46 protein-coding genes, 1 tRNA gene and 2 pseudogenes (1 of these 49 running past the window's edge) are annotated in these 57671 nt (G+C 61.5%); 21 read left to right on the top strand and 28 right to left on the bottom strand.

What is annotated here, in order from left to right; genetic code table 11:
• The 8 genes from HNO86_RS19140 to HNO86_RS19175 all read right to left on the bottom strand — a co-directional run.
• The coding region (locus HNO86_RS19140; protein ID WP_175378504.1) for a glutathione S-transferase N-terminal domain-containing protein at positions 1 to 556 on the bottom strand (556 nt) is incomplete at its 3' end.
• Between the two features lie 340 nt (positions 557 to 896).
• Complete coding sequence (locus HNO86_RS19145) at positions 897 to 1076, bottom strand: hypothetical protein (RefSeq protein ID WP_175378505.1); 180 nt, start codon at positions 1074 to 1076, stop codon at positions 897 to 899.
• Positions 1073 to 2203 carry a PepSY domain-containing protein gene (locus HNO86_RS19150; RefSeq protein ID WP_175378506.1) on the bottom strand — a complete coding sequence of 377 codons (1131 nt, stop codon included), beginning with the start codon at positions 2201 to 2203 and terminating at the stop codon, positions 1073 to 1075. Before HNO86_RS19150 ends, HNO86_RS19145 begins: the two co-directional genes overlap by 4 nt.
• Before the next feature lie 72 nt (positions 2204 to 2275).
• Entirely contained in the window at positions 2276 to 4699 is a 2424-nt protein-coding gene (locus tag HNO86_RS19155; RefSeq protein WP_175378507.1) for a TonB-dependent siderophore receptor, read from the bottom strand.
• 129 nt (positions 4700 to 4828) lie between these two features.
• Positions 4829 to 5803, bottom strand: a complete 975-nt coding sequence (locus HNO86_RS19160) for a FecR domain-containing protein (protein WP_175378508.1) — start codon at positions 5801 to 5803, stop codon at positions 4829 to 4831.
• Positions 5800 to 6318 (bottom strand): RNA polymerase sigma factor, encoded by a 519-nt coding sequence (locus HNO86_RS19165; RefSeq protein ID WP_175378509.1) that lies wholly within the window; start codon positions 6316 to 6318, stop codon positions 5800 to 5802. The genes HNO86_RS19160 and HNO86_RS19165 overlap by 4 nt, the downstream gene beginning before the upstream one ends.
• 247 nt (positions 6319 to 6565) lie before the next feature.
• Entirely contained in the window at positions 6566 to 7273 is a 708-nt protein-coding gene (locus HNO86_RS19170) for a PolC-type DNA polymerase III (RefSeq protein ID WP_175378510.1), read from the bottom strand.
• Complete coding sequence (locus HNO86_RS19175; RefSeq protein ID WP_306167730.1) at positions 7270 to 9204, bottom strand: putative nucleotidyltransferase substrate binding domain-containing protein; 1935 nt, start codon at positions 9202 to 9204, stop codon at positions 7270 to 7272. Before HNO86_RS19175 ends, HNO86_RS19170 begins: the two co-directional genes overlap by 4 nt.
• A gap of 259 nt (positions 9205 to 9463) precedes the next feature.
• Here HNO86_RS19175 and HNO86_RS19180 point away from each other — a divergent pair, with 259 nt between their 5' ends.
• Positions 9464 to 9910, top strand: a complete 447-nt coding sequence (locus HNO86_RS19180; RefSeq protein WP_175378512.1) for a response regulator — start codon at positions 9464 to 9466, stop codon at positions 9908 to 9910.
• A 152-nt stretch (positions 9911 to 10062) separates the two neighbouring features.
• On the opposite strand, the gene HNO86_RS19185 is transcribed toward HNO86_RS19180, so the two are convergent.
• Positions 10063 to 12240 (bottom strand): malate synthase G, encoded by a 2178-nt coding sequence (locus HNO86_RS19185; RefSeq protein WP_175378513.1) that lies wholly within the window; start codon positions 12238 to 12240, stop codon positions 10063 to 10065.
• A gap of 543 nt (positions 12241 to 12783) precedes the next feature.
• Here HNO86_RS19185 and HNO86_RS19190 point away from each other — a divergent pair.
• Positions 12784 to 13302 carry a glycine cleavage system protein R gene (locus HNO86_RS19190; protein ID WP_175378514.1) on the top strand — a complete coding sequence of 173 codons (519 nt, stop codon included), beginning with the start codon at positions 12784 to 12786 and terminating at the stop codon, positions 13300 to 13302.
• 216 nt (positions 13303 to 13518) lie between these two features.
• Here the strand turns inward: HNO86_RS19190 and rarD are convergent, their stop codons facing one another.
• The 5 genes from rarD to HNO86_RS19215 all read right to left on the bottom strand — a co-directional run bounded on the left by rarD (position 13519) and on the right by HNO86_RS19215 (position 19563).
• Positions 13519 to 14406, bottom strand: a complete 888-nt coding sequence (gene rarD / locus HNO86_RS19195; protein WP_175378515.1) for an EamA family transporter RarD — start codon at positions 14404 to 14406, stop codon at positions 13519 to 13521.
• Between the two features lie 186 nt (positions 14407 to 14592).
• Positions 14593 to 15567 (bottom strand): serine/threonine protein kinase, encoded by a 975-nt coding sequence (locus HNO86_RS19200; protein ID WP_175378516.1) that lies wholly within the window; start codon positions 15565 to 15567, stop codon positions 14593 to 14595.
• Positions 15568 to 15787: 220 nt separating this feature from the next.
• Positions 15788 to 17689 (bottom strand): PhoX family phosphatase, encoded by a 1902-nt coding sequence (locus HNO86_RS19205; protein WP_175378517.1) that lies wholly within the window; start codon positions 17687 to 17689, stop codon positions 15788 to 15790.
• 126 nt (positions 17690 to 17815) lie between these two features.
• Positions 17816 to 18580, bottom strand: coding sequence for a TOBE domain-containing protein (locus tag HNO86_RS19210; protein WP_175378518.1), 765 nt, complete (start codon positions 18578 to 18580; stop codon positions 17816 to 17818).
• Positions 18581 to 18822: 242 nt separating this feature from the next.
• A complete protein-coding gene (locus HNO86_RS19215; RefSeq protein WP_175378519.1) occupies positions 18823 to 19563 on the bottom strand; it encodes a ComF family protein in 741 nt (246 codons plus the stop codon).
• Positions 19564 to 19672: 109 nt separating this feature from the next.
• On the opposite strand from HNO86_RS19215, the gene bioB reads away from it, so the two are divergent.
• The 11 genes from bioB to HNO86_RS19270 all read left to right on the top strand — a co-directional run bounded on the left by bioB (position 19673) and on the right by HNO86_RS19270 (position 34844).
• A complete protein-coding gene (gene bioB / locus HNO86_RS19220; protein WP_175378520.1) occupies positions 19673 to 20728 on the top strand; it encodes a biotin synthase BioB in 1056 nt (351 codons plus the stop codon).
• 110 nt (positions 20729 to 20838) lie between these two features.
• On the top strand, positions 20839 to 22017 hold the full coding sequence (gene bioF, locus HNO86_RS19225) for an 8-amino-7-oxononanoate synthase (RefSeq protein WP_175378521.1): 1179 nt from the start codon (positions 20839 to 20841) through the stop codon (positions 22015 to 22017).
• Positions 22010 to 22741 (top strand): alpha/beta fold hydrolase, encoded by a 732-nt coding sequence (locus HNO86_RS19230; RefSeq protein WP_175378522.1) that lies wholly within the window; start codon positions 22010 to 22012, stop codon positions 22739 to 22741. Before bioF ends, HNO86_RS19230 begins: the two co-directional genes overlap by 8 nt.
• Positions 22734 to 23546, top strand: coding sequence for a malonyl-ACP O-methyltransferase BioC (gene bioC / locus HNO86_RS19235; RefSeq protein ID WP_175378523.1), 813 nt, complete (start codon positions 22734 to 22736; stop codon positions 23544 to 23546). The genes HNO86_RS19230 and bioC overlap by 8 nt, the downstream gene beginning before the upstream one ends.
• The gene (gene bioD / locus HNO86_RS19240) at positions 23543 to 24223 is read left to right on the top strand and encodes a dethiobiotin synthase (RefSeq protein ID WP_175378524.1); all 681 of its coding nucleotides are present in this window, start codon (positions 23543 to 23545) and stop codon (positions 24221 to 24223) included. The genes bioC and bioD overlap by 4 nt, the downstream gene beginning before the upstream one ends.
• Positions 24224 to 24330: 107 nt before the next feature.
• A complete protein-coding gene (locus HNO86_RS19245; RefSeq protein WP_175378525.1) occupies positions 24331 to 24627 on the top strand; it encodes a pyrroloquinoline quinone biosynthesis protein PqqE in 297 nt (98 codons plus the stop codon).
• A 277-nt stretch (positions 24628 to 24904) separates the two neighbouring features.
• Positions 24905 to 26710 carry a phenylacyl-CoA dehydrogenase gene (locus tag HNO86_RS19250; RefSeq protein WP_175378526.1) on the top strand — a complete coding sequence of 602 codons (1806 nt, stop codon included), beginning with the start codon at positions 24905 to 24907 and terminating at the stop codon, positions 26708 to 26710.
• Between the two features lie 684 nt (positions 26711 to 27394).
• Positions 27395 to 29530 carry a cytochrome-c peroxidase gene (locus tag HNO86_RS19255; protein WP_175378527.1) on the top strand — a complete coding sequence of 712 codons (2136 nt, stop codon included), beginning with the start codon at positions 27395 to 27397 and terminating at the stop codon, positions 29528 to 29530.
• Between the two features lie 149 nt (positions 29531 to 29679).
• Positions 29680 to 30972, top strand: a complete 1293-nt coding sequence (locus HNO86_RS19260; RefSeq protein WP_175378528.1) for a GGDEF domain-containing protein — start codon at positions 29680 to 29682, stop codon at positions 30970 to 30972.
• An 86-nt stretch (positions 30973 to 31058) separates the two neighbouring features.
• Positions 31059 to 32855: an acyl-CoA dehydrogenase C-terminal domain-containing protein gene (locus HNO86_RS19265; RefSeq protein WP_175378529.1), complete on the top strand. Its 1797-nt coding sequence runs from the start codon at positions 31059 to 31061 to the stop codon at positions 32853 to 32855.
• Between the two features lie 210 nt (positions 32856 to 33065).
• On the top strand, positions 33066 to 34844 hold the full coding sequence (locus HNO86_RS19270; RefSeq protein WP_175378530.1) for an acyl-CoA dehydrogenase C-terminal domain-containing protein: 1779 nt from the start codon (positions 33066 to 33068) through the stop codon (positions 34842 to 34844).
• A gap of 242 nt (positions 34845 to 35086) precedes the next feature.
• Here the strand turns inward: HNO86_RS19270 and HNO86_RS19275 are convergent, their stop codons facing one another.
• Complete coding sequence (locus HNO86_RS19275; protein ID WP_175378531.1) at positions 35087 to 35989, bottom strand: LysR family transcriptional regulator; 903 nt, start codon at positions 35987 to 35989, stop codon at positions 35087 to 35089.
• 169 nt (positions 35990 to 36158) lie between these two features.
• On the opposite strand from HNO86_RS19275, the gene HNO86_RS19280 reads away from it, so the two are divergent.
• From HNO86_RS19280 to HNO86_RS19290, 3 genes and pseudogenes are all read left to right on the top strand, one after another.
• Complete coding sequence (locus HNO86_RS19280) at positions 36159 to 37442, top strand: aspartate aminotransferase family protein (protein ID WP_175378532.1); 1284 nt, start codon at positions 36159 to 36161, stop codon at positions 37440 to 37442.
• Positions 37443 to 37543: 101 nt separating this feature from the next.
• Positions 37544 to 37720: pseudogene (locus HNO86_RS19285) on the top strand (helix-turn-helix domain-containing protein); the annotation flags it as partial.
• Positions 37721 to 37804: 84 nt separating this feature from the next.
• Positions 37805 to 37963, top strand: a complete 159-nt coding sequence (locus HNO86_RS19290; RefSeq protein ID WP_003228885.1) for a YqaE/Pmp3 family membrane protein — start codon at positions 37805 to 37807, stop codon at positions 37961 to 37963.
• Between the two features lie 138 nt (positions 37964 to 38101).
• Here the strand turns inward: HNO86_RS19290 and HNO86_RS19295 are convergent, their stop codons facing one another.
• From HNO86_RS19295 to HNO86_RS19340, 10 genes are all read right to left on the bottom strand, one after another.
• Entirely contained in the window at positions 38102 to 39928 is a 1827-nt protein-coding gene (locus HNO86_RS19295; protein ID WP_175378533.1) for a S9 family peptidase, read from the bottom strand.
• Positions 39894 to 41036, bottom strand: a complete 1143-nt coding sequence (pqqE, locus tag HNO86_RS19300; RefSeq protein WP_175378588.1) for a pyrroloquinoline quinone biosynthesis protein PqqE — start codon at positions 41034 to 41036, stop codon at positions 39894 to 39896. Before pqqE ends, HNO86_RS19295 begins: the two co-directional genes overlap by 35 nt.
• A 4-nt stretch (positions 41037 to 41040) precedes the next feature.
• A complete protein-coding gene (pqqD, locus tag HNO86_RS19305) occupies positions 41041 to 41316 on the bottom strand; it encodes a pyrroloquinoline quinone biosynthesis peptide chaperone PqqD (protein ID WP_175378534.1) in 276 nt (91 codons plus the stop codon).
• Positions 41313 to 42065, bottom strand: a complete 753-nt coding sequence (gene pqqC, locus HNO86_RS19310) for a pyrroloquinoline-quinone synthase PqqC (protein WP_175378535.1) — start codon at positions 42063 to 42065, stop codon at positions 41313 to 41315. Before pqqC ends, pqqD begins: the two co-directional genes overlap by 4 nt.
• A 153-nt stretch (positions 42066 to 42218) precedes the next feature.
• On the bottom strand, positions 42219 to 43130 hold the full coding sequence (gene pqqB / locus HNO86_RS19315) for a pyrroloquinoline quinone biosynthesis protein PqqB (protein ID WP_175378536.1): 912 nt from the start codon (positions 43128 to 43130) through the stop codon (positions 42219 to 42221).
• An 82-nt stretch (positions 43131 to 43212) separates the two neighbouring features.
• Positions 43213 to 43287, bottom strand: a complete 75-nt coding sequence (pqqA, locus tag HNO86_RS19320) for a pyrroloquinoline quinone precursor peptide PqqA (RefSeq protein WP_003444522.1) — start codon at positions 43285 to 43287, stop codon at positions 43213 to 43215.
• 144 nt (positions 43288 to 43431) lie between these two features.
• On the bottom strand, positions 43432 to 45852 hold the full coding sequence (gene pqqF / locus HNO86_RS19325) for a pyrroloquinoline quinone biosynthesis protein PqqF (RefSeq protein ID WP_175378537.1): 2421 nt from the start codon (positions 45850 to 45852) through the stop codon (positions 43432 to 43434).
• Positions 45853 to 45890: 38 nt separating this feature from the next.
• Positions 45891 to 46685 (bottom strand): carbon-nitrogen hydrolase family protein, encoded by a 795-nt coding sequence (locus tag HNO86_RS19330; RefSeq protein WP_175378538.1) that lies wholly within the window; start codon positions 46683 to 46685, stop codon positions 45891 to 45893.
• 12 nt (positions 46686 to 46697) lie between these two features.
• Positions 46698 to 48380, bottom strand: coding sequence for an NAD(P)/FAD-dependent oxidoreductase (locus HNO86_RS19335; protein ID WP_175378539.1), 1683 nt, complete (start codon positions 48378 to 48380; stop codon positions 46698 to 46700).
• A gap of 258 nt (positions 48381 to 48638) precedes the next feature.
• Positions 48639 to 49100: an Lrp/AsnC family transcriptional regulator gene (locus HNO86_RS19340; RefSeq protein ID WP_007980298.1), complete on the bottom strand. Its 462-nt coding sequence runs from the start codon at positions 49098 to 49100 to the stop codon at positions 48639 to 48641.
• 175 nt (positions 49101 to 49275) lie between these two features.
• Here HNO86_RS19340 and HNO86_RS19345 point away from each other — a divergent pair, with 175 nt between their 5' ends.
• Positions 49276 to 51630 (top strand): glucose/quinate/shikimate family membrane-bound PQQ-dependent dehydrogenase, encoded by a 2355-nt coding sequence (locus tag HNO86_RS19345; RefSeq protein ID WP_175378540.1) that lies wholly within the window; start codon positions 49276 to 49278, stop codon positions 51628 to 51630.
• A gap of 174 nt (positions 51631 to 51804) precedes the next feature.
• Entirely contained in the window at positions 51805 to 52476 is a 672-nt protein-coding gene (locus tag HNO86_RS19350) for a peptidase M41 (RefSeq protein ID WP_175378541.1), read from the top strand.
• 7 nt (positions 52477 to 52483) lie between these two features.
• Here HNO86_RS19350 and HNO86_RS19355 read toward each other — a convergent pair whose 3' ends face one another.
• Complete coding sequence (locus tag HNO86_RS19355) at positions 52484 to 52792, bottom strand: DUF3077 domain-containing protein (protein WP_175378542.1); 309 nt, start codon at positions 52790 to 52792, stop codon at positions 52484 to 52486.
• A 414-nt stretch (positions 52793 to 53206) separates the two neighbouring features.
• Here HNO86_RS19355 and HNO86_RS19360 point away from each other — a divergent pair.
• The 3 genes and pseudogenes from HNO86_RS19360 to HNO86_RS19370 form a co-directional block, all read left to right on the top strand.
• Positions 53207 to 53665: pseudogene (locus tag HNO86_RS19360) on the top strand (recombinase family protein); the annotation flags it as partial.
• On the top strand, positions 53662 to 54081 hold the full coding sequence (locus HNO86_RS19365; RefSeq protein ID WP_175378544.1) for a hypothetical protein: 420 nt from the start codon (positions 53662 to 53664) through the stop codon (positions 54079 to 54081). The pseudogene HNO86_RS19360 and the gene HNO86_RS19365, both read left to right, overlap by 4 nt.
• A 456-nt stretch (positions 54082 to 54537) precedes the next feature.
• On the top strand, positions 54538 to 55380 hold the full coding sequence (locus HNO86_RS19370) for a DUF3800 domain-containing protein (RefSeq protein ID WP_175378545.1): 843 nt from the start codon (positions 54538 to 54540) through the stop codon (positions 55378 to 55380).
• 122 nt (positions 55381 to 55502) lie between these two features.
• Here the strand turns inward: HNO86_RS19370 and HNO86_RS19375 are convergent.
• Together HNO86_RS19375 and HNO86_RS19380 are read right to left on the bottom strand one after the other, a co-directional pair.
• Positions 55503 to 55579, bottom strand: a tRNA-Ile gene (locus tag HNO86_RS19375).
• A 14-nt stretch (positions 55580 to 55593) separates the two neighbouring features.
• Positions 55594 to 57671: the 3' portion of a bifunctional diguanylate cyclase/phosphodiesterase gene (locus HNO86_RS19380; protein ID WP_175378546.1), read on the bottom strand. It continues 1669 nt past the right edge of the window; the window shows 2078 of its 3747 coding nt (coding positions 1670-3747); its start codon lies off the right edge, out of view — the gene reads right to left on this strand; it ends in the stop codon at positions 55594 to 55596.

Below are 57671 nucleotides of genomic sequence, written 5' to 3' on the forward strand. Positions count from 1 at the left end.
TCGCCGCGCGCCAGTCCAGATCCGGATGGCGCAAATCTACATAACCCAACGCACACGCCACGCTGATCGCCGCCACGTCGAAATGACTGGTCAGTTCGGCAATCGCATCTTTCTCCAGCAGCGCCAGGGCGCGGCGGATTTTGTCGCGTTGGCCGTCCAGCCATTTATCCCAGTGTTTTTCCGGGGCGCGCAGGGCGACTTCGTAGCGCACCAGTACGGCGGCGTCCATGATGCCGTCGGCCATGGAGGCCAGGGTCAGGCGGCGCCAGCGGGCGGAGCCTTCGCGGGGGATCAGCGGGTTGCCGACGTGCTGGTGGTCGAGGTAGTCGAGGATCACCCGGCTGTCGTGGATGACGTTGCCGTCGGCCAGGCGCAGGGCGGGGATCTTGCTCAGGGGGTTGTCCTCGATCAGGGCCTGGTCGGGGTCGACCGGGGTGAGGACGCAGTTTTGCAGGGCCACGCGGTCCTGTTGACCGGTTTCGTGCAGCAGCACCATGACTTTGCGAACGAAGGGGGAGAGGGGGTTGTGGTACAGGGTCATGCTTGGGGCGGACATGGCTGCGTCTCGGACGGTGGCGGAGAGGGGCAGCATAGCGCGTTGGGCCATGGGCTCAAACCGAACCCTGTAGGAGCGAAGCTTGCTCGCGAAGGCGGTGGATCAGTTGGCGATGATGGTGGCTGATACACCGCTATCGCGAGCAGGCTCGCTCCTGCAGTGGGTTGGTGGCGTAACGCGATCGGTGTAGCAGCTGGCGAAGCCTGCGTCCGGCTGCGCAGCAGTCGCAAAACCTGAGTGCGAGGTTTGCCTGATACACCGCGCGGTCTGATTTTACGGCTGCTTCGCAGCCGGATGCAGGCTTCGCCAGTTGCTACATGGGGCGTGTTTCCACGGAAGGTCAGCGGCGTTGCAAGAGGCCGCGCAGGGCGAGGGCGGTGGGGATGCCCAGGCCGAGCCAGCTCAGGGCGTCCCAGATGCCGTCGCCCAGCAGCGCGGAGAACAGCCCGGCGGCGGTGAACAGGGCGATCACCGTCGGTGTGCGGAAGACCTTCCAGAAGTTCGACTGCCTGGGTTTCATGCCACGCTCTCCGCTTGTTCCAGCACGGGCCTGGCCGCCTTGCGCCGCACCACCCACAGGTAAACCCCGCTGCCCAGGACGATGATGGTCAGCACATCCAGGGTCGCCCAGAGGATCTGCATCGGCATGCCGCCGTAGTCACCGAAGTGCAGCGGCTGGGACATGCCCATGGCGTCCATGTACCACGGGCGCTCGGCCACGGCGGTGACTTGCAGGGTGCTGGCGTCGATCAGTACGGGCGTCAGCAGGTGCGAGGTCAGGTGCGTGCTGCCTTTCATGAACACCGCGTAATGGTGCTCGCTGGAAAACCGCGTGCCGGGGAAGGCGATGAAGTCTGGCTGCATGCCGGGCGCGGCCTCCCTGGCGATATCCAGCAGGCGCGTGGCCGGCGCCATTTGCGTCAGTGGCGGTGCATCGCGGTAGGGCGCGACCATCGCGCTCAGGCTGTCATTGCGCCAGGCAGCGATCAACAGGTCGGCGCAGGCGCTGATCACACCGGTCACGCCGACCACCAGCGCCCAGGTCAACGTCACCACGCCGATCAGGTTATGCAGGTCGAGCCAGCGCAGGCGGGTGGATTTGTCCTGGCGCACGGTGGCGAATTTCAGGCGGCGCATGAACGGCAGGTACAGCACCGTGCCGGAGACAATCGCGACGACAAACAACAGGCCCATGAAGGCCAGCAGCAGTTTGCCCGGCAGCCCGGCGAACATGTCCACGTGCAGGCGCAGCATGAGCATCATGAAGCCGCCATTGGCCGATGGCATTTCCAGCGCTTGGCCGGTGCGGGCGTCGAGCATGAAGGTGTGGGACGAGTTCGGTTCGGTGCCGGCGGTGGCGGCCATGATTGCAATCGCCGCGTTGGGCTCGTCTTCCTCGAAACCGAAATACTGCATGACTTCGCCGGGACGATGTTTTTCCGCGGCCTGCACCAACTGCTGCAAATTCAGCTGCGGGGTGTCCGCCGGCATTTCGCGCAATTGCGGGGCGTCGCCCAGCAGATGGTCGATCTCGTGATGGAAGATCAACGGCAGGCCGGTCAGCGCCAGCAGCAGCAAAAACACCGTGCAGATCAGGCTGGTCCAGGTGTGGATGAAGGACCAGCGGCGAATTGTTTTACTTTTCATTTCATTACCCTCAGAAATACCAAAGCCGTCCACGAAGGACGGCCCGGGTACTGGGTGTGTCAGCTCAAGCCGTTACCACTTGTAGGTGGCACTGGCGACGACGCTGCGCTCATCACCGTAGTAGCAGTAGAAACTGTCGCAGGTGGACAGGTAGTCCTTGTCGAAAATGTTGGTGGCGTTGACGGCCAGCGACGCGCCTTTAAGGCTGTTGTCCAGGCGACCCAGGTCGTAATGAACCGCCGCGTCGAACACGGTATAGGCATCGGCCTTGCCCAGTTCGGTGTTGGCCTGGTCGCCATAAGTGTTGCCGGTGTAGCGCACACCACCGCCGATGCCGAAGCCGTCCAGCACGCCGTTGTGCCAGGTGTAATCGGCCCACGCGGAAGCGGTCTGGTTCGGCATCAGTTGCAGGCGGTTGCCCTTGAAGGTGCCGTCCTGCACTTCGGACTTGGCCAGGGTGTACGCGGCGGTGAGCTTGAGGTTTTCAGTCACGTCGGACACCGCTTCCAGTTCCAGACCCTTGACCTTCACTTCGCCGGTCTGGCTGGTGACCGGGATGCCACCGACGTTGGTGGTGACCGAGACGTTTTTCTGGGTCAGGTCATACACCGCGGCGGTCAGCAGGGTGTTGCTGCCCGGCGGCTGGTACTTGATACCCAATTCCCACTGCTCGCCTTCGGTCGGCTTGAACGATTCGGTGGTGGAGGTATCGGCGTTGCTCGCCGGCTGGAACGATTCGGCGTAGGACAGGTACGGCACGAAGCCGTTGTCGAATACGTAGCTGATCGCCGCGTTGCCGCTGAAGTTCTTGTTGCGGTCGGTGTTGGTGGCATCGTTCTTGTTGAAGAACTTGGTGCTGGTGTGAACCCAGTCCTCACGACCACCCAGGGTCAGGCGCCATTGATCCAGGGCCATCTGGTCCTGCACGTACAGGCCGGTCTGGTAGGTCTTCTGGTCGTAGTCGTAGAAGGCCGACGAGCGTGGTGGACGCACGATGGGCAGGCCATAGACCGGGTTGTTGACGTTGGTGGTCAGGCCGTCGCCGAAGATCGAGGTGTAGTTGGTGTTGGTGCGCTGGTGATCGAGGCCGATCAGCAGGGTGTGGCGGATGTCGCCGGTGGCGAAGTCAGCCTGCAGGTTGTTGTCCACGGCGAACTGACTGATGTCCTCGTCGGTGGTGGTGCTGGTGCGGCCCACGTTGCCGTCGGCATCGACCTGGGTGAACGGGTAGGCGCCTGGGGTCAGGGCCTGGAAGGACAGGTCCGACTTGGTGTAGCGCAGGTTCTGACGGAACTGCCAGGTGTCATTCAAACGATGTTCGAAGGCGTAGCCCAGCGCGTAGTAGGTGCGGTCGTAGTATTCCCAGTCCGGATCGCCCAGGTTCTTGTGATGGGAAATATCACCCAGCGGCGAGTGGATCTTGGTGCCCTGGATCGGACGGAACTGGCTGGTGATGCCGGTATCGTCACGGGTGAACTGGGTGAGCAGGGTCAGACGGGTGTCGTCGTCGATGTTCCAGGTCAGGCTCGGCGCGATGTTGTAGCGCTTGTCGTCGATGTGATCGATCGGCGTGCCGCCGTCACGTACTACGCCGCTGAGGCCGTAGAGGAACTGGCCTTCGTCATCGATCTTGCCGGTGCTGGCGAAGTTGATCTGGCGATGATTGTCACTGCCGTATTGCAGCTGGATTTCATTGCTGGATTCGGCGCTCGGACGACGGCTGACCATGTCCAGCAAGCCGCCCGGCGGGGTCTGGCCGTAGACGGACGAGGCCGGGCCACGGAGTACGGCCAGGCGGTCGAGGTTCCAGGTTTCCTGCTTCGGGTTGGCATACACGCCCTTGGGCAGCGGCAGGCCGTCGAGGAATTGGGTCGGCTCGAAACCACGCACGCGCAGCCAGTCGGCACGGGTGTCGCTGCCGAAGCTGGCGCCGGTGGTGCCCGGCAGGTAGCGCACGGCGGCGTCCAGGGTGTGCACGTTGCGATCGTCCATCTGCTCGCGGGTCACGACGGAAATCGAGCGAGGGACTTCAACCAGTTCGGTGTCAGTCTTGGTGCCGGCAGCGGTGCGCTTGGCCACGTAACCGTCCACCGGACCCCAGGCGCTTTCAGTGTTTTCGACACCAATTACGTTGGTCGCCGGCAGGGCCAGCGAGCCCTCGGGCACGGCCACCAGGGTGTAGCTGCCGCCGCTCTGCTCCAGTTGCAGCCCGGTCCCGCGCAGTGCTTCACGCATGGCGCCCGCAGCATCGAACTGGCCATTGACCGGCGCGGAAGTCTTGCCCGCGGCCAGCGATGGGTTCAGCGACAAGGCGATACCGGCCTGGCTGGCGATCTGGTTCAGGGTGCTGGCCAGAGGCGCGGCCGGCAGGTTGTAGGCACGCACGCTGGAGGACTGCTCGGCGGCGATCAGTTGGCTGCTGGCCATAGGGGTGCAAAAGGCAATGGCGACCGCCAGCAAACTGGGGCGCAACAAGGTGTCTAGCGAACGGGACATACAGCGGCTCCTGAAAGTGAATACTTCTCAATTGCCTAGGTGCCGAACGAGATTCGAAAAGTGATAGGGCTGGATGAAAATAATTTCGATTCAGCAAATTTTAGAGAGGCTGAGGGCCTCTCACACCGCTTAAGGCTTGGCCTCGGTCTTCGCCGCCACCGTCACCCACCACTGCGTGTGCTGTTCGATCTGCACCGGCAAGGTCGGCAGCAGGGCGTTCAGGGCCAGGTTGGTGTCTTTAAGGGGGAAGCTGCCGGTGATGCGCAGGTCGGCCACTTCGGGGGTGACGCCCAGGTGGCCGCGGCGGTAGCGGGCGAGTTCGTGGACGAGGTCTTCCAGGCGGGTGTTGTCCACTACCAGCATGCCGCGGGTCCAGGCGTCGGCACCGAGGTTCACTGCCTGAATCGGCCCAAGGCCGTCATTGCGGATCAGCACCTGCTGGCCTTCGCGCAGAATCTGTTCTTGCTGGTTCGACTCAGGGTGGGCGGCCACCGCCGATTGCAGCACGCTCAGGCGGGTGCCTTCGGTTTCGCGTTTGACCAGAAACCGCGTACCCAGCGCCCGCATGCTGCCTTCGCGGGTTTCGACGATAAACGGCCGGGCATCGCCGTGACCGGTCTCGACGAGGATTTCCCCTTCCTGCAGCACGATCAGCCGTTGCTTCTCGTCGAAGCGTACGTCCAGGGCGCTGTGGGTATTGAGGTTGATCAGCGTGCCATCGGTCAGGCGAATGGTACGCTGCTCGCCGGTGGCGGTGCGCTGGTCGGCCAGCCAGTAATCCACCGGCAGATAGCGCTCACCGGCAAACAATGCCAGGCCAATCACCGCGACCACGCTGGCCATGCCGCTGCCGAGTTTGCGCACCCGACGGCGAATGCCTTCACGCGATTGCAACAGGGCGGTGCGGGCCGGGCCGCTGGCCACGCTGAAACGTTGGTCGAGCATGCCCAGCTGACGCCATGCACGGGCGTGTTCCTCGTGGGCGGCGTGCCATTTGGCGAATTCTTCGCGTTCCACCGGGTTAGCCGAGTCCAGGGACAATTGCCAGGCGATGGCGGCATCGAGCACCCGCGCCGACACCGGTTGGGAACTGGCCGGGCTCATGTCGGCTCCCCGTACAGCGCGATGTAGCACTGACGGATGCCTTGGGCCAGGTACTGGCGCACCCGCGGCACGGAAACGCCCAGGCGCTCGGCGATTTCCCCATGGCTGAGGCCGTCCAGGCGGTTATAGAGGAAGGCCGCCCGGGCCTTGCTCGACAGCTTGCCGAGCAGGCGATCGATGTTCTTCAGGTCTTCGAGGATCATTTGCTGTTCTTCGGCCGACGGTTGTTCGGCTTCGGGAATCAGCATCAGCTCGGCCAGGTAGGCCTGTTCCAGCGCGGCGCGGCGGAAGTAATCGAACAGTAGGCCCTTGGCGATCGCCACCAGAAACGCCCGGGGTTCGCGCGGTTCTTTCAGATCCTCACGACCCAGCAAGCGCACGAAGGTGTCCTGGCTCAGGTCCTCGGCCCGTTGCGGACAGGCGACATTGCGCCGAAGCCAGGCCAATAGCCAACCGCGATGGTCGCGATATAACGCACCGACGAGCTCACTTTGAGGGCTTGGGATTGACGACACGCCGCATCACCGATTGGGAAAGGTTAACTAACGAGAATTGTTCGCGATTGTGTCAGAGGCGGGGGAGGTAAAGCAATTGGCGTTGGTCGGGTAGGATTCAGGAGAGTTACATGTAGGACCGCGTTATCGTTCATCGCGGGCAAGCCACGCTCCCACAGGTTTTGTGTCGTGCATTGATTTTGTGTACGACGCTTACCCTGTGGGAGCGTGGCTTGCCCGCGATGAGGCCAAAACGGTCAATGAAGATTCAGAAGGACGGCGTTTGCTGCCGCCGGCGCCACTGACTCAACCGCTGCTGCAAATTCAACGGGCTATGAATTTGCTGTTGCCGCGCCCGGCTGAACAGGATCAGCGCCAGTTCGGCGGTGGCCAGGGCGTCGGCGCTGGCGTTGTGGCGTTCGAACACTTGCAGCTTGAACCAGTCGATCCACTCGTCCAGCCCCGCTTCGCGGATGTTGGCCTGCGGGCACAGCAGCGGGGCGATGTCCGCCACATCCAAAAAGGCATGCTGCAACTTGTAGCCCAGGTGATCTTTCAGGGCGCGGCCGAGCATGTGCTGGTCGAAAGGCGCATGAAAAGCCAGCAGCGGGCTGTCGCCGACGAACTCCATGAACTCGAGCAATGCGTGCGCCGGATCACTGCCGTTGGCAATCGCACTGGGCCCCAGGCCGTGAATCAGCACGCTGGGGCTGAGCTTGAGTTCGGCGCATTGCAGGGTGCGTTCGAACTGCTGGCTGAAATCGATGGCGCCGTCCTCGATCACCACCGCGCCGATGGACAGCACCCGGTCCTTGTTCAGGTTCAGCCCTGTGGTTTCCAGATCGAGCACCACCCAGCGCTGTTCGCGCAGGCTGCACTCGCTCAGCGTGGTGAGCGCCGGTAAGCGTTGCAGGCGTTGTTGCAGCTCGCCGGACAGGCTCGGGCCGGCGGGGCGTAGCCAGGAAAACAGGCTCATAACTGATACCGCAGAGCCAGACTGCTTTGCAGGCGCTGGGCCTGGCGCAGGGATTCGCGCAGGATGCGCCGGTCCAGGTGATTGAGGCTGTCCGGGTCGACCCGGTTGGAGTAAGGCAGATTCTCGCGGGTCTGCAGTTGGTGCTGCTGCATGCGGGTTTGCTGGATGAAGTGATAGGCCTCTTCGTACGCGGCGCCATCGAGCGGTTCTATGACTTCTTTATCCACCAGCCGGCGGAAACGCTCCAGCGTGTTGTTGGCCTCGATGCCGTGGGCCAGGGCCAGCAATCGGGCACCATCGACGAAGGGGGCCAGGCCCTGGATCTTCAGGTCGAGGGTGGCTTTGTCGCCATTTTTGCGCGTCAGCACGAACTCGCGGAAACGTCCTACGGGCGGGCGATTGCGCAGCGCGTTCTCGGCCATCATGCGCTGGAACAGGCGATTGTCGCCGACCTGGTCGAGAATCCCGCGACGCAACTGTTCACAGCCTTGCTCGTTGCCCCAGACCACGCGCAAATCGAAATAGATGCTTGAGCCCAACAGGTTCTCCGGCGTTGCCTCGCGGATGAACGCGGCAAAGCGCCGGGCCCATTCGACCCGTGACAGGCACAGCTCGGGGTTGCCGGCCATGATGTTGCCCTTGCACAGCGTGAAGCCACACTGCGCCAGACTCAGATTGATCTGGTGGGCGATCGGCAGCAGCTTGCCGCGAATCTCCGCCGCATGGGCCGCGTCCCGGGCCTCGAACAGAATGCCGTTGTCCTGGTCGGTGTGCAGTGTCTGCTCGCGGCGCCCTTCGCTGCCGAAGCACAGCCAGCTGAATGGCACGCCGGGGTCGCCTTTTTCCGCCAGGGTCAGTTCGATCACCCGGCATACGGTGTGGTCGTTGAGCAGGGTGATGATGTGGGTGATCTGGGTCGAAGAGGCGCCGTGGGCGAGCATGCGCTCCACCAGTTGGCCGATTTCGCCACGGATCGCCACCAGGTTTTCCACGCGCTGGGCGCTGCGGATGGTGCGGGCCAGGTGCACCAGATCGACCCGTTGCAGGGAAAACAGATCGCGCTCGGAGACCACGCCGCACAGGCGCTGATCCTTGACCAGACAGACGTGGGCGATGTGCCGCTCGGTCATGGCAATCGCTGCATCGAAGGCGCTGTGATCCGGGCTCAGATAGAACGGCGCCTGGGTCATGTGGCGCTCGATGGCCTCGCTGAAATCGCCGGTGCCGTTGGCCACCACCTGACGCAGGTCGCGCAGGGTGAAGATCCCCAGCGGCGACTTGTGTTCGTTGACGACGACGATGCTGCCTACCTGCTGCTCGTGCATCAGGGTCACGGCTTCGCGCAGGGGCGTGGCGGGGTTGCAGGTGACTGGGTGGCGCATGGCCAAATCGCCCAGGCGGGTGTTGAGCGAATACTGGGTGCCAAGGGTTTCCACGGCCTTCTGCTGGACTTGCTGGTTGACCTGGTCCAGCAGGCTGCTGACACCCCGTAGGGCGAAATCGCGGAAGGTGTGGGAAATCGCGAAGAGCTTGATGAACGCGAGCTTGTTCAGCTGCAGGCAAAAGGTGTCTTCGGCAGCCAGGTGTTCAGTGCGAGTCGCCCGCTCGCCCAGCAGCGCGGCGAGGGGGAAGCACTCGCCGGTGGTGATTTCGAAGGTGGTTTCGGTGCCGCCCTTGGCCGAGTGCGGGCGCTCGCCCACTACCCGGCCCTGCTTGACGATGTAGAAGTGCTCAACCGGGCCGTCGGCGGGCTTGATGATGCTCTCGCCCGGGGCATAAAAACGCAGCTGACACTGCTCGACCAGGTACGCCAGGTGGGCGTGTTCCATCTGGTTGAAGGGCGGGAAGCGCTGAAGGAATTGCAAAGTGCCCTGGATGTTTTGCAACACCGCGGTTTTCCCTGCCTGTGTGAAGGCGTCCGCTTTACTCATAACCATTACCGCAGTCTTTTTTGGAGTTGTTGTCGGGGATAACTCTCCCATGGTCGACCCCTGCGGCCGGGGTGCCCATTGGACGTAAGTCTAGGTAGGCAATCTGTACTGCAAATTGTCGGAAAATCCTTACGAGATTGAAGGAAAAACCTCTCCAAACTACGCTTGGAAAATAATCCGACGAAGTGCACATTTAAGCTGTACTTAGCGATGTCTCACCACTGTGCTAGGGAACTGTACTGATCATGTAGAGAACGCCATGTCCGACCACGATATTTTGAGTGACGCCGAGCGCGCAGCGCTCAGTGCCGTCATGCAGGAACCCGACTTGCCACCGCAGCGGGTGCTGATCGTAGACGACGACAAGGATGCCCGAGAATTACTGTCAGAGATTCTTGCCCTGGATGGCATACGTTGCATGACCGCCTCCAGCGGCGAGTCTGCGCTCAAGCTGCTTGAGGAACGACCGTCGATAGGTTTGGTGATCACCGACCTGCGCATGGGCAACGTCGACGGTTTGGCGTTGATCCGCGAGGTGCGCGAGTCGGTGCGAGCGGCGATGCCGTTCATCATCGTTTCCGGCGATGCCGACGTTAAGGACGCCATCGCGGCGATGCATTTGAGCGTGGTGGATTTTCTGCTCAAGCCGATCGATACCGGCAAGTTGCTGGGGTTGGTCAAGCATGAGTTGGGGATGGATTTGTGAATAGCCGAAAAGATCGCAGCCTTCGGCAGCTCCTACAAGGGAATGCGATCATTCTGTAGGAGCTGCCGAAGGCTGCGATCCTTTGATATTCGCTCGTAAAAAAGCCCTGATCTTTCGATCAGGGCTTTTTCGTGTCCGGCATCAGCGCTCAGTTACAGGCCATTGGCAGCCTTGAACTGGCGGCGACGGCGGTGCAGAACCGGCTCGGTGTAGCCGTTGGGCTGCTTGGTGCCTTCGATCACCAGTTCGACCGCCGCCTGGAAGGCGATGTTGCTGTCGAAGTTCGGTGCCAGCGGACGGTACAGCGCGTCGCCCGCGTTCTGACGGTCGACCACCGGCGCCATGCGCTTGAGGCTTTCCATCACTTGCTCTTCGGTGACGATGCCGTGGCGCAGCCAGTTGGCGATGTGCTGGCTGGAGATACGCAGCGTTGCACGGTCTTCCATCAGGCCGACGTCGTTGATGTCCGGCACTTTCGAGCAGCCAACGCCTTGGTCGATCCAGCGCACCACGTAACCGAGAATGCCCTGGGAATTGTTGTCCAGTTCGTTCTTGATCTGCTCGGCAGTCCACTGCGGGTTGACCGCCAGCGGGAGGGTCAGGATGTCGTCCACCGAAGCCGGGGCACGCTTGGCCAGTTCGGCCTGGCGGGCGTACACGTCGACCTTGTGATAGTGCAGCGCGTGCAGCGCGGCGGCGGTCGGCGATGGAACCCAGGCGGTGTTGGCGCCGGCCATCGGGTGAGCGATTTTCTGTTCGAGCATCGCCGCCATCAGGTCGGGCATCGCCCACATGCCTTTACCGATCTGCGCGCGACCTTGCAGGCCGGTGCTCAAGCCGATATCGACGTTGGAGTTCTCGTAGGCGCCGATCCATTTTTCCGCCTTCATGTCGGCCTTGCGCACCACCGGGCCGGCTTCCATGGAGGTGTGAATTTCGTCGCCCGTGCGGTCGAGGAAACCGGTGTTGATGAACACCACGCGCTCGCTCGCCGCCTTGATGCAGGCCTTGAGGTTGACCGTGGTACGGCGCTCCTCGTCCATGATCCCGACCTTGAGGGTGTTGCGGGCCAGGCCCAGCACGTCTTCGATGCGCCCGAACAGCTCGTTGGTGAACGCCGCTTCTTCAGGACCGTGCATCTTCGGCTTCACGATGTAGACCGAACCGGTGCGGGTGTTTTTACGCGAGGTGTTGCCGTTGAGGTTGTGCATCGCCGCCAGCACGGTGACCAGACCGTCGAGGATGCCTTCCGGCACTTCGTTGCCGTCCTTGTCGAGGATCGCGTCGATTGTCATCAGGTGACCGACGTTACGCACGAACAGCAGCGAGCGCCCGTGCAGGCTCAGCGCTTGGCCATTGACACCGGTGTAGGTGCGGTCGGCGTTCATGGTGCGGGTGAAGGTCTTGCCGCCCTTGGCGACTTCTTCGGACAGGTCGCCCTTCATCAGGCCGAGCCAGTTGCGGTAGATCACCACTTTGTCGTCGGCATCGACGGCGGCCACGGAGTCCTCGCAGTCCATGATGGTGGTCAGCGCGGCTTCCATCAGGATGTCTTTGACGCCGGCGGCGTCGGTCTGGCCGACCGGGGTGCTGGCATCGATTTGGATTTCGAAATGCAGGCCGTTGTTTTTCAGCAGGATGGCGATGGGTGCCGAAGTATCGCCCTGGAAGCCGATCAGCTGTGCGTCGTTGCGCAGGCCCGTGTTGCTGCCGCCTTTGAGGGCGACGACCAGCTTGCCGTCAACGATGCTGTAACGGGTGGAGTCGACGTGGGAGCCGGCGGCCAATGGCGCGGCTTCGTCGAGGAAGGCGCGGGCGAAGGCGATGACCTTGTCGCCGCGAACCTTGTTGTAGCCTTTGCCCTTTTCCGCGCCATCGGCTTCGCTGATGGCGTCGGTGCCGTAGAGCGCGTCGTACAGCGAACCCCAACGGGCGTTCGAAGCATTGAGAGCGAAGCGGGCGTTCATAACCGGGACCACCAATTGTGGGCCGGCCATGCGGGCGATTTCTTCATCGACGTTTTGCGTCGTTGCCTGGAAATCGGCCGCTTCTGGCAGCAGATAACCGATGTCTTGCAGGAAAGCCTTGTAGGCCACGGCGTCGTGCGCCTGGCCTGCACGTTCCTGGTGCCAGGCGTCGATACGAGCCTGGAAATCATCGCGTTTGGCGAGTAGGGCTTTGTTCTTCGGCGCCAGGTCGTGAATGACCTTGTCGGCACCGGCCCAGAACTTGTCGGCGGTGAGGCCGGTTCCGGGAATGGCTTCGTTGTTCACGAAGTCGAACAGGACTTTGGCGACCTGCAGGCCACCGACTTGAACGTGTTCAGTCATTGCTTGCCTCACTCTGCTCAGCTATTTCGCTTTTCAGCTCTTCAATTTAACAATGAAGCCTTCGGCCATTTAAACCACAAACCCGTCTACCAGTACATGCCATTTTCGGGCGGCTGGGTTGGGACCAATCAACGGCTTGGGGCCTTGCTGACAGGGCTTTCAGGGTTGCGAACGTGCCTGCGGCAGACATCGATCCAACGTTATGTAGTGAACGCCGAGGCATACTACATGATGTGTTGCGGTTGTGAAAATTAGACTAATTACGTCGTTCTGCGACCCTGTGACGCATTGCGGTCACAGCGCGGTGCTGGATGTTCTCAAAAAACTGGTGGATTGTTCCAGTTAAATATCAAAGTTGTACACGATTTGTGCTTTTCGGGTGATCGGCGGTGTGCCGTTCGCGGGCAAGCCTCGCTCCTACCGGTTTTGCGCAGTTTGTAGGAGCGAGGCTTGCCCGCGAAGGCGTCAGACCTGTCAGCGCCGGCTTAACCCTTGCCTATACTTGTTTTTCCATAACAAAAGACCTGACCAGAGGGCTGCGCCATGGATCACCTCGTTCTCACTGTTTTCGCCCCGGACAAGCCCGGGCAGGTTGAGCGCATTGCCCAATGCATTGCCGAGCAGGGCGGCAACTGGCTGGAAAGCCGGATGTCGCGCATGGCCGGGCAATTTGCCGGGATTCTTCGGGTGGGGGTTCCGGCCGAAGCCTACGATTCGCTGGTCGATGCCCTGCAGGCTTTATCGGCCCATGGCATTCGCGTGCTGATTGCCGAAAGCAGCATCGAGCAATCCTGCACCTGGAAACCGATTGAAATGGAACTGGTGGGCAATGACCGGCCGGGGATCGTGCGCGATATCACGCGCTTGCTGAGCGAGCAGGGGGTCAACCTGGAGCGTCTGGTGACCGAAGTGCGGCCGGCGCCAATGAGCAGCGAGCCGCTGTTTCACGCCGAAGCGATTCTCGCGGTGCCGCTGACGCTGTCACTGGATGTGCTGCAATCGCGCCTGGAAACCCTGGCCGACGACCTGATGGTGGAGTTGGAACTGCGCAGTGAACCCTGATCGGGTTATCCAGTTTAAACGTGCACCCGCCTGTGGATAACCTGTAGAGACTGCCCGCCAGGCCACGTTATCCGTGGCCTGGCGAGAGTTGATCAAAAAACCGCCAATATTCAGTGACTTGCGCACAAACGGCGGGGATCACGCTGTGGATAACCTTGGGAAGGAACGGTGCAGGCCACGTAGACCGTGGCCTGTAGAGAGTTGTGCGTTTTTTGATCAGCTGCGACTGCGCAGACTTATCCACGCATCGATGCTGTAGACCGCCAGACCTGCCCAGATGAACATGAACGCCACCAGCGTGGCGGAAGACAGGTGCTCACCAAACAGCAGCACGGCCTGCAACAACACCAGCGTTGGCGCCAGGTACTGAAGGAAGCCCAAGGTGGTGTAGGGCAGATGCCGCGCGGCCGCGTTGAAGCACACCAGCGGTACCAGCGTGACCGGGCCTGCCGCCACCAGCCACCAGGCTTCGGAGGTGGTCCAGAATTCGGCCTGAGCGCTATGCGCCGTTGGGTTGAACAGCAGCCATGCAATGGCGATCGGCACCAGCATCCAGGTTTCCACCACCAGCCCCGGCAGGGCCTTGACCGGTGCTTGCTTGCGGATCAGTCCATAGAAGCCGAAGCTCAGCGCCAGCATCAGCGACACCCACGGCAGACTGCCCACCTGCCACACCTGCTGCGCCACGCCGATGGTCGCCAGCCCCACCGCAATCCACTGCATGCGCCGCAGCCGCTCGCCAAGGATCAGCATGCCCAGCAAGACGTTGATCAACGGGTTGATGTAGTAGCCAAGGCTGGCTTCGAGCATGCGTCCGTTGTTCACCGACCACACGTAGGTCAGCCAGTTGGCCGCGATCAGGGTGCCGCTCACGGCCAGGATCGCCAGGCGCTTCGGGTTCTCGCGTAGTTCGCGCCACCAGCCCGGGTGCTTCCAGACCAAGAGCAACAAGGCGCCGAACAGCGCCGACCACAGCACGCGATGGATGATGATTTCCACCGCCGGCACGCTGGCAATGGCTTTGAAATAAAGCGGGAAAAGTCCCCAGATGATGTAGGCGGTCAAGCCCAGTATGTAACCCAGACGCGGGTTGGCAGCTTGCATGCAGAGTCCTTGCTTAGGCAGCTAACAAAGGAGCGATTGTAGGGAGATTTGCCGGCGCCTGTCCCGCGCAAATAAGTTGGGTAATTGTGAGAATGATTCATGTGGGAAAAAGCAAAAGATCGCAGCCTCCGCCAGCTCCTACACAAGCCTCCCGTAGAAGCTGGCGAAGGCTGCGATCTTTTGATCTTAAAAAAGCTTCAGCGGTTCTTCGTTCAGCGCCGCCAGTTGCTCGCGCAATGCCAGCACCTGATCCCCCCAATAGCGCTCGGTGCCGAACCACGGAAAGCTGCGCGGGAAGGCCGGGTCGTCCCAGCGGCGGGCGAGCCAGGCGCTGTAGTGCATCAGGCGCAGGGCACGCAGGGGTTCGATCAGCGCCAGTTCCCGCGGGTCGAAGTCGTGGAATTCGTTGTAGCCGTCCATCAGTTCAGATAACTGCCCCAGACAGTCCTGGCGACTGCCGGCCAGCATCATCCAGATGTCCTGCACCGCCGGGCCCATGCGGCAGTCGTCGAGGTCGACGATGTGGAAGACCTCGTCGCGGCACATCATGTTGCCGGGGTGGCAATCGCCGTGCATGCGGATGTTCTGGTGGGGCGTGTCGTTGTAGGCATCTTCCACGCGCTTGAGCAGATCCCGGGCCACGGACTCGTAGGCCGGCAGCAGGCTGCGGGGGATGAAATCGCCTTCGAGCAAAGTCGCCAGTGAATCGTGGCCGAAGTTCTTCACCGCCAGGGCTTCGCGGTGCTCGAACGGCTTGGTCGAACCAACCGCGTGCAGGCGACCGAGCAATTGCCCCAGGCGATACAGTTGATCGAGGTTGCCCGGCTCCGGCGCACGACCGCCGCGACGAGGAAACAGGGTGAAACGGAAACCGTTGTGTTCGTGCAGGGTTTCGCCGTTGTGGATCAGCGGCGCCACCACCGGCACTTCGACGGCGGCAAGTTCGAAGGTGAATTGGTGCTCTTCCAGGATCGCTTCGTTGGTCCAGCGTTGAGGGCGGTAGAACTTGGCGATCAGCGGTTCGCAGTCTTCGATGCCGACCTGGTAAACGCGGTTTTCGTAGCTGTTGAGGGCCAGGATGCGGGCGTCGCTCAGGAAGCCGATGCTTTCGACGGCATCGAGGACGAGGTCTGGGGTGAGGGTATCGAACGGGTGGGCCATGCTGACTCCTGCGCGCAGCAGGCTGCTGCGTCCGGCCAGGCATGGTAGCGCAGAAGGCTGGTTTGTAGTGGTTCGGCTTGGGATGTGTAGTGTTTGTTTGGACGCCATCGCGGCGGTGCGACGATTCGACAGGCCCGCTCCCACAGTGGACCTTCGTGAACGCAACATTGCGAACAACCGAGAACCCTGTGGGAGCGGGCTTGCCCGCGATGAGGCCGGATCAGGCGCCGACGATCCCGCCATCCTCGCGGGTAATGACAATCACCGAAGAGCGCGGCTTGCCGTTGGGCAGGTGCTCGGGGAAGGTCGAGCCGCCGGTTTCGCCCGGGTGCTGGATGCCGACGAACAGGGTTTTCTGGTCCGGCGAGAAGCTGATGCCCGTCACCTCGCAGCCGATCGGCCCGACCATGAAACGGCGGATTTCACCGCTGACCGGGTCGGCGCAGAGCATCTGGTTGTTGCCCATGCCGGCGAAATCACCGGTGTTGCTCATGTCGCCGTCGGTCTGGATCCACAGCCGGCCGGCGTCATCGAACGCCAGGCCGTCGGGGCTGTTGAACATGTTCTGCGGGGTGATGTTCGACGAGCCGCCCTTGGGCGTGCCGGCATGCACGTGCGGGTTGCCGGCGACCACGAACAGGTCCCAGGCGAAGGTGTGGGAGGCGTGGTCGTCGCGGTCGGTGCGCCAGCGCAGGATCTGACCGTAGACGTTCTTCTCCCGCGGGTTCGGCCCGCCCACCGGCTGCCCTTCTTCGCCGCGCTTGGCGTTGTTGGTCAGGGTGCAATAGACCTGGCCGTCCTTGGGGCTGACCACGATCCATTCCGGGCGATCCATGCGCGTGGCCTTGACCACGGTGGCGGCCAGGCGCGCGTGAATCAGCACCTGGGCCTGATCGGCGAAACCGCTGCTGGCGTCGATGCCGTTTTTGCCGTGGGTCAGCTCGACCCATTCACCCTGGCCTCGCGGATGGTCGGCATTGCCGTCACCGGCGTCGAAGCGCGCCACGTACAGGGTGCCGTGGTCCAGCAGGTCGCGGTTGGCCTTGGGGTTCTGGTGGTTGATCCTGTCGCGGCTGACGAACTTGTAGATGAACTCGCCGCGCTCGTCGTCGCCCATGTACACCACGGCATGGCCGTCGCGGGTTTCGGCCAGGGCAGCGTTTTCATGCTTGAAGCGACCCAGCGCGGTGCGCTTGACCGGAGTCGATTGCGGATCGAACGGATCGATCTCGACCACCCAGCCGTGGCGGTTGAATTCGTTGGGGTTGCTCGCCAGGTCGAAGCGCGCATCGTGTTGATGCCAGTTGATCTCTTTGCTGGTCGCCACGGCGCCGTAGCGCTTTTGTGCGGCGTCGAACTTCTGCTCGGCGTTGGTGCTGCCGAAGCAGTCGGTGAAGTTCTCTTCGCAGGTCAGATAGGTGCCCCACGGCGTCTTGCCGTTGGCGCAGTTCTGGAAGGTGCCCAGCACTTTCTTGCCTTGGGGGTCGGCGCTGGTTTTCAACAACGCGTGACCGGCGGCCGGACCGCTGAAGGCGATCGGCGAGTTGCCGTGGATGCGCCGGTTGTAGGTCGAGCCCTGGACGAACTGCCAGTGACCGCCTTTGCGCTGCACTTCCAGCACCGTAACGCCTTCCGCTGCCAGCGCCTTGCGCACTTCCTCGGCCGACTGCGGCATGCCGCCGTGGGGGTAAAGGTAGCGGTAGTTGGTGTATTCGTTGTTGATCGCCATCAACGCGCGGTTTTTGTCACCGGGGAAGGCGAACAGACTCATGCCGTCGTTGTGGTCGCCGAACTGCACTTCCTGGTGCTCGGCGCTGCCGTTGCCGCTCGGATCGAAGGCCGGGCCGTTCTTGTGCAGGGGCTGGCCCCAGCTGATCAGCACCTGCGACTTGTAGCCCGGCGGCAGGCTGATGCTGTCGGTGGTGGCGGCGGGAATGCTGGGGAAACCCAGCAAGGTGCTGTTGCCGGCGCTGACACTGGCGGCCATCACGCTGCGGCTCAACAGATTACCGCCCAGAAACATCGCGGCGCCGCACAGGGCACCGGCGCTGATGAATCCGCGACGGCTGAGGCCGACCATTTGTTCGAGGTCGGTGGGTTGGTGTTCTTCCAAAAGGCTCATATCAGGCTCCCTGCAAATTTTTGCAGTCACCTTAATGGTGCTCGATGAAGGTTTTGTTGCAGTTGGTTGACGAGGGTCTTGTAGCAGCCTTCGGCAGCTGCTGCACCGGGTTGTGTGATGCCTGGGTTAGAGCGGTGTACCGAGCAATACGTTGGATGGCGAGAACTGTACGCCTACCGGTTTGCCGGCGCTCAGGCCGCGAGATCGCAGGTGATCGGGTTCGGCCAGGGCGCACAGGGTCTGGCCGTTGGGCAGGCTGATGCGTACTTCGCTGGGGCCGTTCTCGGCGTCGAGGATTTCTTCGATCGTGCCTTTGAGAAAACTGTATCCCGGTGTTGCGTTGTCTTCCGCAGCCAACACTTCGAGCCATCCGGCCTTGATCAGGGCCACCACTTCCACGCCCGGTTGCAGCTCCAGACGCAGGGTGCTGTCGTGGGTGATTTGCGCATCGATGCTCAGGCCCTCAGCCAGTTCCAGGCGGATCCTGTCGTTGTGGCCCAGGGTATCGATGGCGGCGATGGTGCCGTGCAGTTGATTGCGTGCGCTGGTGCGCAGCATCAGGCGTCCGAGCAGGTCGAGGTCGCTGGCGTCTTCAGCCGCTTCCAGCACCTGGGCCTGCAAGGCTTGCAGCTTTTGATACAGGCGCAACACCCGTTCGCCCTCGCTGGACAGTTTCGCGCCGCCGCCACCCTTGCCGCCGACGCTGCGCTCGACCAAGGGTTTTTGCGCGAGGTTGTTCAGCTCGTCGATGGCGTCCCAGGCGGCCTTGTAGCTCAGCCCGGCGCTCTTGGCGGCACGGGTGATCGAGCCTTGTTCGGCAATGTGCTGCAACAGGGCGATGCGTTGCGGGCGGCGGACGATATGCTGGGACAGCAGCGTGGGCAGGGACATGACGGGGCGCTTTGGTGGTGACGATGGTGGGACGTTGGCGGGTGATGGCTCGGGAGTCAAGACGTGGCATGCACACGACCCCTCTGTAGGAGCGAGCGGTGCGACGATTCGACTTGCCCGCGAAGGCGTCAGGTCTGGCGACACTGTTGTTGACTGTGCTGGCCTCTTCGCGGGCAAGTCGAATCGTCGCACCGCTCGCTCCCACAGGTACTGCGGCTCCCACAGGGATTTGTGGTTTCGGGTTAAGGGGCGTCACCCGGTTTTGGGGTTCGCGCCAGGCAGTAGACGTCGACGCGTGCGGCGCCTGCGTCCATCAGCAATTCAGCCAATGCCTGGGCCGTGGCGCCGGTGGTCAATACGTCGTCCACCAGTGCCAGGTGGCGTCCCTTGACTGAGGCATCGGGCGCCAGCGCAAACGCATTGCGCAGGTTTTTCCGTCGCTCGTTGGCGTTCAGCGTTTGCTGCGCGCCGGTGTCCTGAGTCCTGAGCAGCAACCGTTCATCGCAAGGCAGATCGAGGTGTTTGCCCAGCCAGCGCGCCAGCATCGCGGCCTGATTGAACCCCCGTTGTCGCAAGCGCCGGGTGGCCAGCGGCACCGGCAGCAGCAGATCGGGCTGGGGCAGGTCGTCGTCGAAACGATGTTGCAGCGCCTGGGCGAGCAATTCACCGAGCAGGTGGCCAAACGGCCACTTCGCACTGTGTTTGAAGCGGGTAATCAGGCTGTCTATCGGAAAACTGTAGGTCCAGGGCGCGATCACCTGCTCGAAGGCCGGCGGTTGTTTCAGGCATTGGCCGCACGTCAGGCCCGAAGCGGGCAGCGGCAGGGCACACGTCTGGCAGTGATCCCCCAGCCAGGGCAGCTCCGTTTCACAGGCCATGCACAGGGGCGTGGCACCGTCTGCGGCTTCATCGCACAGCAAACAGCTCTGTTCGTTTTTTAACCAGATGTAAACCTGCCCTTTGTATCGTGGTTGACAGCGCATGACTCTTCCTTAAATATGCCGAACATCCGTGTCGCGGCTGTGGTTATTCCCTGCCTCAGCCGCCAGCCCAGCATAGAACCGTGCCCTGCATAAAAGAAAGGTAATGCCCATGAGCGCCAGCACCTCTGCAACCCTGCGTCATGACTGGTCTTTGGCCGAAGTCAAAGCACTCTTCGTTCAGCCATTCAACGACCTGTTGTTCCAGGCGCAGACCGTGCACCGCGCGCATTTCGACGCCAACCGCGTCCAGGTGTCCACCCTGCTGTCGATCAAGACCGGCGCCTGCCCGGAAGACTGCAAGTACTGCCCGCAGTCCGGTCACTACAACACCGGCCTTGAAAAAGAAAAGCTGATGGAAGTGCAGAAGGTCCTCGAAGAGGCCGCTCGCGCCAAGGCCATCGGTTCGACCCGTTTCTGCATGGGCGCGGCGTGGAAACACCCATCCGCCAAGGACATGCCGTATGTGTTGAAGATGGTCGAAGGTGTGAAGGCCCTGGGCCTGGAAACCTGCATGACCCTGGGCCGCCTGGACCAGGAGCAGACCGAAGCGCTGGCCAAGGCCGGCTTGGACTATTACAACCACAACCTCGATACCTCGCCTGAGTTCTACGGCAGCATCATCACCACCCGCACCTACAGCGAGCGTCTGCAGACTCTGGCCTACGTGCGTGATTCGGGGATGAAGATCTGCTCCGGCGGCATTCTTGGCATGGGCGAGTCCCTGGACGACCGCGCCAACCTGCTGATCCAGTTGGCCAACCTGCCGGAGCATCCGGAGTCGGTGCCGATCAACATGCTGGTGAAAGTGGCCGGCACCCCGCTGGAGAATGCCGAAGACGTCGATCCGTTCGATTTCATCCGCATGCTCGCCGTTGCCCGGATCCTCATGCCCAAATCCCACGTGCGCCTGTCCGCTGGCCGCGAAGCCATGAACGAGCAGATGCAGGCCCTGGCGTTCTTCGCCGGTGCCAACTCGATTTTCTACGGCGAAAAACTGCTGACCACCGCCAACCCGCAGGCCGACAAGGACATGCAACTGTTCTCGCGCCTGGGCATCCAGCCTGAAGCGCGGGAAGAGCACGCCGATGAGGTGCATCAGGCGGCGATCGAGCAGGCGTTGGTGGAGCACAAGAGCAGCGAGCAGTTTTATAACGCTGCGGTTTGATCAAGCCGCCAATTGTTCTGATTGAAATGCAAAACCATTGTGGGAGCGGGCTTGCTCCCACAGGGTCTGTGCCCATCTTGGTTTGTGTGATCTGACTGTCCGAGGCCTGCATGTCTTTCGATCTCGCCGCACGCCTGGCTGCCCGTCGTGCCGAAAATCTCTACCGCCAACGCCCCCTGCTGGAAAGCCCGCAAGGCCCCGAGGTGGTGGTCGATGGCCAGCCGTTGCTGGCGTTCTGCAACAACGATTACCTGGGCCTGGCCAATCATCCGCAGGTGATTGAAGCCTGGCGCGCAGGTGCTGAAAAATGGGGTGTCGGCGGTGGTGCTTCGCATCTGGTGATCGGCCACAGCACCCCTCATCACGCGCTGGAAGAAGCGCTGGCCGACCTCACCGGTCGCCCGCGGGTGCTGCTGTTCACCACCGGTTACATGGCCAACCTCGGCGCCGTCACCGCGCTGGTCGGGCAGGGCGATACGGTGCTCGAAGACCGCCTCAACCATGCCTCGTTGCTCGATGCCGGCCTGTTGTCCGGCGCGCGTTTCAGTCGCTATCTGCACAACGATGCGGCAAGCCTGGCCTCGCGTCTGGAGAAAGCCACTGGCAATACCCTGGTGGTCACCGACGGCGTGTTCAGCATGGACGGCGACATCGCCGATCTGCCGGCGCTGGCTCGGGAAACCAAGGCCAAGGGTGCGTGGCTGATGGTCGACGATGCCCACGGCTTTGGTCCACTGGGCGCCAACGGTGGCGGTTGCGTCGAGCACTTCGGCCTGGGCATGGACGATGTGCCGGTACTGGTCGGCACCCTCGGCAAGGCGTTCGGTACCGCAGGCGCTTTCGTTGCCGGTAGCGAGGAGCTGATCGAAACGTTGATCCAGTTCGCCCGCCCTTACATCTACACCACCAGCCAGCCGCCGGCCCTGGCCTGCGCCACGCTGAAAAGCCTGGAACTGCTGCGCAGCGAGCACTGGCGTCGCGAGCATTTGCAGACGCTGATCCGCCAGTTCCGCCACGGCGCCGAGCAGATCGGTCTGCAACTGATGGACAGCTTCACGCCGATCCAGCCGATCATGATCGGTGACGCCGGGCGCGCGGTGCGCCTGTCGCAGATGCTGCGCGAGCGCGGCCTGATGGTGACCGCGATCCGCCCGCCGACCGTACCGGCCGGCAGCGCCCGCTTGCGCGTGACCCTGACCGCCGCCCACAGCGAAGCGCAGGTGCAGCTATTGTTAGAAGGACTGGCCGATTGTTTTAAACAACTTGGACCGGAGCCGAACGATGCGTGATCGACTGATTCTGTTGCCCGGCTGGGGCCTCGGAATTTCCCCGCTGGAGCCACTGGCGGCGGCCCTGCAAGGCCTGGACGAACACCTGCGGGTGGAAATCGAGCCATTGCCGGAGCTGGAGTCGAGCGATCCTGAAGAGTGGCTCGATGAACTCGATTCGACGATCTCTCAGGACGCCTGGCTCGGCGGCTGGTCCCTGGGCGGCATGCTCGCCTCGCAACTGGCGGCCCGTCGTGGCGATCGTTGCTGCGGCTTGCTGACCCTGGCAAGCAATGCGTCCTTCGTCAGCCACGAGCAGTGGCCGAGCGCGATGCCCGGCGAAACCTTCGATGCCTTTCTGGCCGGCTGCGCTGCCGACCCGCGCACGACCCTCAAACGCTTTTCGCTGCTGTGCGCACAAGGCGCCGAGGACTCGCGCGGGTTGTCGCGGCTGATGCTCGGCGGTGCGCCCAACAGTCCGGCCCAGTCCTTGGTGAGCGGATTGCATGTGCTCGCCCAGCTGGATACCCGTCAGGCCTTGCAGGCCTTTCGCGGTCCGCAGTTGCATCTGTTTGCCGGCCTCGATGGCCTGGTGCCGGCCGAAGCGGCTGGCGACCTGTTGGCGCTGCTGCCGGATGTAGAAATCGGTCTGATTGAACAGGCCAGCCACGCGTTCCTGCTGGAAGACCCCCACGGTGTGGCGGGGGCGATCCACGCTTTCTTGCATGAGTCCGGCGATGACTGATTTATCCAATCCCAAGCTTCCAGGCGGCCTGCCCGACAAGCGTCAGGTAGCGGCATCCTTTTCTCGCGCGGCATCGAGCTACGACAGCGTGGCCGAGTTGCAGCGTGACGTGGGCAGCCAGTTGCTGAGCCGCTTGCCGGAAGATTTCGTACCCGGGCGCTGGCTGGACCTTGGCTGCGGCACCGGGCATTTCAGCCGTGCGCTGGCTGAGCGCTTCCCCGAAGGTCAGGGGCTGGCGCTGGACATCGCCGAAGGCATGCTCAATCACGCCCGGCCACTGGGTGGCGCCACGCACTTCATCGCCGGCGATGCCGAGCGTTTGCCGCTGCGCGATGCGACCTGCGATCTGATCTTCTCCAGCCTCGCCGTGCAGTGGTGCGCGGACTTCGCCAGCGTGCTCAGCGAAGCCCATCGCGTGCTCAAGCCTGGCGGAATCTTTGCGTTTGCTAGTCTGTGCGTGGGCACCTTGTTTGAACTGCGTGACAGCTGGCGTCAGGTGGACGGCATGGTGCACGTCAACCGCTTCCGCGAGTTCGCGATGTATCAACAGTTGTGCGCGGCCAGCGGCTTGCAGGCGATCAGTCTGCAGACCCGGCCCCACGTGCTGCATTACCCGGATGTGCGCAGCCTGACCCATGAACTCAAGGCGCTGGGGGCGCACAACATTAATCCTGGTCGGCCGGGCGGACTGACTGGCCGGGCGCGGATTCTGGGGTTGATCGAGGCTTACGAGCAGTTTCGTCAGGCCCCGGGCCTGCCGGCGACTTATCAGGTTGTGTACGCCGTTATGGAGAAACCCTTATGAGCGCAGCCTATTTCATCACCGGCACCGATACCGATGTCGGCAAGACCACGGTCGCCGCCGGATTGCTGCATGCCGCGCGGTTGGCGGGCCTGAGCACGGCGGCGGGCAAACCGGTGGCTTCCGGTTGCGACGTGACGCCCAAGGGCCTGCGCAACTCGGACGCACTGGCGTTGCTGGCGGAGTGTTCGTTGCCGCTGAGTTATGCACAGGTCAACCCGGTGGCCTTCGAGCCGGCCATCGCCCCGCATCTGGCGGCGCGGGAGGCGGGCGTGGCGTTGACGGTGCAGTCGTTGTTGACCCCGATGCGGCAGATTCTCGACATGCAGGCCGATTTCACCCTGATCGAAGGCGCCGGTGGCTGGCGCGTGCCCCTGGCCGATCAGGACAATCTGTCGGACCTGGCGATGGCGCTGGGGCTGCCGGTGATTCTGGTGGTCGGCGTGCGCCTGGGCTGCATCAGCCATGCGTTGTTGACCGCCGAGGCGATTGCCCGGGACGGTTTGCAGCTGGCGGGCTGGGTGGCCAACATCATCGATCCGAAGACTTCGCGCCTGGAGGAAAACCTCGCCACCCTGGCCGAACGCCTGCCGGCGCCGTGCCTGGGAAGAGTGCCGAAACTCAAGGGTGTCACGGCCGAAGCGGTGGCCGAGCATCTGCAGCTGGACCTGCTTGATTGAATTTTGCCTATGGCAAGGCACTGTGCCATTAGTGTTTTTGACGGGCCTTTCGGCCGCAGGTCTGGTTCAATGGGCGCTGTTGATCCTCCACAAGGACGAGTTCTCCCATGGAAATCTCAGGAAGCACCGCTTTTTATGCCGGTCTGAGCACCATTCAGACAGGGCAGAACCGCGTTGATCAAGCCGCCGGCCAGATCGCCAACAACACCATCGAACGTTCGGTCACCAGCCAGTCCTCCGAGGTTCAGGCCGAGCGCCTGCGTTCTGTCGATCGTAGCCAGCAATCGGACGTGACCAGCAACATGGTGGAAATGGCCCAGGGCAAGTTTCAGGTGGAATTGGGGGCCAAAGTCGCCAAGGCTTCCGATGAAGTGCTCGGTACGCTGATCGATACCTTCGCCTGATTCATTCGCTGAACCGCACCACTGACGCCGCGAACCTTCGCGGCGTTTTTCATCGTAAGTCCTTATTTGCAAACTACTCTTTGTTTAATGACGTGCTGCTCGGGCAACGACGTTGCGTGCCCGTGCGCCTTGTTTGGGGCGCAGGCGATGACGAGCGGCAAAAGATCGACGCTTGACAAGGGTTAGGCGTAAACGTATGTTTCAAACAACTGTTTGACCGTCATAACAATCCAACGCGGTCGCTCATTCCCGGTTACATCAGCAGAGGTTTATCGCTATGCCTGACTACAAGGCCCCCTTGCGTGATATTCGCTTCGTTCGTGACGAACTGCTTGGCTATGAAGCGCATTATCAGAGCCTTCCAGCTTGCGCGGAGGCAACTCCGGACATGGTTGACGCCATTCTCGAAGAAGGCGCCAAGTTCTGTGAGCAGGTACTGGCTCCGCTGAACCGCGTGGGCGACCTTGAAGGCTGCACCTGGAGCGAGTCCGGCGTTAAGACCCCGGCCGGTTTCAAGGAAGCGTACAAGCAATTCGTCGAAGGCGGCTGGCCAAGCCTGGCCCACGACGTCGAGCACGGCGGTCAGGGCTTGCCGGAATCTCTGGGTCTGGCCATCAGCGAAATGGTGGGCGAGTCCAACTGGTCGTGGGGCATGTACCCTGGCCTGTCCCACGGTGCGATGAACACCATCTCCGAGCACGGCACCCCCGAGCAGCAAGAGGCTTACCTGACCAAGCTGGTCTCGGGTGAGTGGACCGGCACCATGTGCCTGACCGAACCGCACTGCGGCACCGACCTTGGTATGCTGCGCACCAAGGCCGAACCTCAGGCCGATGGCTCCTACAAGGTGTCCGGCACCAAGATCTTCATCTCGGCCGGTGAACACGACATGGCCGACAACATCGTCCACATCGTGCTGGCCCGCCTGCCGGATGCACCGGCTGGCACCAAAGGCATCTCGCTGTTCATCGTGCCGAAATTCCTGCCGAACGCAGACGGCACCGTCGGTGCACGCAACGCCGTGAACTGCGGTTCGATCGAACACAAGATGGGCATCCACGGCAACGCCACCTGCGTGATGAACTTCGACGAGGCCACCGGTTTCCTGATCGGCCCGGCGAACAAAGGCCTGAACTGCATGTTCACCTTCATGAACACCGCACGTCTGGGTACCGCACTGCAGGGTCTGGCCCACGCCGAAATCGGCTTCCAGGGCGGCCTGAAATACGCTCGCGATCGCCTGCAAATGCGCTCGCTGACTGGCCCGAAAGCGCCGGACAAAGCCGCTGACCCGATCATCGTGCACCCGGACGTGCGCCGCATGCTGTTGACCATGAAGGCGTTCGCCGAAGGCAACCGTGCGATGGTGTACTTCACCGCCAAGCAGGTCGACATCGTCAAGTACGGCGTGGACGAAGAAGAGAAGAAGAAAGCCGACGCACTGCTGGCGTTCATGACTCCGATCGCCAAGGCCTTCATGACCGAAGTCGGTTTCGAATCGGCCAACCACGGCGTGCAGATCTACGGCGGCCACGGCTTCATCGCCGAGTGGGGCATGGAGCAGAACGTTCGCGACAGCCGCATTTCGATGCTGTACGAAGGCACCACCGGCATCCAGGCGCTGGACCTGCTGGGCCGTAAAGTGCTGATGACTCAAGGCGAGGCGCTCAAGGGCTTCACCAAGATCGTCCACAAGTTCTGCCAGAACAACGAAGGCAACGAAGCCGTGAAGGAATTCGTCGCACCGCTGGCTGCACTGAACAAGGAATGGGGCGAGTTGACCATGAAGGTCGGCATGGCTGCCATGAAGGATCGCGAAGAAGTCGGCGCGGCGTCCGTGGATTACCTGATGTACTCTGGTTACGCCTGCCTGGCCTACTTCTGGGCCGACATGGCGCGCCTGGCTGCCGAGAAACTGGCTGCCGGCACCAGCGACGAGGCGTTCTACACCGCCAAGCTGCAGACCGCGCGCTTCTACTTCCAGCGCATCCTGCCGCGTACCCGCACTCACGTTGCAACCATGCTGTCGGGCGCCAACAACCTGATGGATATGAAAGAAGAAGACTTCGCGCTGGGCTACTAAGCCTTGGCGCAACTCTTCAACAAAAAAACGCCGCTCTCTCAAGAGCGGCGTTTTTTTTTGCTTTTCTGTAGGAGCGAGCTTGCTCGCGATGGTCGTCAACGATAACACGGGCGTCCTGATAAAAAGCGTTGCCTGTTAGTTCATCGCGAGCAAGCTCGCTCCTACAGGTTTTTCGTTTTTTATATAAATGGTGCGCAGGGTTAATTATTGAAGTGTGAATAAGCACTCCACTTAATGATTTTCCGTAGGAAGTTATTTCTCTAATTAACCAAGCAGTTTTCTTGAGGTTAGCAATTATTTTGCCAACTCCACTTCGAGCGTTGCGCGCGGCCTGTGCCCCCTAATCTATGGGCTTTTGTGGGGTTTTTTACCCAACTTTGGGGGTGTTCAATCCCCGAAGTTGCGGTAATTAACGAGAAGATAAATCATCAAAGTAAAATTTGTAAAAATATGCTGCTGAAATCTTTTGTAACGACTACAGTGCAATCAAGCGTCGCCGCAGAGCGACGAGCCAATACTTATAGCCAACGATTAGCGAGCACTTCGCCAGTGTCGCCGTGCCTTGCACCCGATAATTTCGTTTGAAGTTGTCGCGAGCACGTGCAGCAAGATGTCTGGTCATGAATCCATCTCGCGATAGTTAACCGGAGCCTGGCAACTCCGCCTCGAACCGGGAGAGACATCATGGTCAAACACTTGCGAGTCCTGCGCATCATCCCCCTGGCTTGCGCGCTGATGAGCGGGCTTTCGCTGAACATCGCGCTCGCTGCTGACCCGCCTGGAGCGATTGATCCCCCGGCATTGGATGTACCGATGCTCAATTCGTTGCGCGGCATGACGCCTCCTGACCCCTCGGGCACCGAAGGCGGGCGCAAGGTCGACCTGATGACCGACTACGTGCTCAATCGCTCGGCGGCGATCCTGCTCGGCAAGGCGCTGTTCTGGGACATGGAAGTGGGCAGTGACGGCTCCACCGCGTGCGCGTCCTGCCACTATCACGCCGGGGTCGATCACCGCACCACCAACCAGATCAACCCGGGCCAGGCCAATACCAACGCCAACGTCGCGTCGATTTTCAACAAGCCGTTCACGGCCTCCGACATTCCAGGCGACGTGCCGTCCTACACCACCAAATCCGGGGGCAAGGGCGGGCCGAACTATCTGCTCAAAAGAGCCGACTTCCCGACTCACGTGCTGTCCAACCCGCTGGATCGCAACTCGCCCATCGTCTATTCCACCGATGACGTGATCGGCTCCCAAGGGGTGTTCGACGCCAACTTCGTCAAACCCAACCAGCCGCGTTTCGACAAGTGCACCCAGCAGCCGGATGGGATCTTCCAGGTCGGCGGCATCAATGTGCGGCGCAGCACCGGGCGTAACGCGCCGTCGGTGATCAACGCGGCGTTCAACGTGCGCAACTTCTGGGATGGCCGGGCCAACAACGTGTTCAATGGCTTCTCGCCTTTCGGCAACCGTGACCCGGATGCCGGGATCTATGTGACCAAGGACAGCAGCGGCGTGGCCCAGAAAGTACGCCTGGCGCTCAACGATGCTTCCGCCGCTTCGCAAGCGGTCGGGCCTCCCGGCAGCGCGGTGGAAATGTCCTGTGGCGGGCGCACCTTTGCCGACATCGGCCGGCGCATGCTCGACACGCTGATGCTCAAGCAGCAACGGATCTCGTCCACCGACTCGGTGCTCGGCCCGGTGTCCGGTGCCCGTCGGCCAACCTATCGCGAACTGATCAAGAACGCGTTCCAGCCACGGCTGTGGAACGCCACCCAGCAGGTGCTGGTGGGCGGCGCGCCGTACACCCAGATGGAGGCCAACTTCCCGCTGTTCTTCGGCCTGGCGATCCAGATGTATGAAGCCACGCTGGTGTCCGATCAGGCGCCGCTGGATGCCTATCTGAACGGCGATCAGACGGCCATGAACGCGCAACAGGTGCAGGGCATGAATCTGTTCCTGGGCAAGGGCAAGTGCGTCAATTGCCACGGCGGTGCAGAGTTGACCAACGCCGCCAGTCGCTTGCAGTTTCATCCTCGCGAACGCATCGAACGGATGGTCATGGCGGACGGCCTGACCACCCTCTACGACAACGGCTTCTACAACACCGGCGTGCGTCCGACCTCCGAAGACCTGGCGGTCGGCGGGACGGATGCCTGGGGCAACCCGCTGTCCTTCACTCGTGAGTACAACACTCAACTGCAGGGCGGGAATATTCCGGACTCGCTGGACATCGATGTCTGCACCTTCGAGGCACCGTTGAGCGCAGCGATCCCCTGCGATGCGACGCTCAAGCCTAACGTCAACTTCCGTGACTCGGTCGATGGCGCGTTCAAGACCCCGACCCTGCGCAACATCGCGCTGACCGGTCCCTACTTCCACAACGGCAGCCGCGCCACGCTGCAACAGGTCATGGAGTTCTACAACCGCGGCGGTGACCGGCGTGGCGAAGATGCCAGCAACACCAGTGGCTTCGAGCACCCGGCGGTCAATCAGCACAACGGCTCCAACCTCGATGCGGACATGTCGCCGCTGAACCTGACCCAGGAGGAGATCGATGCGCTGGTGAAATTCATGGAGGTCGGCCTGACCGATCCGCGGGTGGCGTGGGAACGGGCACCGTTCGATCATCCGTCGCTGGTGCTGGCACAGGGTGCAAAGGGTGACGAGAACTCTGTCGGGCAAAAACCGGCCAGTCCGAAGATCACCACCCGCCAGGCGCAGGATGCCGAGTTCCAGCTCAAACCCATCGGCGCCGAAGGTCGGCCAGCGCTGGAGGGGCCGCTGCAACCGTTCAATAACGACTTGCCGCAATAAGTTTCCCTTTACGTCACTGGCGGTCGATGGTCGCCAGTGACGCTTTTTTTCACAATTGCCTCACTAATTCACTCAGCAATTGCGGACCGCTGCCGTTACAGTAGTTGGCACATTGCCATCTATTGATCTGATGGGTAGGAGTTTTACCCTTGCCGCGTCCTTCCGCTGTACGTTTCAGTCATTTCCTGCCGTCTCTGCTGCTGTTGCTGGCGGGGCTTGCCGCCGCCTACGTCAAGGATCTCAACGTCTTCTTCACCTCGCTGTTCAACGTGCTGCCGACCCTGGTGCTGCTGCTCGGCGGTGCTTATTGCGCGGTTTACCGCCGTCAGCGCGAACTGTTTCTGATGGTCACGGTGTACACCGCCTATTTCCTGCTCGACACCCAGACCGACTTCTACCGCGACAACGGCAAGGTGCGCGAAGACGCCGCGGTGGTTTTCCATTTGTGTTGCCTGCTGTTGCCGCTGCTGTTCGGCGTGTTCGCGGCCTGGCAGGAGCGAACGCACCTGTTCCAGGACATGGTGGCGCGTTTCGCGGTGTTGCTGGCGGTGGGCAGCGTGGCGCTGGGGCTGGAGCAGAGTTACCCGCAGGCATTGCTGATGTGGTTGTCGGAGATCCGCTGGCCGGCCTTGCATGGCGCGTGGATGAGCCTGATTCAGCTGTCTTATCCGGTGTTCATCGCAGCTTTCCTGCTGCTGGCCTGGCAGTACTGGCGCAATCCCCGGCCACTGCACGCCGCGCAGTTGGTGGGTTTGCTGGGGCTGTTCTGGATGTTGCCCAAGACCTTCATCCTGCCGTTCACCCTGAACATCATGTGCAGCCAGGTGATGCTGATGATCGCCGCGGCCGTTGCCCATGAGGCCTATCAGATGGCGTTTCGCGACGAGCTCACGGGCATCCCCGGTCGTCGTGCCTTGAACGAGCGCATGCAGCGCTTGGGTCGCACCTATGTGCTGGCCATGAGCGACGTCGATCACTTCAAGAAATTCAACGATACCCACGGCCACGATGTCGGTGATCAGGTGCTGCGCCTGGTGGCCAGCAAGCTGTCGAAAATCGGTGGCGGCGGCAAGGCGTATCGCTATGGCGGCGAAGAGTTCGCCATGGTGTTTGCCGGCAAGACGCTGGAAGAATGCATGCCGCATCTGGAAGTGATCCGCGAGTCCATCGCCACTTACCTGATTCACCTGCGTAATCAGGAGAGCCGTCCGCAGGATGACAACCAGGGGCGTCAGCGGCGCACCGGGTCCGCGGCTTCCAGCGTGTCGGTCACGGTCAGCATCGGCGTTGCCGAACGGATCGAGCAGCGCACGCCGGAAGAAGTGCTCAAGTCCGCCGACCAGGCGCTCTACAGCGCCAAGGGCGCGGGGCGTAACTGCGTGATGGCGTTCGGGCAGACGCGCCGCGGCGCCGTGCGCACGGATGCCGCTACGGCTGAGTGATGATGGCGCATTCAGCGTCTGGACTGTGATTGTGGGGCGTGGTTGCCGGCAGTAGGTTGGAAAAATCTGCCGACGGAGAAACGACCATGCCCGAGTACAAAGCTCCCCTGCGCGACATGCGCTTTCTGATCGACCACGTCTTCGACTTTCACAGCAACTACGCCGCGCTGGGGGCCAATGACGCCAGCCCGGACATGATCGGCGCGATCCTCGAGGAAGGCGCGAAGTTCTGCGAAAACGTGCTGGCGCCCCTCAACCGCAGCGGTGATGAAGAAGGCTGCCATTTCGACAATGGCGTGGTGACCACGCCAGCCGGTTTCAAACAGGCTTTCGCGCAATATGTGGAGGGCGGCTGGCACGGGCTGGCGGCCGATCCGGCGTATGGCGGCCAGGGGCTACCGAGCTCGCTGGGGCTGGTGATCAGCGAGATGGTCGCTTCCAGCAACACTTCCTGGGGCATGTACCCCGGCCTGACCCACGGCGCCATGTCGGCCATCCACGCCCACGGCACCGAAGAACAGAAACTGACTTACCTGAGCAAACTCACCGCCGGCCAGTGGACCGGCACCATGTGCCTGACCGAAGCCCATTGCGGCACCGATCTGGGCATCATCAAGACCCGCGCCGTGCCCCAGGCCGACGGCAGTTATGCGATCACCGGCAGCAAGATCTTCATCTCCGCCGGCGAGCACGACATGAGCGACAACATCATTCACCTGGTGCTGGCCAAACTGCCGGATGCACCGGCCGGCACCAAGGGCATTTCGCTGTTCATCGTGCCCAAGTTCCTGCCCGATGCCGCAGGGGATGCCGGTGAGCGCAATGGCGTGTCCTGCGGTTCCATCGAACACAAGATGGGCATCAAGGCGTCGGCCACCTGCGTGCTGAACTTCGACGGGGCCAGGGGCTTTCTGATCGGTGAAGCGAACAAGGGCCTGAACTGCATGTTCACCATGATGAACCACGCGCGGCTGGGCACCGGCATGCAGGGCTTGTGCCTGGGCGAGGCGAGCTTCCAAGGGGCGATCAAGTACGCCAACGAGCGCTTGCAGATGCGTGCGCTGACTGGCCCGAAAGCCCCGGAAAAAGCCGCCGACCCGATCATCGTCCATCCCGATGTGCGGCGGATGCTGCTGACCATGAAGGCCTTCAACGAAGGCAACCGCGCATTGACCTATTTCACCGCGCAATTGCTGGACGTTGCGCATTTGAGTACGGACGAAACGGCGCGTCAGGAGGCCGAAGACCTGCTGGCGTTCCTCACGCCGATCTGCAAGGCCTTCATGACCGAAACCGGCCTGGAGGTGACCAACCACGGCATGCAGGTGTTCGGCGGCCACGGCTTCATTCGTGAATGGGGCATGGAGCAGCTGGTACGTGATTGCCGTATCGCGCCGATCTATGAAGGCACCAACGGCATTCAGGCGCTGGACCTGCTGGGGCGCAAAGTGCTGGGCAGCCAGGGCAAGTTGCTGCGCGGCTTCACCAAAATTGTCCACAAGTTCTGCCTGAGCCACGCCGGCCACCCGCAACTGGCTCCGTATGTGGCGCAGCTCAACGAGTTGAATCGGCAATGGGGTGAGGTGACCACCGGGATCGGCATGGCTGCGATGAAAAATCCGGACGAAGTGGGGGCAGCGTCGGTGGATTACCTGATGTTCAGCGGCTACATCATTCTCGGCTACCTGTGGTTGAGGATGGCGCTGGTGGCGCAGGCGCAGCTGGACGACGGCAGCGGTGACGCCGATTTCTGCCGGGGCAAACTGGCGACCAGCGAGTTCTATTTCAAGCGACTGTTGCCGCGTACCGCAGCGCATCGGGCGGCCATCGAGGCGGGCAGTGATTGCCTGATGCAGTTGCCCGCGCAGTTGTTCTCCCTTTAAAGCCGGTGTGTTTTAAAAGATCGCAGCCTGCGGCAGCGCCTACACGGATCGCTGTCGTGGGCTGCGATTTTTTCTGATGACTAAAAATAACAAAACAGTCATGTACCGACCCTATGTGTCGCAAAAGTTGTTGGGGTACACTCGATGGCATAGTGAAAATCGTAAAAACCCATCCTGTGAATACCTGTATTAGATCTTGCGAGGTTTGCCATGGCTGACTACAAAGCGCCCCTGCGCGATATGCGCTTCGTCCTCAATGAAGTCTTCGAGGTCGCCAGACTCTGGGCCGAGTTGCCGGCATTGGTCGATACCGTCGACGCCGAAACCGTCGAAGCCATTCTCGAAGAGGCCGGCAAGGTCACCAGCAAAAGCATCGCGCCTCTGAGCCGTGCGGCGGATGAAGAAGGTTGTCACTGGGCCGAAGGTGCCGTCACCACGCCGGCCGGTTTCCCACAGGCCTATCAGACTTATGCCGAAGGCGGCTGGGTCGGTGTCGGTGGCGATCCGGCCTACGGCGGCATGGGCATGCCCAAGGCGGTGTCGGCCCAGGTCGAAGAGATGGTCAACTCCGCGAGCCTGTCGTTCGGCCTGTACCCGATGCTCACCGCCGGTGCCTGCCTGTCGATCAACGCCCACGCCAGCGAAGAGCTGAAAGCGGCGTACCTGCCGAACATGTACGCTGGTATCTGGGCCGGTTCCATGTGCCTGACCGAGCCGCACGCCGGCACTGACCTGGGGATCATCCGCACCAAGGCCGAGCCTCAGGCCAATGGTTCCTACAAGGTCAGCGGCACCAAGATCTTCATCACCGGCGGTGAGCACGACCTGACCGAAAACATCATCCACCTGGTACTGGCCAAACTGCCGGACGCACCGGCGGGGCCGAAGGGCATTTCGCTGTTCCTGGTGCCCAAGTTCCTGGTCAATGCCGATGGCAGCCTGGGCGCGCGCAACCCGGCCAACTGCGGTTCGATCGAACACAAGATGGGCATCCAGGCGTCCGCGACCTGCGTGATGAACTTCGACGAAGCCGTGGGTTACCTGGTCGGCGAGCCGAACAAGGGCCTGGCGGCGATGTTCACCATGATGAACTACGAGCGTCTGGGTGTCGGTATCCAGGGCCTGGCGAGCGGCGAGCGTTCGTATCAGAACGCCATCGAATACGCCCGCGACCGCCTGCAGAGCCGTTCCCCGACCGGCGCGCAGAATAAGGACAAGGTGGCCGACCCGATCATCGTCCACCCGGACGTGCGTCGCATGCTGTTGACCATGAAGGCCTCGAACGAAGGCGGCCGTGCGTTCTCCACCTACGTGGCCATGCAACTGGACACCGCCAAGTTCAGCGAAGACGCCGCAACGCGCAAGCGCGCGGAGGACCTGGTCGCCCTGTTGACCCCGGTGGCCAAGGCGTTCCTGACCGATCTGGGCCTGGAAACCACGGTTCACGGTCAGCAAGTGTTCGGCGGTCACGGCTACATCCGTGAATGGGGCCAGGAGCAACTGGTGCGCGACGTGCGTATCACCCAGATCTACGAAGGCACCAACGGCATTCAGGCGCTGGATCTGGTGGGGCGCAAGGTGGTGGGCAGCGGCGGGGCGTTCTACAAGCTGTTCGCCGACGAGATCCGTCACTTCACCGCAACCGCCAGCGCTGATCTGGCCGAGTTCACCAAACCGCTGAACGATGCCGTGACTACTCTCGACGAACTGACCGCCTGGTTGCTGGACCGTGCGAAAGCCAACCCGAACGAAATCGGCGCGGCGTCGGTGGAGTACCTGCAAGTGTTCGGCTATACCGCCTACGCTTACATGTGGGCGTTGATGGCCAAGGCCGCCTTGGGCAAAGAGGCGCAGGACGATTTCTACGCGAGCAAACTGGGCACGGCGCGGTTCTACTTCGCCCGCCTGCTGCCGCGTATCCACTCGCTGAGCGCGTCGGTGAAAGCTGGCAGCGAGTCGCTGTTCCTGCTGGATGCGGCGCAATTCTGAGGATGTAACGTCATGTAAGCATTCTCTTACATGACGTAATGCTTTTCTCCCATAGTAGCCAATTGGATCCACGGCTAATCTACTTCACATGGACGTAGCGCAGGAAGCGCAAAGCAACAACACGGACACGTAGGATTCTGCCAGGACGGCGGAGTGAAATGGATGTCAGGGAAACAGTCTGCAAAGCCCCGCTTCGGCGGGGTTTTCTTATGCCTGCGAAAAAGTCTTCAGCGTCAGGCGCGCTATTCAAGGCGGTCATCCGGCCGATTCATCACTTCCTCGAGCAAGTTACGCAGCAAGGTCATCGATGCCTGTTGTCGTTGCACGTCCCGACACACCAAACCGACTTTCAGTGGCACCCGTGGCTCGGTCAAAGGTTTCCACAGCAGTTCCTTGTTGCCGTGAGCCTTCTGTGAGCGCCCGGGCAGTACGGTGGCCAATCGCGTGTGCGGCAGGCTGCCGAGAATCCCGGCCATGTTGTTCAACTCGGCTTGTACCTGCGGTCGTCGGCCCAGGTTCGTCAGTTGCGCCTGCCAGATCTGCCGCACCTGAAACTCTTCGCCCAACAACAGCATCGGCAGCTCGGCGGCCTGGCTCATGGAGACTTTCTTGAATTCCCGCAACGGATGATCCGCCGGGATGACGAGGGTCAGTTCATCTTCGTACAGCATCACGCCATGCAGTCCCGGTTGCCGCGGCGGCAGGTAGCTGATGCCGATATCCAGCGAGCCATTGAGCAGCCGGCGCTCGATATCCAGGCCGGACAATTCATAAATCTGCACCACCAGATGCGGTTGTTCCTGGCGCAGGCGTTCAAGCATTTGCGGCACCAGGCTGGTGTGCACGGTCTGCAGGACGCCGATGGCCAGGGTGCGCAGTGCCTGGCCCTTGAAGTTGCCCAGTGCTTCGCGCGCCCGTTGCAGACCGTCGAGCAAGGGCAGGGCGTGGTTGTAGAGGGTATGGGCAGCGAGGGTCGGCAACAGGCGTTTGCTGCTGCGCTCGAAGAGGCTGACATCCAGGGTCTGTTCCAGATGGCGGATCTGCTGGGACAAAGCCGGCTGGGAGATGGACAGGCGTTCGGCGGCGCGGCCGACGTGGCCTTCTTCATACACCGCGACGAAATAGCGGAGTTGCTTGAAATCCATAAGAGATACTTATCGAAAATGCTCGTAAATCGAAATGGCTCAGCGCCTTGACTGAGCCTAGTCTAACCGTATTCACAAGGCTTACAGGGCCACAGAGCGCGATGAATACCGTTTGTTTCGAAGGTGTTTACATAGGAAGGACAACAAATCGGCAACGAGGGCTGAGCCAATGAACCTGTTCAGCCTGCGTCGTTATTCGCCGAGTCTGGATGATCTGGTGGCGGATACCTCCTATCCATCCGGGCACGACAACCTTTCCAGCGAATGCCTGATGCCCAGTGTCGAGCGGCCGCAACAGGTGTTTGTCCGTGGCCAGGGTTCATGGTTGTGGGACAGCGAAGACCGCGCTTATCTGGATTTCTCTCAAGGTGGCGGGGCCAACAGCCTCGGTCACAGTCCCAAGGCCATGGTCGATGCGATCACCGCGCAGGCCCAGGCGCTGATCAATCCGGGCTTCGGCCTGCATAACCGCGGCATGCTCAACCTCGCCGAGCGGCTGTGCAGCAGCACCGGCAGTGATCAGGCGTATCTGCTCAACACCGGCAGCGAGGCCTGCGAGGCGGCGATCAAGCTGGCGCGTAAATGGGGTCAACAGCATCGCGGTGGCGCATCGCGGATCATCGTCGCCAGCAATGCCTGTCATGGGCGCAGTATCGCGACGATTTCAGCGTCCGACAGTTCGGCGCAGATCAACCGGTTCGAGCCGCAGCTTCCGGGTTTCAGCCATGTACCGTTCAACGATCTGCCGGCGCTGCATGCGGCGGTGGATGAGCGGACGGTGGCGATCCTGCTCGAGCCGATCCAGAGCGAAGCCGGGGTGATCCCGGCCACGGCGCACTACCTCAAGGGTGTCGAACGCCTGTGCCGCGAACTGGGCATCCTGCTGATCCTCGACGAAGTGCAAACCGGCATCGGTCGCTGCGGCACCTTGCTCGCGGAACAGTCCTACGGTATCCGCGCCGATATCCTCGTGCTTGGCAAAGGGCTGGGTGGTGGAGTGCCGGTGGCGGCATTGCTGGCGCGGGGCGAGGCCTGCTGTTTCGACCTGGGTGAAATGAGCGGCACCCATCATGGCAACGCCTTGATGACCGCTGCCGGCCTTGCCGTGCTCGACAGCGTGCAGGACAAGGCGTTTGTGCAGCATGTCGCCGAGACCGGCCAGCACCTGCGCGAAGGTCTGCAGCGCCTGTCCTATCGCTACGGCCACGGAGAATTGCGCGGCCAAGGCCTGCTCTGGGGCCTGACCCTGTCCGACGATTGCGCCGACGCCGTGGTCAAGGCCGCACTCTACGAAGGCCTGCTGCTCAACGCCCCGCAACCCGACTGCCTGCGCTTCACCCCGGCACTGACCGTCAGCAAGGCCAACATCGACGAAATGTTCCTGCGCCTGGCCCGCGCCTTCTCCCGCATGCGCACCGCGCAAGTGCAATGTCGAAAAGGCATTGCTGTCTGAGCTGACACCCCACCCCAACACCAGAACCGTCTCGCGGTATAACGCACGCCCCATGCCTGATTCTTTTGGCGTGGGGCGTTTTTTTGGCCGGGTTTTGCCCAAAACAAATCAAAGCATTGCTTGAAAAAAACAATCTCAGTCAGATGGCCTTCGCCCGCTACCTGAACACCAGCCCCTCCACCGTCAAACAATGGGAAGCAGGGGATGAACACCCCAGCGGCATGGCGTTGAAGTTGTTGAGCATCGTTCAGAAACATGGCCTGGAAATTCTGGCCTGACTCATTTGGCTGAACCCTCACCCACCGCGCAGGTCGATTGCATGTATGGCTTGCACGAGCCGATTTCAATCAGGAGCTGAGCCCATGGATTTCATTCGTATCATCATCGCCATTCTGTTGCCGCCGCTGGGTGTGTTTCTGCAAGTGGGATTTGGCGGGGCGTTCTGGCTGAATATTCTTTTGACGCTGTGCGGTTACATTCCGGGGATCGTGCATGCGGTTTACATCATCGCCAAGCGTTGAGGTTGGTGGAGCCTGACAGATTGCATTCGTGAGCAAGCCCCACACATTTGACCGCGCACCTTCATGAGAACGCGGTCAAATGTGGGAGCGGGCTTGCTCGCGAATGAGGCGACACGCATTTGGCACTCAGCGCAATACTCAGTCCCCCTGCTCTATCACCCGCCGATAAAACAACCACTCCTGCTCCAGCGCATGGGCCTGATTGCCGGCCTGGCGCAAGCCATGGCGTTCCTCTGCGTAGTAATGCGCCTCGACCAGAATCCCGTTGTTCTGAAGCGCCTCGACCATGTCGCGTGTTTGCTGCGGTACGACCACAGCGTCCAGTTCTCCTTGAAAGAAAATCATCGGCACGCGGATATTGCCCGCGTGCAGCAGCGGTGTTCGTGCGGCGTAGCGCTCTGCGTCTTCCACGGGATCGCCGATCAGCCAGTCCAGGTAATCGCTCTCGAATTTGTGGGTGGCCCGACCCAGCGCCACAGGGTCGCTGACGCCATAGAGGCTGGCGCCGGCGCGGAAAACATTGTGGAAGGCCAGCGCGCACAGTGTGGTGTAACCCCCGGCGCTGCCACCGCGGATGAAGGCCTTGTCGCCGTCGATCAGGCCCCGTTCGGCCAGGTGCCGGACCACTGCGCAAGCGTCTTCGACATCGACTTCACCCCAACTCAGATGCAAGGCCTGACGATAGTCGCGGCCATAGCCGCTGCTGCCACGGTAGTTCAGATCGGCCACGGAGAATCCCCGCTGCGCCCAGAACTGGATGCGCGGATCGAACATCGGATAGCACGCCGAGGTCGGGCCGCCGTGGATGAACACCACCAGCGGCGGTTTCGCGTCGCCGGTCATCGCCGGGTAGAAGAAACCGTGGGCCTCGCCCGAGCCGCTGGGGTAGTGCAGGGTTTGCGGGCGGCTGATCTGTTCGGCGGGCAGTGGCGCGATACCACCGGCCAGCACTTTGATCTGCCGGCTCCGGCGATCAATGGCAATCACCGCGGGAGAGCTGATGGGTGATGCGGCAATGCAGTAAATGAAATGCTCATCCAGGGCGAGGCTGCGAAAGCGGCTGTAGTCGCTGGCAAATTCTTCACGCGTGGCGCCACACAATCCCAGCCTTCCAAAACCGCCTTCGGTCCAGCTCGCCAAATAGCGCTCTTCACTCAGCGGTAACCAGGTGCAGCCACCGAGTTGCCAGGGCGCGGGGCCATGATCGGCAGTCGGGCCGGGTAACGGGACCAGACCGTTTTCCGATTCCATCCAGGGCTGCCAGTAGCCACCACGATCAGTCAGGCAGAACAACCGGCCATTGGCATCAAACCGAGGCTGTTGCAGGGATTCTTGCCCGTCATCGCCGGCCACGCAGCGGGCGGGTCCAAAGCCGCCGTCATCTAGACTTTCGGCAACCATCAGGCGGGTCGCGGTCCACGGTTGGTCCGGGCGACTCCACTCGATCCACGCCAGGCGCCGCGCATCAGGGCTGAGGGTCGGCGCGGCGTAGAAGTCGGCGCCTTCGACCAGCAGATGACGCTTGCCGTCCGCCAGATCGATCGCCGCCAGGCGATGCCGGTCGCGGTTTTCCTCAACCGCCAGCACCTGACCATTGGCGAACTGCAAATCACCGTAGCGACACACGCCGCTGGTCAGCACCTGGGGCGTCTCGCCGTTCAGCGATTGCCGATACAGCTGCTGGTCGGCCTCGTTGACGAAAACCACCCCGTCGTCCGTCAGACAAAACGCCCCACCGCCATATTCGTACACCCGACTGCGCACGCTGAAGCCCAGCGGTGTCAGACATTTCGCTACACCGTCGCGCCAATGCCAGATACGACAGGCCGCGTCCTCCGGTCGGTATTCGTTCCAGAACAGGCCCAGGGGACTTGCCTGCAACTCGGCGAAATCGATGCCGGCAGCCACGGCCCTGGCGGCAGTCAAGGGTTCAGCTTTTGGCGATGAGGCGTGAATTTCGTTCATTGCGAAAGGCCAGTTGTTCGATGGACTGAGTGGCGTGCTCGGCCTCTTCGCGGGCCTGGAGGATCACGTCGTGATGGTGCGATTTGCTGCACACAGGGTCGGCATTGCTGGCATCGCCGGTGAGCATGAAGGCCTGGCAGCGACAGCCACCGAAGTCTTTTTCCTTCTCGTCGCAGGAACGGCAGGGCTCGGGCATCCAGTCGTAACCACGGAAGCGGTTGAAGCCGAACGAGTCGTACCAGATGTGTTGCATGCTGTGGTCGCGCACGTTGGGAAACTGCACCGGCAACTGTCGGGCGCCGTGACAGGGCAGTGCGGTTCCGTCCGGTGTCACTGTCAGAAAAATACTGCCCCAGCCGTTCATGCAGGCTTTCGGACGTTCTTCATAGTAGTCCGGCGTGACGAAGATCAGTTTGCACGGATGACCCTGGGCTTCGAGCTTGGCGCGGTATTCGTTGGTGATGCGTTCGGCGCGCACCAGTTGCTCCCGGGTCGGTAGCAGCCCCACGCGGTTGAGCTGGGCCCAGCCGTAGAACTGGCAGGTGGCGAGTTCGACGAAGTCCGCTTCGAGGGCGATGCACAATTCGATGATGCGGTCGATTTTGTCGATGTTGTGCCGATGGGTGACGAAGTTCAGCACCATCGGATAGCCGTGGGCTTTCACCGCGCGGGCCATTTCCAGCTTCTGCGCGAAGGCCTTTTTCGAACCGGCCAGCAGGTTGTTCACCTGCTCATCGCTGGCCTGGAAACTGATCTGGATATGGTCCAGACCTGCCTTCTTGAAATCGCTGATTTTCTGCTCGGTCAGGCCAATGCCGGAGGTGATCAGGTTGGTGTAGAAGCCCAGCCTGCGCGCCTCGGCAATCAGCTCGGCGAGGTCCTGGCGCACCAGCGGCTCGCCACCGGAGAATCCCAGTTGCGCGGCGCCCATTTCCCGCGCCTCACGGAACACCCTGATCCATTGTTCGGTGCTCAACTCCTTGCCTTGCCCGGCGAAATCCAGCGGGTTGGAACAGTACGGGCATTGCAGCGGGCAACGGTAGGTCAACTCGGCGAGCAGCCACAGCGGCAGGCCAATGTCCGGCTTGGGCGGTAACTTGTCCGACACGCAATCAGGCAAGTTCGATCCAGTGCTGTGCACGGGCGACCTCCATGAATTGCTCGATGTCGTCACCCAGTTCCGGCACGCCGGGGAACTGTTGGTCGAGCGCTTTGATGATCGCGGCGACATCGCGTTCGCCGTCGATCAGGCCGCCGATCAGCGCGGCGCTTTCATTGAGTTTGATCATGCCTTCCGGGTACAGCAGCACATGGCCTTTCTGGGCCGGTTCGTACTGGAAGCGGTAGCCGGGACGCCAGCTTGGGGTCATGCTGCGATCGAAGCTCATAGGCTGATTCCTTTGTGCCAGACCCGTTGCCCGGTGACGCTGTGATAGGGCGGGCGATTCAGTTCGTAGGCCATGCTCATGGCGTCGAGCATGCTCCAGAGAATGTCGAGTTTGAACTGGAGGATCTCCAGCATGCGCTCCTGACCTTCGCGTGTCTTGTAGTGTTCAAGGGTGATCGAAAGACCGTGCTCGACATCGCGCCGGGCCTGGCCCAGACGGGTGCGGAAATACTCGTAGCCGGCCGGGTCGATCCACGGGTAATGCTGCGGCCAGCTGTCCAGGCGCGACTGGTGGATCTGCGGCGCGAACAGTTCGGTCAGCGAGCTGCTGGCGGCTTCCTGCCAACTGGCGCGGCGCGCGAAGTTGACGTAGGCGTCGACGGCGAAGCGCACGCCGGGCAGCACCAGTTCCTGGGAGCGCAGTTGATCTGGGTCGAGACCGACCGCCTGACCCAGGCGCAGCCAGGCTTCGATGCCGCCGTCTTCGCCCGGCGCGCCGTCGTGATCGAGCAGGCGCTGAATCCACTCGCGACGGATTTCGCGGTCGGGGCAGTTGGCCAGGATTGCGGCGTCCTTGAGCGGGATGTTCACCTGATAGTAGAAGCGGTTGGCGACCCAGCCCTGGATCTGCTCGCGGGTGGCCCGGCCTTCGTACATCGCCACGTGGTAGGGGTGGTGGATGTGGTAGTAGGCGCCCTTGGCGCGCAGGGCGGCTTCGAATTCGGCGGCGGACATTGGGGTGTCGGTCATTGCTTTTCTCCGGGTACATCCGGTGGATTCCTGGGTGTCTGCTCGGGCCTCATCGCGGGCAAGCCCGCTCCCACAAGGTTCGTGGGTGTACATGGAATTTGCAGGCACCCGAAACTCCTGTGGGAGCGGGCTTGCCCGCGAAGAGGCCATCCGCTACAGCACGATGCTCATGCCGTCATAAGCCACTTCAACGTGCCGCCGCTCCAGCTCCGCCCGCTGCGGCGAGTCCTCATCGAGAATCGGGTTGGTGTTGTTGATGTGGATAAGCACCTTGCGCTGGCGCGGCAGTTTTTCCAGCACTTCGAGCATGCCGCCGGGGCCGTTCTGGGCCAGGTGGCCCATCTCCCGGCCAGTGCGGGTGCCGACGCCGCGGCGTTGCATTTCATCGTCGTCCCACAGGGTGCCGTCCACCAGCAGGCAGTCGCTGCCGGCCATCATTTCCAGCAACGGCGCATCGACCTTGCCCAGCCCCGGCGCGTAGAACAACTTGCCGCCGGTATTGAGGTCTTCGACGATCAAACCGATGTTGTCGCCCGGATGTGGGTCGAAGCGATGCGGCGAGTAAGGCGGCGCGGCGCTGCGCAAGGGCAGCGGGGTGAAGCGCAGGTTGGGGCAGGCGGCAATGCTGAAGCTCTGGTCCAGCTCGATGCGCTTCCAGATCAGGCCGCCGTTCCAGTGATTCAGCATGTTGAACAACGGAAAACCCGTGCTCAGATCCTCGTGGACCATGTCGGTGCACCAGACCTGATGCGGGCAGCCTTCGCGCAACATCAGCAGGCCGGTGGTGTGGTCGATCTGGCTGTCCATCAGAATGATCGCGCCGATCCCGCTATCACGCAGGGCGCGGCCCGGCTGCATCGGGGCGAAGCTCTGCAATTGCGCGCGGATGTCCGGAGAGGTGTTGCACAGCACCCAATTCACGCCGTCATCGGAAATCGCGATGGACGACTGGGTCCGTGCCTTGGCCTTCAGACTGCCGCTGCGAAAACCGGCGCAGTTCACGCAGTTGCAGTTCCACTGGGGGAAACCGCCGCCGGCGGCGGAACCTAGAATCTGGACGAACATGGAGGCTCCATCATTTCAATGCTTAAAACAAAACGCCTCGGGATTACCGAGGCGCTGAACTGCACGTCTGCCAAAGCAGAGATTAGCGGCTGGCGAAGTACATGGTGACTTCAAAGCCGATACGCAGGTCGGTGTAAGCAGGTTTGGTCCAGGCCATGGGAGCGCTCCTTGAGGTGATGAGACAGTTGAGACCTATACATATAGTCCACCTCCGGAAGGAGATGTTCAGATAGTTAGGCAGCTATGTTACTCAAAATTTCAGGCAGCGGGATGAAAATGTTCTAAATGGTTAACGAGCGGTTCAGGTTGCCAGTTGCCAGGATGAATCCGGGCACGCCCCATTGGACAGGCAGCGCCAACCACCTTTGGCTTGCGCGAGACGTCGTGCGGCGGCGATGAGCGTTGGGCGATCCACAGCGGATAAAGCCTGAGGCAGTTGCAGCAGATAATCCGACGAACGGCCCGCCAGCTTGCCCTGCCACAGCAGCTCGGCGGCTTGGGAGAAGGGCAGGGTGCGGGTGTCGATTTGATCGGCCAGGGCCTGGCGTTGAGCGATGAATTGCGTGTCATCCATCTCAGCGACCAGATTTGGGAGGCTGCTCAAAAATTGTTCGATGTGTTGCAGCAGATCCTGTGGCGTGATGTTTGGCGATTGCACGCCGAACAGTAGCCCGGTTTGCCCGTGCATCTGTCGCAGGTTGCTGAATACGGCATAACCCAACTGCAATTCCACGCGTAGGCGTTGGTAGAACGGCGTCTGACACAGGTGTGCCAGCAAGCGCCACGCGGCTTCGTCGGCAATGTCGCTGGTGGCTGTCGGACAGAACAACAGCAGCGCGTGTTCGCTGGAGCCGGTTTCCAGTGTGCTCCAGAGCCGTTGCCCTTTGATGGAAGGCGCTGGCGTCGTTTGGCTGTCCGCTGTGCCGGGGATGCGGCTCAATGCCAGGCCCAGTGCTGCCTGAGTCTGGGACGACAGACCGATGCCCAGACCATCCCAGCGCGCGTTCGCCCAGAGTTGCTCAAGGTCGTCCGACTCGACGGTCAATGGCAGAAGCTGGCTCGGCAGCGCCTTGAGCAATTGCCGGATCGGTATCAGCGCCAGCGAATCCTGTGGGAATTGGGCTTCGGGGTTTGTCAGGGTTTTCAGCGCATGTTCCAGCACACCGGGCATGGATTCCTGGAGCCCGGTCACCTTCAGCAACCATTCGTTGGCCGATGCACTGAACGACACTTCCACTCCCGCCTGCCGGGCTTCTTCACACAAAGGCTGCAGGCTGTTTTCCAGTTGCGACTGGAGGCTGTTCGCAGGTGTCGAGTCCAGACGCCAGCGCACATACAGCGCACCTTCGGGACGGTTATCCGGCAAGGCCTGGCTGAATTGCATTGGCGAACGTTCGCGACGGGTGCGCGAGCGATCCTGGGCAAACGTACGCAGGCCACGGTGAGCGCTGGTCTGGCCGCGAATCAAACCGGCGTTGGCCGCTGGCGCTTCGCAGCGCAAAAACGGATTGGGCGTCGGCAACTGCCATTGACCGCTGAAGTTATCCACAGCGCCCAATTGTTGCAGGATGATCTTGAGGGCGGTCACACCCTGTTCCGATAGCCCGGTGCCGCGTTGTTCGCTGTCCAGGCGTGCGAGTTGCAACGCGCCGCTGACTTGCTGCTGTCGCTGGAACAGGGCGGCATATTCGTCGCGCAATCCGCTCAGGTCTTGTTGGGCGAAGAAGCTCAGCCAGTCCAGAAGTTGCTCACGAATCGAGGCGGGTTGCTCGTTGGCGTTGAGCTTGAGCTCGATGTGCAGCAAAGCCTGCCCGCCGAACTGATGCAACACCGCTGCTTTCAAGCTTTCGGCCAGACCCTTGCTGCGTAAATCGGACAGCAGGCCGCCGGGCTTTGTGTTGTTCAGCCAATGACAGAGGAACGCCAGTGCTTCAGGGGCTGATTCGGGCAATGCTTCGAGCGCGAACAGCAGGTCCAGGCGGCGTTCGTTCAGCTGTTGATAACTGTTCTGTGCGGTATCCATCAACGCGGAAGGCATTTGTTGCACGATGGAATTGCCTGTGGGAAGCGCGTCGGCGAATGCCATTGCGAGGGCCTTCAATTCTTCCGGCGACTGTGGGCCAACCAGGTTCAGGGTCATTTGCCCTGCGTGATAAAACCGCTGATGGAAACCCTTCAATGCCTGCTGAAACTCATCCTGTTGCACGAGCAGGCTGTCTCGGTTTCCAGCATGAAAGCCTCTCAACGGATGGGCGTGCGCAAGGCCATTGAACAGCGCCTGCTGCTGTTGCGCGGCCGCATCCTGCGACCAGGCAAGAAACTCCGCGTGCAGCACTTCCCGTTCCCGCAACTGATCGTCCGGATTCATACGGGGATGGGCGAGCATGTCTGACAGACGCTCCAGAGCGCCGTTGAGCGCCTGAGTCGGCAATTCGAAAAAATAGTCGGTGGTGCGCTCACTGGTGCGCGCATTCAGCAGGCCGCCATGACCCTGGACGTAGGCCATCAGCCCCTGGCTTGCAGGAAAACGCTCGGTCCCCAGAAACAGCAAATGCTCAAGAAAATGCGCCAGGCCCGGCCACGCCAGCGGCACATCATGGCTACCGACGGCGACGCGCAATACCGCCGCGGCACGCTTCAGATCGGGCGCGTGACGCAGCATCACCCGCAGACCGTTGGCCAGGATTTCAGTGTGGGGGCGAGGGGAATTTGGCGCGGGCATGGGCACTTCCAGAACAGAGAAGTGCCCATGCTAGCGGATTAGCGCTTGTTCAGCGCGGCGTAAAGCTCGGGGCGTCGATCGGCGAGGTAGCGATTGGCGCTGCGGGATTTGTCCATCAACTGACGATCCAGTTCACCGACAATCAGGGCTTCATCGAGGCCGGCCTGGGCGATGCGGCTGCCATCCGGCGCGGCGATGCTGCTCTGGCCGCAATACTGGATATCGCCTTCGTGCCCGCAGTAGTTGGCATAGGCCACGTAACACTGGTTTTCGAACGCGCGGGAACGCACGGTGACGTCGGCGACGAAATCGAAGGGGAGCATGTTCGCCGTCGGCACCAGAATCAGCTCGGCGCCTTCGATGGCCAGGCGCCGGGCGTTTTCCGGGAACTCCAGGTCGTAGCAGATCAGGAAACCGAGCTTCCAGCCGTTGAGTTCCACGACGGGGAACTCGTTGGTGCCGGGGCTGAACATGGCGCGGTCCAGATCGCCGAACAGGTGCGTCTTGCGATAGTTGCAGACGCGCTCGCCCCGGGCGTCGATCAACTGCACGGCGTTGTAGATCTGCCCGTCCTCGGCGCGCTCGGCGTAGCCATACAAAATGGCAATGCCGGCCGCGCGGGCAATGCGCGCGACCTGCTGCGCCGATTCACCGTTGTAAACCTCCGCCAGCACGCTGACGGCATCCGCGCCGATGTTGTAACCGGTCAGGAACATCTCCGGCAGCACCAACAGATCGGCGCCTTTGGCTTCCAGCGCCAGTTGATGCAGACGTTGCAGATTGCCGGCGACGTCCAGCGGCAGCGGTGGACATTGGTAAAGGGCTACGCGCATCGGGAACTCCTCTTACTCGGGTAGGGCGATAGGGCCGATATCTTTGAACACATCACCCGGGCCCGGGTTCTCTTTATGTGTGGCACCGCCGAAGTGTTTCATGATGCCCCACACCGCGTTGAGCGACGTCTGCACCGCGCCTTCGACCCAGGCCGGTGTCCAGGACACGTCGTCGCCGGCGATGAAGATCCCGCGCTGCTCGGCCGGCATGTCGTCCTGCATGAAGTGGGCGTACATGCGTTGGTTATAGCGGTAATGGCCCGGCAGAGCGCCTTTGAAGGCACCGAGGAAGTGCGGGTCGGCTTCCCACGAAACAGTGATCGGGTCGCCGATGATGCGCGAGGCGATGTCGACTTTCGGGTAGATCTTTTTCAACGCGTCCAACGCCAGCTTCACGCGTTTTTCCACAGGATGCGGCAACATCTTCAACGCGTCACTCATCCACGAGTATGAAAGGCAGATCACGCCCGGCTTGTCGTCACCGTTGTCGAACAGATATGTGCCGCGGGTCAGACGATCGGTGAGGGTCATGCTCATCAGGTCGCGGCCGGTCTGCGGATCCTTGTCCTTCCAGAACGGGCGATCGACCATCACGAAGGTTTTCGACGACTGCATGTAGCGGGTGCGGTCCAGGGCCATCCACATTTTTTGCGAGAACAGGGTTTCTTCGCATTCGATCTGGGTGGTCAGCAGCCAGCTCTGGCAGGTGGTCAGCACGGCGGCGTATTCGCGGGTGTCACCGTTGTTGTCGGTGACGGCAAAACGGCCGCCCGGCGCGTGGGCGATTTTCTTCACGCCGGAACGTGGCGCGCCGCGGTGCAACGACTTGAGGCTGGTGCCTTCCGGCCAGTGCACGCAACGCTCGGGAACATGGCGCCAGATACCTTGCGGCACTTGTTCGACGCCGCCGACCACCAGATGCTGGTGATCGTCGCAGTTGGTCATCACCACGCGGAAGATTTCCAGCATCGAGTTGGGGAAGTCCGAGTCCCAGCCGCCGGTGCCGAAGCCGACCTGACCGAACACTTCGCGGTGATGGAACGACAGTTTGGCGAAGGCTTTGGAGGTGGCGACGAAGTCGTAGAAGGTGCGGTCGTCCCACAGTGGCACCAGGGTGTTCCACAACGCTTTCAGGCGCGGTACATCGCGATCGCGAATCGCCTGCTGAATCTCACCGAAGCGCGAGCCGTCTTCCAGCGCATCCGCCCAGGCGTCAGCCACTTCCTGGAACAATGGAGGAAGATCCGCCAGCTTCTGTGCGTAATGGGTCTTGCCTTCCAGATCGATGACGGTGCTGCCGGAGGCAGGGGTCAGCGGGTTGGGGAAAGGCTTGGTTTCCAGGCCCAGCTTGTCGACGTAGTGATAGAACGCGGTGGACGACACCGGAAAACGCATGCCACCCAGCTCGGCGACGATGCCATCGGTGCCGTTGAACGTCTGGGAACGCAGGCGGCCGCCGAGTTTCGAGGCTTCGTAAACGACGGGCTTGAGGCCGAGCTTCATCAGCTCATAAGCCGCCACAAGACCGGCGATACCGGCGCCGACAATCGCCACTTCGGCACCGTGATTGTGCTCGGGAATGCTGCCCAAGCCGGCCGGGTGTTCGATCCAGTCGTCGAAGGCGAAAGGAAAGTCCGGACCGAAAATGGTGACTGGTTTCTTACCGTCTGCAGGGTGGCGATTGTTCTTGTTCATGGCTGACCTTACTGGCGTCCGGACGCGGGGGGCGCGTCTGAGTATAGGAAAAGATGCGAGCCATTCTAGAGAGCGGGGAATACGTTAATAAGACGCAAAGTGTCGTCGTTTTGATGATTGTTTGTTCAATATGACGATATCGATGTGCATACCGACAAAGTTGGGAGCGGGCTTGCTCGCGAATGCGATGTATCAGTCGACAGTTGTGCTGAATGAAACGCTGCATTCGCGAGCAAGCCCGCACACATTCGATTGTGTTTAAACCGGCTGCCCGCGATCAATCTTGCTACTGAGGATGATCGAAGTCGTGGTCTTCTCCACCCCATCCACACTGCCAATCTGATCCAGCAACTGATCCAGTTGCTCCGGCGAGTCCGTGCGCAGCCACGCCACATAATCAAATTCGCCACTCACCGCACACAACTGTTGCACCTGGGCCATGGCGCTCAGGCGTCGCAACACTTCCTTGCCCGAGCGCGGCTGCACGGTGATTCCCACGTACGCCTGCAACCCGCCATCCACTACCCGTTGACCCAGGCGCACGCCGTAGCCGGTGATCACTTTGGCTTTTTCCAGACGCGCCAGGCGCGAGGTCACGGTCGTGCGCGCAATGCCCAATTGCCGGGCGAGCATGGCCACGCTCTCGCGGGCATTGATCTGCAAGGCGGCGATCAGCTGGCGGTCGATTTCGTCGAGAACGGGTGGGCGAGTGTCAGGCAAAGGGGCGGCTCCAGCGGCACAGATAGGTGGGGAGCATGTTACAGGCACATCTCCCGCAGTGGATGTTTCATCTGAATTCATGACCGTTCATGCCATTTTTACCTGCGACAATTTGCCATAAGTAACTAGGTAGTACATTATTCCTTGCTTGTCACAAATGGGGATAAATTCCGACATGAACAATTCTGGGGCTGCCGCCGGTAGCAAATGGTTGCTGGCGGGGCTGGGTGTCCTGATCGCATTGATCGGGCTGGGCCTTGCCGGCGGTGGTGGTTATCTGATCACCCTGGGTGGCAGCTGGTATTTCCTGTTGATGGGCCTGGCCATGCTCGCTTCCGGGCTGCTGATCGCTCGCCGCAACCCTGCGGGCGCTTGGCTGTATGGCCTGGCGCTGATCCTGACCGCCATCTGGGCGGTGCTGGATGCCGGTTTCGAATATTGGCCGCTGGTATCGCGGATACTGACCTTCGCCGTGATCGGTTTGGTCGTCGCCCTGATCTACCCGACCCTGGTCCGCGCTTCGGGCGCGGCGGCAGGTCGTGGCGCCTACGGTCTGGCGGGCATTCTGGGCGTGGGTGTCGTCGCGACGACGGCCTACATGTTCGTCCCGACCCACGTGGTCAAGGCCACCACTGAGCCTGCGGTCACGCCGGTGACACCGGGTACCGAGCAGAAGGACTGGGCCCACTGGGGCAATACCACCGCCGGCAATCGCTTTGCCGCGCTGGATCAGATCAACAAGGGCAACATCGATAAATTGCAGGTCGCCTGGACCTTCCGCACCGGTGACATCCCGCAAAGCACCGGTGCCGGCGCCGAAGACCAGAACACCCCGCTGCAGATCGGCGACACGGTCTACACCTGCACCGCCTACGGCAAAGTCTTCGCCCTCGACGCCGACACCGGTGCCCAGCGCTGGAAGTTCGACCCGCAAGGCACCGCGCCGAACTGGCAGCGCTGCCGTGGCCTGGGTTACTCCGAAACGCCGGTAGCTTCGGACAATCAGCCAACAGCCTGTACGAAACGTCTGTTTCTGCCGACAGGCGATGCGCGTCTGATCGCCATCAACGCCGAAACCGGCAAGCCTTGCGAAGAATTCGGCAACAAAGGCACCGTCGATCTGACCACCGACATGGGCGAAGTGAAGCCCGGTTACTACCAGCAAACCTCGACGCCACTGGTCGCTGGCGATGTAGTGATTGTTGGCGGCCGCGTGGCCGATAACTACTCCACCGGTGAGCCGCCGGGTGTGGTGCGTGCCTATGATGTGCGCAGCGGCGAGCTGGTCTGGGCGTGGGATTCAGGCAACCCGAACACTACCAAGCGTCCACCGGCGGGCGAGACCTATACCCGCGGTACGCCGAACGTGTGGTCGGCCATGTCCTACGACGCCAAGCTCGGTCTGGTTTACCTGCCGACCGGCAACGCCACCCCGGACTTCTTCGGCGGTCAGCGCACCGAGTTCGATGACAAGTGGAGCTCGTCCATCGTCGCTCTCGATGTGAAAACCGGTCAGGTGCGCTGGCACTTCCAGACCACTCACCACGACCTGTGGGACTTCGACCTGCCGGCACAACCGCTGCTGTACGACGTGCCGGACGACAAGGGCGGCATGCAGCCAGCCCTGGCGCAAGTGACCAAACAGGGCGAGATCTTCCTGCTCAACCGCGAGACCGGCGTACCGATCGCCCGCGTCGAAGAGCGTCCGGTTCCACAAGGCAGCGTGCCGGGCGAGCGCTACTCGCCGACCCAGCCGTTCTCGGTGGACATGCCGTCCATTGGCAACAAGACCCTGACCGAGTCCGACATGTGGGGCGCCACGCCGTTCGACCAACTGATGTGCCGCATCCAGTTCAAGGGCATGCGCCACGAAGGCGTCTACACCCCGCCGGGCATGGACCGCGCCCTGCAATTCCCGGGCTCTCTGGGCGGCATGAACTGGGGCAGCGTCTCGGTTGATCCGAACAGCAACTACATGTTCGTCAACGACATGCGCCTGGGCCTGGCCAACTACATGATCCCGCGCAACAAGATCGGCGCCGGGGCCAGTGGTATCGAAATGGGCGTGGTACCCCAGGAAGGCACGCCGTTCGGCGCCATGCGCGAGCGCTTCCTCTCGGCGGTCGGCATTCCGTGCCAGAAACCACCGTTCGGCACCATGTCGGCCATCGACCTCAAGACCCACAAACTGATGTGGCAAGTCCCGGTCGGCACCGTGCAGGATACCGGTCCGCTGGGCATCCGCATGCACCTGCCGATCCCCATTGGCATGCCGACCCTCGGCGCGTCCCTGGCCACCCAGTCGGGCCTGCTGTTCTTCGCCGGCACCCAGGACTTCTACCTGCGCGCCTTCGATACCGGCAACGGCAACGAGATCTGGAAATCCCGTTTGCCAGTAGGTAGCCAGTCCGGCCCGATGACCTACGTGTCGCCGAAAACCGGCAAGCAGTACATCCTGCTGACCGTAGGCGGTGCACGTCAGTCGACGGATCGTGGGGACTACGTGATCGCCTACGCCTTGCCTGAATAAGCTACAACCCCTGTAGGAGCGAGCTTGCTCGCGATGAACGCCAGAACACCGCTGGGTGTCAGGCCGCCAACGTCATCGTTGACGACCATCGCGAGCATGCTCGCTCCTACAGGGCTTTGACGTAGCCTGTTCCCTCGTAGTCGAATGCAAGAACGAAGACTTCGAGGCAACGACATGTCGAGCAAAATGCCCCCCGCCGTTCGCGATCACGCATTGCAGATCGCGCGTCACGAAATGGGCCACTACCTCGTGGCCCGCGCGTTGGGTTTTGCCACGGGAGGCGTGACGCTGACCGTCACCCGCGACCTGCGCCACAAAGGCGGCGCCTCCATCAACCTGGTGCAGCCCATCTCCTCGCTGCAAACCATGACGGCCTACCTCGAAGCCCGAATCATGGTCCTCCTTGCCGGCGCAATGGCGCAGAGCCTCTCCCCAAGCTGCGCTCCCAAACAACGCATCGACAAATCAAAGGCCACCGCCATCCTCAATGGCGCGTTCGGGGCTGAACGGGACGACGCAAAAATCCGCGAGTTGCGACACTTGCTGCGCAACCTGCTCCATCCCGAGACCGACCCTGAATCCACCGACCGCATCGCAGCCGAGCTGAAGGCGATCAATGATCGACTGTGGCAGCGGACCCTGGACATGGTCGAAACCTTCGCCGAAACCATCACCGAGTCAGGCGCGATGCTGGTGGATCGCATGGTGTTGGTGGAACAGTGGGGCAGGCCGGCGGATACCTATGAGGTGGTGATGGAGGGGGAGATGCTGGAGCTATTGCCGGGCGTGCAGGCAATTACGTCGGTAAAGCGCCCCGAAAATTCGGGGCGCTTTACCGCGGGATGAACCGTCGTTAGCCCTTGGTTTTCGCCGAGGCCTGAACGAGGTGCCGTTCCAAAACCTTCACAACATCATCAACCACTGCTTTGCCCATGGCGGCGAGGTAATGCGCCGCCCATGCGTGACGGTCGCAGCCTTTGGCGTAGGCAGCGTCCACGGCGAAGGATTTGGCCAGGAACAGAAGGTTCGAGGCCTGGTTCAAGGCGTCGACGATGGGAACGTCGCGGGCGACGTGGAACAAGGGTTGTTCCGAGATGTACATGAAAGGAGTGAAGCCGGGGGTTTTCAGTTCTGGCTGCGTGAATGATTCTGTTTTGGTCATTGTCTTACTCCATGGTCAAAGGAGTCGCCACATTCGTTTCCAAGCGAATGGGTGGCGGCCGTGTGTGGGTTGGAAACCGGGGACCAAAGAACCGGCACGCCCAAAGGCGTCCCGCACACAGCCGCCATAACACTGAGTTCGCAATCGTAAATCAATTGGAATAGTGGCAGGAGGGGCTGTCGCGTTTTGATCCGACGGGTTTCCAAGCCCGATCGCTGAATGATCAGCGACGGCTGGAGACTAGCCCGTCAAAGAAAAGCGCAACAAGGCATCAAAGTGCCCAAAAGCAAGATTCGGAGTTTGCCTACAAGGTCCTACGGCGTCATCTGATTTTCCGACACCTGAAATAAACAGACTAAACGCCAGACACGAAAAAGCCGCGCATTGCGCGGCTTTCTTGTTTGGGGTGTATCTTCAGGCAGCGTGCCAGCCATGGAGCGCCACGGGTTCAAGCGCCTGCTGGAGAAGCTGGAGACAGGCGACGTGCTGTTGGTCACGAAACTGGACCGCTTGGGCCGTAATGCCATGGATGTGCGCAAGACCGTTGAACATCTGGAGTCGCAAGGCGTGCGGGTGCATTGCCTGGCACTGGGCGGCGTGGACCTGACCAGTGCGGCGGGCAAGATGACTATGCAAGTGCTGGGCGCTGTCGCTGAGTTTGAGCGGGATTTGTTGATCGAGCGGACCCAAGCCGGGGTGGCCCGCGCCCGTGCTGAGGGTAAGCGCCCCGGACGGCCAGAGGCGACGGGCACGACCAAGGCTGTGCAGCGACTCAAGGCCACGGGTCTGACCCAAGTTGAAGTGGCAACGGCGCTGGCCAAGGGCATTGCCACCATCAAACGGCATTGGAACCGGATTGAGGTTGAAGCATGAAAAGGTTGCTACTGGTGTGTGCGGCGCTGCTACTGGTGATGGCGGGCGTGGTGGTGCTGGATGGTATGGGCCGGGTTGAGAAAGCCAAGACTACGGCGGCGCTTCAGGCTCTCGGGCAGTTTATGGGCAAGGTCAAAGCCGACAAGGTGACTGAGAAGTTCAGCGACGAAATGGAACATGCCAGCACCTTCGAGGTAGTCGGTGTGGCGCTACTGCTAGAGGTGGGTAAGTGGCAGGATCAGCAAGGCGCCGCTAAACGCACTGATGCGCTGTTGGCGGTGCGCCCGGTGCCTGCGGTGTTCGGGCAGTCTCTAGTGTTCCTGCTGCCCGGCCTGATGTTGCTGCTGATCGGCCTTGGCCTGACTGGAAAGCGTAAGCGATCGAGGGGTGAACCCTGCGAACCTAAGGTTCCATAGCGGCCAGTCTGTCGCACAACAAGCCCCGCATCTGCGGGGGCTTTGTCGTTATCGGGTCTGCCCTTTTACGCGCTTGATGGTTTCTAGGGTGAACATCCGTTGCCGGTCGGTGAGCAGGGCGGAATGTCGGCTGCGGTCGCGGTGCTTGGCCCTTCGGTTGGTAACTGGCTGTTTGGTGGTCACTGATGCAAGGCGTTCTGGCCTGACTTTTCTCTGCGCCATGGCGCACGTCGTGCTACGCGAGTAGGCCGGAGCTTGCAAGAGCAGTCTTGAGAACACGCTTACTCATCCTGCATCACTGAAGTTCACGGCATGTCATTAAAATCGTTGACACAAGTGTCACCTTGCGTATGATTGCACTTAACGCATGAGAGCTTGCTCTCGTGCCTACCTTCCGAGACCCGCCTAGCGAAAGCAGCGGGTTTTCGTGTTTCTGGGGCAAGGAATCCGGTAACTATGACGCACTACGTCGCGTACCTGGACGAATTCGGGCACGTCGGCCAATACGTCTCACGCAACCACCCTAAGTACAAAACACACCCAGCTTTTGGGTTTGCTGGTCTGATCCTGCCGTCTACCGAAATCCGTGAGTTCGCGATCTATTTCTACAAGGCCAAATGCCAGCTTCTGGCGTATGACCTAGCCAACGACAATCCTAGAAATCTACCGGCGTATCAGTGGGAAAAAAAGGGTTCTCAGCTATACGCACTCCGGAACGTCACCAAGTATGAGCAGCTCCGTCGCTCCACGTTCCGCCTCTTAAACCACATCGAAAAAATCGGCGGCCATGTGTTCTTCACGGGTGAGCACAAGACCACTGACCCGGATGCCCACGACTCGACCGAGACGTTCAAGCGGCAGCTCCTGCAATCTGTACGCAAGATCGACCGGTTCTGCGCGCAAAGCGGCTCGACATTCATGCTAATGCTGGATGAACATCGCGCTGGTAACGAATGGCGGGAGACCAACGTGGAGGTCTGCACATTGGCAATGTTTGAGGATGCCTCAGAAAAGTGCAGGACACTTATCGAACCGCCAATTCAGGCTGAAAGCCACCTGTTCCAAACCATCCAGTGCGCCGACTGGATCTGCGGCATTATTGGGCGCCTGACAGCTTTGTTGCTTGCGCCTGACGAATATTCAGAGTGGGAGCCATTCGACAAGTACTTCTCTGATCGTATCGCCAAAGTAACCATGCCAGGCAGTGGTCTGGAGCATCAGAAAATCGCTGAGATACCCACCGAGTTGGCGGGAGAGGCTGTGCCCGACGCAGCCGCTGTTCTCGCTGGCGATCAGTAAACTCAGGCCGCTACAACCTGTTTTTGGGACGATTTTTTCGCCAGGTGCTTACAAAGTGCTTACAAAGAGACCGAAAACAAAAAAGGCCAACCGCAATGGTTGGCCTAACTTGTTGATTCTATTGGTGGGCCCACACGGACTTGAACCGTGGACCAAAGGATTATGAGTCCTCTGCTCTAACCAACTGAGCTATAGGCCCCAGTAGGTCGCGGATTATAACGACCGTTTGGCGGCTGTGCCATCCGAATAATCCATTACGGTTGTACGAAGAAATGTCGCGGCGAATTCGTCGGGGGGCAGGGGCAGGCTGACGATGTAGCCCTGGATCTGCTCGCAGCCCTCGTAGGCCAGGAATTGTTGCTGCGCCTGGGTTTCGACGCCTTCGGCGATCACGGTGAATTGCATGCTGCGACCGAGGGCGATGATGGCACGCACGATGGCGACGTCGTGGGGGTCGTCCGGCAGGCCGCGTACGAATGACTGATCGATCTTCAGGATGTCCAGTGGCAGGCGCTTGAGATAGCTCAGCGACGAGTAGCCGGTACCGAAGTCGTCGATCGCCAGTTGCACGCCCAGGTGCTTGAGTTGGTGCAGCACCGCCAGTGCTTCTTCGGCCTGGCTCATGATGAAGTTTTCGGTGATTTCCAATTGCAGCAGGCCGGGTTTGAGGCGGTAGTCCTTGAGCAATTGTTCGATCCGGCCGAGCAGGTTCGGTTGGCGCAGTTGCGCGCCGGCGAGGTTGACCGACAGCGGTCCCAGGCCCGAGTAGGATTTGTTCCAGTCGCTGAGTTGCCGGCAGGCGTTTTCCAGTACCCAGTCGCCGATCTGCAGGATCATGCCGTTTTCTTCGGCCAGGGAAATGAAGTGTTCCGGCGGTACATCGCCAAAGGTCGGATGACGCCAGCGGATCAGCGCTTCGGCGCCGACCAGGCGGTAGTCGTCGAGGCTGATCTTCGGTTGGTAGTACAGGTGCAGTTCGTTGCGCTCGATGGCGCGGCGCAATTCGTGTTCCAGCGCCACGCGCTCGCTGGCCTGGGCGGTGAGATCGCAGGTATAGCTTTCGACCCGGTTGCGGCCCTTGGCCTTGGAGCGGTACATCGCCGCGTCGGCGTTCTTGATCAGCGTGGCCACATCGCTGCCGTCCTGAGGATACAGGCTGGTGCCGATGCTGGAGCTGATGAAGAACTCGTGTTCACCGGCCTGGAACGGCGCTGTGAAACAGTTGAGCAGCTTGTTGGCGATGTTGTCGGCGTCGCTGGGCTGTTGCAGGCCGGGCAGCAGGATGATGAATTCGTCGCCGCCCAGGCGCGCCACGGTGTCGATGTCGCGCAGCTGTTCCTTGAGGCGTACGGCGATGCCCTTGAGCAGCAGGTCGCCGACCGGGTGCCCGAGGCTGTCGTTGATGTGTTTGAAACGGTCGAGGTCGAGGAACAGCACCGCGCCCTGGCCGCCGATTTCTCGTTGGGTATTGAGCGCGGTCAGCAAGCGGCTTTCGAACAGTGTGCGGTTGGGCAGGCCGGTGAGCGGGTCGTGGTGAGCCTGGTAGTCGAGCTTGGCCTGGGCGTGCTTGAGGCTGGAAATGTCGGCGAACACGGCCACAAAGTGGGTGATGAACTTGTCCCGGTTGCGCACGGCGCTGATGGTCAGCCAGCTCGGGTAGAGCTCGCCGTTCTTGCGCCGGTTGGAAATCTCGCCCTGCCAGTGCCCCTCGGCGGTCAATTGATGCCACATCGCGGCGTAGAACGCGCTGTCATGCAGACCCGAGGCCAGCAACCGCGGCGTATGCCCCAGCGCTTCGCTCTCGCTGTAGCCGGTGATCTCGGTGAAGGCGCGGTTGACCGCGCTGATATGCTGCTGGGTATCGGTGATCAACACGCCTTCGGCGGTGCTCTCGAATACCGTGGCAGCCTGTTGCAGTTTTTCCTGCATCAGGTGGCGCTCGGTGATGTCCCGGGCGATGGTCAGCATGCAGTCTTCATCGCCGATCGGCAGAGGACGGCTGGACACCTCGCAAAGGCGGATCTGCCCGTCGCTGCGACGGATATGGCAGCTGAAGTCGCGGACGAAGCCGTCGCGGTGCAGCAGGTCAAGCATCTGCTTGCGTTCGTTGAGATTGACCCAGATCCCCAGGTCCAGGGCCGAGCGATCCACCGACATCGCACTGTTGAACCCGGTGATGCGGCTGAAGCCTTCGTTCACTTCCAGCAGCAGGCCATCACTCTGCCGCGACAGCAGCAAGCCATCCGGCGAGGCATGGAAGGCCTTGGCGAATTTTTCTTCGGAGGTTTGCA

Source organism: Pseudomonas sp. C1C7 (genome assembly GCF_013359595.1).
Classification (GTDB): domain Bacteria; phylum Pseudomonadota; class Gammaproteobacteria; order Pseudomonadales; family Pseudomonadaceae; genus Aquipseudomonas.

What these genes read in the sequence shown, in the direction of transcription:
- HNO86_RS19145 (WP_175378505.1), bottom strand. Translation starts at nt 1,076, where the DNA reads ATGAAACCCAGGCAGTCGAACTTCTGGAAGGTCTTCCGCACACCGACG.
- HNO86_RS19150 (WP_175378506.1), bottom strand. Translation starts at nt 2,203, where the DNA reads ATGAAAAGTAAAACAATTCGCCGCTGGTCCTTCATCCACACCTGGACC.
- HNO86_RS19155 (WP_175378507.1), bottom strand. Translation starts at nt 4,699, where the DNA reads ATGTCCCGTTCGCTAGACACCTTGTTGCGCCCCAGTTTGCTGGCGGTC.
- HNO86_RS19160 (WP_175378508.1), bottom strand. Translation starts at nt 5,803, where the DNA reads ATGAGCCCGGCCAGTTCCCAACCGGTGTCGGCGCGGGTGCTCGATGCC.
- HNO86_RS19170 (WP_175378510.1), bottom strand. Translation starts at nt 7,273, where the DNA reads ATGAGCCTGTTTTCCTGGCTACGCCCCGCCGGCCCGAGCCTGTCCGGC.
- HNO86_RS19175 (WP_306167730.1), bottom strand. Translation starts at nt 9,204, where the DNA reads ATGAGTAAAGCGGACGCCTTCACACAGGCAGGGAAAACCGCGGTGTTG.
- HNO86_RS19180 (WP_175378512.1), top strand. Translation starts at nt 9,464, where the DNA reads ATGTCCGACCACGATATTTTGAGTGACGCCGAGCGCGCAGCGCTCAGT.
- HNO86_RS19185 (WP_175378513.1), bottom strand. Translation starts at nt 12,240, where the DNA reads ATGACTGAACACGTTCAAGTCGGTGGCCTGCAGGTCGCCAAAGTCCTG.
- HNO86_RS19190 (WP_175378514.1), top strand. Translation starts at nt 12,784, where the DNA reads ATGGATCACCTCGTTCTCACTGTTTTCGCCCCGGACAAGCCCGGGCAG.
- rarD (WP_175378515.1), bottom strand. Translation starts at nt 14,406, where the DNA reads ATGCAAGCTGCCAACCCGCGTCTGGGTTACATACTGGGCTTGACCGCC.
- HNO86_RS19200 (WP_175378516.1), bottom strand. Translation starts at nt 15,567, where the DNA reads ATGGCCCACCCGTTCGATACCCTCACCCCAGACCTCGTCCTCGATGCC.
- HNO86_RS19205 (WP_175378517.1), bottom strand. Translation starts at nt 17,689, where the DNA reads ATGAGCCTTTTGGAAGAACACCAACCCACCGACCTCGAACAAATGGTC.
- HNO86_RS19210 (WP_175378518.1), bottom strand. Translation starts at nt 18,580, where the DNA reads ATGTCCCTGCCCACGCTGCTGTCCCAGCATATCGTCCGCCGCCCGCAA.
- HNO86_RS19215 (WP_175378519.1), bottom strand. Translation starts at nt 19,563, where the DNA reads ATGCGCTGTCAACCACGATACAAAGGGCAGGTTTACATCTGGTTAAAA.
- bioB (WP_175378520.1), top strand. Translation starts at nt 19,673, where the DNA reads ATGAGCGCCAGCACCTCTGCAACCCTGCGTCATGACTGGTCTTTGGCC.
- bioF (WP_175378521.1), top strand. Translation starts at nt 20,839, where the DNA reads ATGTCTTTCGATCTCGCCGCACGCCTGGCTGCCCGTCGTGCCGAAAAT.
- HNO86_RS19230 (WP_175378522.1), top strand. Translation starts at nt 22,010, where the DNA reads ATGCGTGATCGACTGATTCTGTTGCCCGGCTGGGGCCTCGGAATTTCC.
- bioC (WP_175378523.1), top strand. Translation starts at nt 22,734, where the DNA reads ATGACTGATTTATCCAATCCCAAGCTTCCAGGCGGCCTGCCCGACAAG.
- bioD (WP_175378524.1), top strand. Translation starts at nt 23,543, where the DNA reads ATGAGCGCAGCCTATTTCATCACCGGCACCGATACCGATGTCGGCAAG.
- HNO86_RS19245 (WP_175378525.1), top strand. Translation starts at nt 24,331, where the DNA reads ATGGAAATCTCAGGAAGCACCGCTTTTTATGCCGGTCTGAGCACCATT.
- HNO86_RS19250 (WP_175378526.1), top strand. Translation starts at nt 24,905, where the DNA reads ATGCCTGACTACAAGGCCCCCTTGCGTGATATTCGCTTCGTTCGTGAC.
- HNO86_RS19255 (WP_175378527.1), top strand. Translation starts at nt 27,395, where the DNA reads ATGGTCAAACACTTGCGAGTCCTGCGCATCATCCCCCTGGCTTGCGCG.
- HNO86_RS19265 (WP_175378529.1), top strand. Translation starts at nt 31,059, where the DNA reads ATGCCCGAGTACAAAGCTCCCCTGCGCGACATGCGCTTTCTGATCGAC.
- HNO86_RS19270 (WP_175378530.1), top strand. Translation starts at nt 33,066, where the DNA reads ATGGCTGACTACAAAGCGCCCCTGCGCGATATGCGCTTCGTCCTCAAT.
- HNO86_RS19275 (WP_175378531.1), bottom strand. Translation starts at nt 35,989, where the DNA reads ATGGATTTCAAGCAACTCCGCTATTTCGTCGCGGTGTATGAAGAAGGC.
- HNO86_RS19280 (WP_175378532.1), top strand. Translation starts at nt 36,159, where the DNA reads ATGAACCTGTTCAGCCTGCGTCGTTATTCGCCGAGTCTGGATGATCTG.
- HNO86_RS19290 (WP_003228885.1), top strand. Translation starts at nt 37,805, where the DNA reads ATGGATTTCATTCGTATCATCATCGCCATTCTGTTGCCGCCGCTGGGT.
- HNO86_RS19295 (WP_175378533.1), bottom strand. Translation starts at nt 39,928, where the DNA reads ATGAACGAAATTCACGCCTCATCGCCAAAAGCTGAACCCTTGACTGCC.
- pqqD (WP_175378534.1), bottom strand. Translation starts at nt 41,316, where the DNA reads ATGAGCTTCGATCGCAGCATGACCCCAAGCTGGCGTCCCGGCTACCGC.
- pqqC (WP_175378535.1), bottom strand. Translation starts at nt 42,065, where the DNA reads ATGACCGACACCCCAATGTCCGCCGCCGAATTCGAAGCCGCCCTGCGC.
- pqqB (WP_175378536.1), bottom strand. Translation starts at nt 43,130, where the DNA reads ATGTTCGTCCAGATTCTAGGTTCCGCCGCCGGCGGCGGTTTCCCCCAG.
- pqqF (WP_175378537.1), bottom strand. Translation starts at nt 45,852, where the DNA reads ATGCCCGCGCCAAATTCCCCTCGCCCCCACACTGAAATCCTGGCCAAC.
- HNO86_RS19330 (WP_175378538.1), bottom strand. Translation starts at nt 46,685, where the DNA reads ATGCGCGTAGCCCTTTACCAATGTCCACCGCTGCCGCTGGACGTCGCC.
- HNO86_RS19335 (WP_175378539.1), bottom strand. Translation starts at nt 48,380, where the DNA reads ATGAACAAGAACAATCGCCACCCTGCAGACGGTAAGAAACCAGTCACC.
- HNO86_RS19345 (WP_175378540.1), top strand. Translation starts at nt 49,276, where the DNA reads ATGAACAATTCTGGGGCTGCCGCCGGTAGCAAATGGTTGCTGGCGGGG.
- HNO86_RS19350 (WP_175378541.1), top strand. Translation starts at nt 51,805, where the DNA reads ATGTCGAGCAAAATGCCCCCCGCCGTTCGCGATCACGCATTGCAGATC.
- HNO86_RS19355 (WP_175378542.1), bottom strand. Translation starts at nt 52,792, where the DNA reads ATGACCAAAACAGAATCATTCACGCAGCCAGAACTGAAAACCCCCGGC.
- HNO86_RS19365 (WP_175378544.1), top strand. Translation starts at nt 53,662, where the DNA reads ATGAAAAGGTTGCTACTGGTGTGTGCGGCGCTGCTACTGGTGATGGCG.
- HNO86_RS19370 (WP_175378545.1), top strand. Translation starts at nt 54,538, where the DNA reads ATGACGCACTACGTCGCGTACCTGGACGAATTCGGGCACGTCGGCCAA.